This is a genomic window from Streptococcus azizii (assembly GCF_001984715.1).
Taxonomy (GTDB): Bacteria; Bacillota; Bacilli; order Lactobacillales; family Streptococcaceae; genus Streptococcus; species Streptococcus azizii.
Genome location: NZ_MSPR01000012.1, coordinates 1 through 57,671, shown reverse-complemented (window position 1 = coordinate 57,671; position 57,671 = coordinate 1). Strand labels below are relative to the sequence as shown.

The window sequence follows — 57,671 nt, the reverse complement described above, 5'->3', positions numbered from 1 at the left end:
CCGCCAACAGCTGGATGACGCAGGCTATACCCAGGCGAAAATTTACGCCTCCAATGACCTGGATGAAAACACCATTTTAAACCTGAAAATGCAGAAAGCTAAAATCGATGTCTGGGGGGTTGGCACTAAGCTCATTACTGCTTATGACCAACCTGCCCTAGGCGCTGTTTACAAGATTGTCTCCATCGAGGACGAATCTGGACAAATGCGCGATACCATTAAACTCTCCTCCAACGTAGAAAAAGTATCTACACCAGGAAAGAAGCAAGTCTGGCGCATTACCAGTCGCGAAAAAGGAAAATCTGAAGGGGACTACATCACCTTTGCAGATACGGATGTAACAAAGATGACTTCCATCCACATGTTCCATCCAACCTACACTTATATCAATAAAACCGTGACGAATTTCGAAGCAGTTCCTCTCTTGGTGGATATTTTTAACAAAGGACAGCTCGTCTATGAGTTACCAAGTCTACCAGATATTCAATCCTATGCCAATACGCAATTTGATAAACTTTGGGACGAGTACAAACGTATGCTCAATCCACAAGATTACCCTGTTGACTTGGCCCAAGATATCTGGGAACACAAGATGAATCTAATCCAGCAAGTCCGCGACCAAACCCGACTAAGCCAAAAGGAGAAGGAATGAGCTTACAAGAAACGATTATCAAACAATTAGGGGTCAAATCTAGCATCCATCCTCCAGAAGAAATCCGCACATCCGTTGATTTTTTAAAAGATTACCTCAAAAAACACCCCTTTTTGAAAAGCTATGTATTAGGTATCTCAGGTGGCCAAGATTCAACCCTTGCAGGTCGATTAGCACAGCTAGCCATTGAAGAAATGCGAGAGGAAACAGGCGATGAGCGCTACCAATTCATCGCTGTCCGCCTGCCTTATGGTGTTCAGGCAGATGAAGAAGATGCCCAGGCAGCCCTTGCCTTTATCAAGCCGGATGTCAGCTTAGTCGTCAATATCAAAGAAAGTGTGGATGCCATGACGAAGGCTATCGAGGCTACTGGAGCTAGTGTTTCAGATTTTAACAAAGGAAATATCAAGGCTCGTTGCCGTATGATTGCCCAGTACGCCTTGGCAGGAAGCTATCAAGGTGCCGTGATTGGGACTGACCATGCTGCTGAAAATATCACCGGTTTTTTCACCAAGTTCGGTGATGGTGGCGCAGATATTCTACCACTTTTCCGTCTCAACAAACGTCAGGGAAAAGCCCTATTATTAGAACTTGGAGCTGCTAAAGCCCTCTATGAGAAAATTCCTACGGCTGATTTGGAAGAAGATAAGCCGGGACTAGCAGATGAGGTCGCGCTCGGGGTAAGCTATGAAATGATCGATGACTACCTCGAAGGTAAGACCATCGATTCACAAGCCCAGACGACGATCGAAAATTGGTGGAAAAAAACAGAACACAAACGCCATCTCCCCATTACCATCTTTGATGACTTTTGGAAATAAGGAACATTAAGATGTGAAGCCGTTAAAAAACCGAATGAAAAATAGGAAATCGAAGTAGGTTGCTTTGCAACCAATGAGATTTATCTTTTTTCCGAGGTTTTAGGCTGAACTCAATTCCACAAGATGTGAGGACGTTAAAAGGTCTAAGTGAAAATAGGAAATACGACGAAGAAACTGGAGTTTCTAGGAGTATTTATCTTTTTCACACAGACCTTAGTCCGAACTCAATTACACAAAATACAAAGGGCGTGTAAAAAGCGAATGAAAATTAGGAATCTTGACGCAGAATCCCTGATTCTAGGAGAGATTATCCCAAAGGGATTCTCAGCTGTAATCGGCTAAAGCCGAAACAGCTGCCTATCTTTTTTCCGAGCTTTTAGCCCGTGTTCATTTAAGATGTGAAGCCGTTAAAAAACCGAATGAAAATTAGGAAATACGACGAAGAAACTGGAGTTTCTAGGAGTATTTATCTTTTTCACACAGACCTTAGTCCGAACTCAATTACACAAGATACAAAGGGCATATAAAAAGCGAATGAAAATTAGGAAATCGAAGTAGGTTGCTTTGCAACCAATGAGATTTATCCCTTCGTGAAAAGGCGAGCGAAGCGAGCCCATAACCGCTACTTTACGCCGTAGCAAAAAACACCAGAAACGGTATGTTTCTGGTGTTCGGAGATTTTGAGACTCAGGCTCAAAATCTAGGCATGAAATCCCGTAGGGAGTTGCTGCCGTCCGTGCTACCTAAGTAAAGTATCATAATAAAATAATCGTTTTGAAGAAAATAGACTTTTTCTTCAGTATAAAGAGAGCGATCACTCGCTCTCTTTGCTTTATAGTATATTCTCAAATGTATCGCGGACATCTTGTGGCCAGACACTTGATTGAACTTCACCAATGTGCTTCTTGCGGAGCAAGAACATAGCCAAGCGGGATTGTCCGATTCCACCACCAATGGTCAGAGGGAAAAGACCGTTTAATAAGGCCTTATGCCACTCAAATTCCAAACGCCCCTCATCACCTGTAATAGCAACTTGGCGCTTCAAGGCTTCTTCATCAACCCGAATTCCCATAGAAGATAATTCAAATGCTGACTGCAGTTGCTCATTCCAAACTAGAATATCCCCGTTTAATCCCTTGTAGCCATTTTCAGACGGACTTGTCCAATCATCATAGTCAGGAGCACGACCGTCATGCGGTTTTCCGTCAGGCAATTCGCCCCCAATTCCAATCAAAAAAACAGCTCCATATTCTTTGGCAATCGCATTCTCCCGCTCTTTAGACGTCAAATTCGGGTAACGCTCCGCCAACTCTTCCGAATGAATAAAGGTGATTCGCTTAGGCAAAAACGCCTCAATATCGTAGCGAGCTTCAACAGCTAATTCCGTCAAGCGAATAGCCTTGTAAATCAATTCCACCGTTTCTTTCAAATAAGCTAGATTGCGTCGCCCATCTGGAATCACCTTCTCCCAGTCCCACTGATCCACATAAACTGAGTGAATCGGATCCAGTGAATCCTCGTCTGGTCGTAAAGCCTTCATGTGGACAAACAAGCCCTCTCCCTCATTAAAGCCAAAACGAGCCAAGGTATGACGCTTCCATTTAGCTAGGGAATGCACCACTTCATAGGTCGCCTCCGGAATCAGTTTGACATTGACGGTTACCGCATTTTCCACCCCCGAAAGGTTGTCCTGCATTCCATCACCGACACGGCTCAAAATCGGTCCCTGCACTTCCACGACTTCCAACTTATCTTTTAAATATTGGGTAAAGGTGTTTTTGACAAAGGAAATTTCTTCTTGCTGATGGATAAAACTCTTCTTCATACTCCATAACCTCCAAAACTATACTCCTATTATAGCCTTTTTCAACAATATGTAAAGTAAAATATTAAATTTTCTGATAATTTCACATTCTTATCCATCACTGGTTCAGTAATTCTTCAAGCACCTCACGGCATTCTTGGGTCGCAAGCCGTGGACCACGCACTGCTCTCACTCCTAAACGCTTCATCTTTGACAAGGGAAGGACGCTATCTGACAGCACACGCAACAATTCCAGCCGCATATATTCCTTACCTTCCTCCAAGATAGTTGACTCCACCACACGGCAAAGATAGCAGATGGCCTGAATGGGGGCCGTCATGTAAATACAAACCACATCACCGACCTTGATTTTGGGCTTCTGGGGCCAGAGAATCTGACCCTCATTCTGCAACTCTGTATCAATATCATATAGTTTCGGATTGGCAGGGATAATCCAATAGCAAGGACCTGATGGGAAAAGAGAAGTTTTGGGACTTACTAAACGACGGCTCCTGCTAACTAAGTCAAACAAGACCCCATCTGGTAGGCGGTCGTCTAAGCTGATAGAGACCCAGGTTTTCTTGGACATGTGGTAGGCTGGATAAATACCGGGTTTTCCCAGTAATTCCTCCATCTGCTCTACTTCCACCTTAATATTTACAATATCGATACTTCCTTCTTTATCTGTTTCCCCCAAGACCGTCCACGGTACTTGAGTCATCAGACTGTACCATTTTTGATTGGCTACATGTCGCAGGGTCGCAATATCGGGCGCCTTGGTAAAGGGATAATCAGGGCTTTCTTGGAAGTGTTCTGCTACATAACGAACCAAGCGATTGCCCTGGGGAGATTGAAAGAGGGTTGCTTCTGTGCAAGCCTCTACCACTTGACGTAGGATTGTCGCATAGCTTTCCCGCACTTCTCCGATAAAGGAGCCGACCGCATGCTGAATCCGAAAGGCATGGTATTCCTCTTCCATATCCAAATCCCAGACCTGGGCCGATGCTTGATTTTCTGAGTCTATCTGAATCCTTGCTTCAAAATGCCCATCCATAAAAGGTTGACGAAAGGTCCACATTCCATTTTCTTCCTTAAAACCATAATCTATCAACCGCGCTTTCTGCCAGATTCTATCCTTGAAAAAAGGAGCTTCAAATAGCATTTCCTTCCCCCTATACTGATTCTATCATCATTTCGTTTACCTTTTATTCCCTCAATGATTGTAGACCATCAATCACCGTGAAAAAAAGAGTGCGGACCTGTCCAGACACATTCCCTCACTCTCTTCATTTTCTGAAATCAGCCTAGCTGCCTGTATCATCCTTATCCTTTTGCTCTCCTTGATCCAGAGCCTTTTTAAAGGATGCCATCATTTTGCCGATGGATTCGCCCAATTCTGGTAGGCGCTTTGGTCCAAATATCAAGAGAGCCCCCAGGACTAAGATAATCATTCCTGGTGCTCCAATATCACGTAAGATTCCCATATCCGGTTCTCCTTTTTTCTTTTCTACGGTAAAGCCACCTACTGATGGCCACACTCACTTCATAGATGAGAAGGAGTGGTATTGTCATCGCTAAATCACTAATAAAGTCAGCTGGTGTGATGATAACAGCAAGTACCAGCAAACTGAAGTAGGCATGTCTTCTATATTGTACCAAAAATCGTGGGGAAAGAATACCGATGGAGGTTAAAAAAGCCACCAAAACAGGCAGTTCAAAGATAATTGCCATGGGGATGGTCGTGTGCAGCAGGAAGGTCAGATAATTTTGAGCTGTTAATTGCGTATCAAAAAGGTCTTCTCCAAGGGATAAGAGGACTTGGAGCAGGGCTGGACTGACCAAGTAAAATCCAAATAATAAGCCTGCTAGAAAACATAAAAAGACTGCCGGAATATACCAAAATACACTTCTAGCCTCTGCCTTTTCAAGGGCTGGTACAAGAAAAGCCCAGACCTGATAGGTCAAAAATGGTAGGGTCAGGGTAAAGGCCATTAGGCTGGCTAAATTGAGATAGATCCATAAGATGTCATCGGGTCCTAGGACGACCAATTTCTGAGAAAATCCTTGGGTCAACAACCGATAGAGATCCGTTGAAAAATACAGACTGACCAAGAAGCTAATGAAGAAAAAGGAAATCGTCCAAAGAAAACGAGTCCGAAACTCGGCCAAATGCTCAACGATTGTTAATTCTTGCTCATGTTTCATAAGGCTCTCGATTCTTCCAAATTAAGTAAGCAATCAAGCTGATCAGTAAGAACTGCGACAAGAGACCTTCCCAACTTGGATAAAGACCAATGACATCCACTGCCGGAACCCCTTTTATCACATGATTGGGTAGGATATTGGTTAATTGAAGGGCATGGATACTCACTCCTAACATCTTAAAGGCAAGGCCGTAAATCAACCAAGTTAGGTAGAAAAAGACACGATGTGGCTTGATATGGCTAGCTGTTTGCACCATCAAAATAGCTAAGACTAGCAGAAGCAACAAGGCCAAACCAATCCCTAACAAAAATGCTTTGGGGCTAATTTTAGGTAGGATCCCCGCATAAAAAAGAATGGTTTCTGCTCCCTCCCGAAAGACCGCTAGAAAACTCAGGGCAAACATGGAAAGAAAGCTACCACTGGCTGTCACTACCTGCATCTGCCTCTCCATATAAGCATTCCATTTCTTGACTGAGGACTTGCTATGGAGCCAAATGCCAATAATAACCATCATCACTACTGCACCAATTCCAACCACTCCCTCAATAATTTCACGGTTGACACCTGATGAGAGGGTCGGGAAAAATTGCTGCAGAGCAATGGCTAGTATCGCACTAGCTAGAAGTCCTACGACCGCTCCACCATAGACCCAGACCAAGCCTTTTTTCTGCTTGCTGGCCTTCAGAGTAGACACCAAGGTCATCACGATGAGCAGGGCTTCCACTCCCTCTCTCAGCAAAATCAGCATGGTATCCAAAACAGTATAACTGGCAGAGGTATCAATACTGGATAGCTCAGCAATCATCTGGGTCAGTTTTTCTTGATAAACCGCCTCATCACCTCGCACCATGATAACAGGTGCCTCACTCTCCACACGGGTATAAAGACTCGGCTGACGCGTACTGACATCGCCCTCAATGCTCGGCCAAATGGTGATAAATTCCTTCATCAAGGAAGCTCCCTGGGTGCTATCCCCTGCCTCAAAAGCAGCCTGCGCCTGCTCCAGCAAATCAATCCCATCTTTTAGGGTCAAATCGCTAGTAGTCGTCGCAACTTCCTTTCCGACCTTAAAATCCAAAATAGCATTCTTTACATCATCAAATGTGGTCTGAATGGTCCCATAATCTACTGGTTCTGCCTCAATACTACTACGCAGGAAAGAAAGAGCTGTTTCAATCTTCCCATAATGAGCTGTACTGGTATCGCGGACAATGCGCTCGTTGGCTGTCCACATGCTATTTAGTTTTTTGTATCTATCCTTGACTGCATGGATGTCCTTACTATCAATCGCGTCTTGCAATTCCTCATAACTGGGTGTAAGTTTCATCATCAACTTCTCTTTTTCGGCCTCGACATCAACGGGGTGTTGCTCTGCCTCAAAGTCTAAAAGGGCTTTAGAAACGGCGACTAATTTTTCTTCTGTCGGACTCTGTCCTAGTTCCATCAAGCGTCTTGTTACCTCTTGACCGGCCTTAGAATCATGATGTTCAACCTGTGAAAAATCTGCCTGCAACTGGGAAATGAGCTCCTCTGCCTGACTCCTATCCCCCTTTTTTAAAGCTGTTGTCGCATCTGTAATCGTAATAAAAAGATGGCTATAGGACTCTTCTGCTGAAACGCGGTGAGCAAGTAAGGCCAGAATGAGGAGGGCAAGGAGCGCCAGTTTATTCAAATAAGGCTTGACCAATATACTCTCCTTTTTTTATACCAGGAAAACAAGCAAATAAACCACTTCCGACATGGGTGATGTACTCATTTAACTTATCCACACTTCCGAGATTATTCTGAATCGTGATAAACTGCTCTGGATCTTTTTGAAAGGAAATAAAGAGCAGTCCCGAGTCAAATTGCCCTGTTTTCTCATCAATTCCATCTGAGTAGGAAAAAGCTCTACGATAGATTTCAACATCGGTCTCCTTGGCTAAGCGAACATGGGAATCAATCGGTATAACTGGCTCACCCTTTTCATCCTTCAAGTCCAAGTCCACTTCATCAAATTCATCTTTTTGTCCCAAGGGCGCCCCGCTTTCCTTATAGCGACCAAAGGTGTTCTCCTGCTCTTTGAGACTCGTTCGATCCCAAGTCTCTAGGAACATCTGGACTCTGCGTACTGCCATGTAGGTACCACCCCGCATCCAGTTGGCCTCATCACACCAGATAATTTCCTTAAATTCTTCTTCAGTTGTGCCATTTGCTGTGCCATCTTTAAAGCCAAAAAGGTTGCGTGGGGTTTCTTTCCGATTACCAAGCGCCGCAAAGCCTGCCTGACTCCATTTCATGGTCACCACATGGCGCCCCTTCCTCACTAGATTTCTCACCGCATGGAAGGCCACCTGCTCATCATCTGCGCAGGCTTGAATAACGATGTCCCCACCTGTGTATCTTTCCTTGAGCTGGTCTCGTGGAAACACGGGCAAATCTCGAAATTCCTTCGGCTTCTTACTGTCTAGGCCCAACTTAGTCAAAAAGGCAGGAGAAACGCCAAAGGTAAGCGTTAAACGGTGGGGGTTGAGTCCGACTGTCTCGCCTGTATCAAAAGGTGGGAGATAGCGATTATCACTATCTTCTTTGACCAATTCTCCCATTACTAATCTCTCGCTATAAGCCGTCCAATCCTTCAACACCTGGATGACTTCTGCCTTATCTGTCGTATGCAAATCCAATACGACAAAATAGACATTCTTCTGCATCGGGGTAACAATTCCCGCCTGGTGTTCCCCGTAAAAGGAAATGTTTTCTCCACCTTCAACCTTAGCAGTCTCATTCGTCACCTTCCTAGCAAAAAAAGCAGACGCACCCGAAGCACCGAGTGCAAGACCAGCTCCTCCTATCCCTGCTTTTTTTAGAAATTCGCGACGATCCATTTTCTTATCAAACCATTTTTCGTCTTTTGTCATCATTTACTTTCCATCTAAGATAATTCCCATTTGTGAAAGAGGCTCGCCAAGTTTGGTCACCGCTTCAGCCAAGGTTTTGGTGTCCTCTGTCGTCAAATCTGTGTAGAGTTTATAATGTGTGCCATCTATCCTATACTGATCCAAAAGTCCATTGACATTCGCAAACTCTTTTTCAAGGGTGCGAACCAAGTTAGCATCTTTTACTTCTAGCATCGGTTTGAAGAGTTCAAAAATCTTCTCTGCCCCCTCAATATTGGCTCTAAAGTCATACAAATCTGTATGCGAATAGACCTCTTCTTCACCAGTAATCTTGCTGGTGGCCACTTCATTGAGCAAGTCAACCGCCCCTGTTAACATGATGTCTGGTGTTACTTCAACCGTTGCAATTTTGGCTTTCAATTCCTTGATGTCATCTACTAGCTGATCAGCATACGGCTCAGTCCCTACTGTAGTATTGTTTTCCCAGAGGATTTTTTCAATACGATGAAAACCCGACCAGCCTTCTTCGGTCTTATTTTCTTCCATGTAATCTACCAACCGAAAATCGATTTTCACATCAGATTCACCGAAACTTTCCGCAATCGGCTCTGACCGCTCATAGGCCATACGGATAACCGGATAGACTTTCTTAGCTTCTTCCAACTTACCGTCTTTAAGGAGCTGGGCAAAATCTTCTGTATCTGTCAACAGTTGAGCGATTTGCTCTTCTACAAACTTTTTGTAATCAGCGGTTGCCTTATCAAGGGCCTTGTCATCTACCTGCATTGTGGTGCTTTCTTGTCTTGTGTCCGTATTGGGTGCCGCCATCGTACAGGCTGTTAGTAAGACAGTAGACGATAGTAGCATTATACCAAGTTTTTTCATCTTCCTTCCCTTTCCTAAAAAGCTACCTCTAGTATAGCATAGTTTTCTCATTTTGGAATAATTATCTGATAATTTTAATATAAAGCGCAAACTGCCACTCTTCTCTACATTCTCTCAAACAAATGCAACTTTTCCAAAGAGCGTACACATGAGTAGCCATACGAAAGACTATTATTTTATAACATCAACAAGCAAACTGGGAAGCTAGCCGAAGGCTGTACTGACGGACAACAAAGCGACACTGACGAGAGTTGAAAGGTATTCGTTCTATCTGCATCTGCCTTGCCTGGTCTACTATTGATTTTCATCCAGTATAAGACAATCTGAAAAAGGAGCTGGGCAAACGCCAGCTCCTTAAAAAGTTTACAATATGATAGGCAAGATCTAGCAGCTGGTTGAGGGGATAACACACTGGACTACGAGCGTTTCGACCAGCCGAACCAACTGTGTAAAAGAAGGGCAAAGCAAAAATGAACGGTTGTTAGACTCTTTCCCACTCCCAACCAATCTCTTACTTTGTGGGCTATACCATTGACAAGAGTAGTCATCAATTCACCACATCTGCCATCAGACGGACATATTCCCGCTTGATACAGCGATCCATCACCACATCTTCTCGACCTGCGGCCTGTAAAATCTCAGCTGCTTCCTGACTTTGTAACCCTAATTGTGCCCAAAAAATTCTAGCATCGGTGGTCACAAACTCACGTGCCACATCTGCCAAATAGTCACTCTTACGAAAGACATTTACAATATCAACTGCTAGCGGAATATCAGAAAGACTGGCATATACTTTTTCACCTAAAATTTCACCAGTCGCTAAGCGAGGATTAACGGGAATGATTCGGTAGCCCATGTCCTGCATAAATTTAGACACGCGTTTACTAACCGCATCGTCCCTATCCGATAGGCCGACCACTGCAATGGTCTTGCTAGTTGCTAGATAATCTTTTATTTGTTCATCCGTTGGATGTTGAAATGGGTACATGGTACTTCCTCCTTTTTTCTATTATACCATGGAAAGTCAAAAATAAGACAAGAAATCAAAGACTGGGCAGGACCTAGGCAAGCCTTTCCCTTTTTTATGTTATTGCCCTCACCACACAAGAAACCTTTGCGATTAAAAGAGCCTTCACTCTTTATCCCTGCCTTCGATTTTTTCTAGATTCAGATGTAGTTGCCGGATAACCCTAGAAAAAACGACTAAATCCTCTTCTGCAATTCCAACTACTAATCTCTGACGTACATTGTCCCAAAATTCACTCATCTTCTGACTTTTTACCTTGGCCATATCTGACATACGGACAATCTTCTTGCGTTTGTCCACCTTAGATGGCTCCACCTTGATAAAACCATTTTTTTCCATCCGCTTGATGAGATTACTAGCTACAGATTTTGAAATTTTTAGGTGGGACTCAATATCCTTAATCAGAATTTCTTCCTCCTCATGCTGGGCAAGATAATGCAACACATGCCCCTGTGGACCTCCTAGTAATTCCATGTCACTATCTCGGGCAACCGAATGGATGGCAGCCCCCATCTTGTGAGCCAGTCTTTTAAATTCTTGAAGTGGATCTGTCGTCATCATACACTCCTTCCCAATCTCCTTATCATGGGAACCATTTTAGCATTTTCCTACTAGATGTCAAGAAAGCATTTCTTTTATGTGTCACTTGTCCGTCTTTTCTAACCCGACAATTTATGGTAGACTAACACTAGGTTGCACCATTAAATACTAATACTCTTTAACAATCAAAAGGATACGTCGTCAAGAGTCTTGGGGAATACTACCCCGACGGGAGCTTTTCACTTGTCAAAACTCCTATTTTTACTTTGAGTTTTTCACGGCTTCATATCTTGTGGAATTAAGTTCAGACTAAAACCTCGGAAAATAGATAAGCAGCTGTTTTGGCTTTAGCCAATTACAGATGAGATTGAAACAGTTCGGGGAACTGTTTCAACTGGTCACCCAAAAACAAGAAAGTGACCACAGAAGCCCGAGCTAAGAAACAGGAAAGCGAGGATAGATTAACTCATTGGTTGCAAGACAACCTGCTTCGATTTCCTATTTTTCTTTCGTTTTTTTTACGGCTTCACATCTTGTGGAATTGAGTTCAGCCTCAAACTTCGGAAAAAAGATAGGCAGCTGTTTCAGCTTTAGCTGATTACAGATGAGATTGAAACAGTTCGAGGAACTGTTTCAACTGGTCACCCAAAAACAAGAAAGTGACCACAGAAGCCCGAGCTAAGAAACAGGAAAGCGAGGCTAGATTATCTCATTGGTTGCAAGACAACCTGCTTCGATTGTCTTTTTTTCTAGGAGTTGCTTCCACAGTCTAGGAATAGACTGTGGAAGGTTGGAAATAAAACGAGTGAAACTCGTGTCAAACGCCCTTTGTATCTTGTGGAATTGAACACGGGCTACGAGCTGTGCAAAAAAGATAGTTTTTCCTAGAACTTGAGGTTCTGCGTCAAAACTCCTATTTTTGCTTTGAGTTTTTCACGGGCTTTGTATCTTGTAATTGAACACGCCCTAAACTCTGTGTGAAAAAGATAAATACTCCTAGAAACTCCAGTTTCTTCGTCGCATTTCCTATTTTCACTTTGAGTTTTTTACGGGCTTTGTATCTTGTGTAACTGAGTTCGGACTAAGGCCTGTGTGAAAAAGATAATTCTTCCTAGAGTCTCTAGACTCTGCGTCAGAATTCCTATTTTCACTTAGACCTTTTAACGTCCTCACATCTTGTATAATTGAGTATAAAAGAAAGGTCCTTATATTTTATGATTCTTCACCTTATATGGCTCATCCCGGCACTGTTATTTATGATACTCTTTCTTATTGATCCAAGGCGCCTCATCAATGCCTACCTCTTTTTCATCGTCCTTATCCTCTTTGCTTTTATCATCGCAGGATTCTTTGTCGTCCAGCTAAGCCGCTGGAGTCAGCAGACCGCTATCATGATTCTCATCGGCGGGCTCTTACTCATTCCCCTAAGTGTCATCTTATCCACTGCCTATCTCCTATTTAATGGCAGACAGATGCTGAACTTTGAAGGACGTAGATTTGCCAACCTCCTCTCCCTCTTTTATGGTCTTGCTATCCTGACCACTCTAGTTCTCCACTTTTTTAGCACTTCTTTCTTCATTGAAAAAACCGTCCTCCTGTTAGACAACCTCCTCATCTACGGAAGTTTTCTCTACCTATCTTATGTTGTCTACGGGCTATTTTACAATCTATTTCCCATCACCTACCAACCAGACTACATCATTGTGCTGGGCTCAGGTCTAATGGGGGACAAGGTACCACCCCTCCTTGCCCAACGCCTAGACAAGGGACTCTACTACTATGAAAAATATAATCGACAACCAATTATCATTGTCTCTGGTGGTCAAGGAAGTGATGAAGCGATTTCCGAAGCAGAAGCCATGTCTCGTTACCTACTTGATAAGGGATTGGCAAGCGAGAAACTTCTCTTGGAAACACAGGCCACCACTACCCTTGAAAATCTGACTTTCTCTCAGAATCTCATCAGTGAAAAACCGGATAGATCTGCGCGTTTCCTTGTTGTGACCAACAGCTTTCACTCCTTACGGGCTGGAATTTATATGCGCAAACTAAAGCTCAAGGGTCGTAGCGTAGGATCAAAAACCGCCCTCTACTACCTACCCAGTGCCTGGATTCGTGAAACGGCTGGCCTTTGTCTCCTGTATTGGAAATGGCATGCTGTCATCATCGGCTTGAATATCTTATCATGGCTTTTTTCCTTATTTTTCTGATGTATCTTACAGACTGTGAAAACCACCTTCCCTCCGGAACATTTATTCTATCTTTGATTGTAGCGTTTCATCTATCTAGATACTTGTCAAAATATGCGTTTCTTTGTCAAATTTCTCATTTTCTAGCTCGGGCTTCTGTGGTCACTTTCTTGTTTTTAGGTGACCGTTGAAACAGTTCACCGAACTGTTTCAATCCCATTTTTGCTTTGCTCGCTTCAACAGTCTAGGAATAGACTGTTGAAGGTTGGAAATAGAACGAGTGAAACTCGTGTCAAACAGTCTAGGAATAAACTGTTGAAGGGGAGAAATAAAACGAGTGAAACTCGTGTCAAACAGTCTAGGAATAGACTGTTGAAGGGGAGAAATAGAACGAGTGAAACTCGTGTCAAACAGTCTAGAAATAGACTGTTGAAGGTGGGAAATAAAGCGAGTGAAACTCGTGTCAAACACTCTCGTATCTTATGTACAGACGATAAAAAGAGCCGATTGGCTCTTTTTACGCGTTTGCTTCCTTGTTTGCGAATTGACTGTTGTAGAGGTCGTAGTAAAAACCTTTCGCAGCTAGGAGGCTCTGATGAGTTCCTTGCTCGATAATTTGCCCCTCTTTCAAGACCAAAATCTTATCCGCTTCTTGAATCGTGGATAGGCGGTGAGCAATGACAAAGCTGGTCCGACCCTTCATCAAATTCTTCATCGCTTTTTGAATCAAGAGTTCCAACCGAGTATCAACCGAGCTCGTCGCCTCATCCAAAATCAGAATTTTCGGATCTGCTAGGAGCGCTCGTGCAATCGTCAGGAGTTGTTTTTGACCGAGCGAAATGTTGCTCGATTCTTGGTTCATCTCCATGTTGTAGCCACCCGGCAAGGTCCGAATGAAATGGTCGACATTTGCGGCCTTGGCTGCGGCAACGATTTCCTCATCTGTCGCCTGTAAATTTCCAAAACGGAGATTTTCCTTAATCGTTCCCTCATAGAGCCAAGCATCTTGCAGAACCATCCCGAATTGCTGGCGGTATTCCTGACGAGATAGATGACGAATATCATGCCCATCCACCATAATCGCTCCCCTCGTCACATCGTAAAAGCGCATCAAGAGGTTAATAAGAGTAGTCTTTCCAGCTCCCGTTGGTCCGACAATCGCGACCATCTCCCCTGGTTCAACTTCCAGATTAAAATCCCGAATCAAGGGCTTCTTGTCCACATACTGGAAATCTACCTGCTGGAAGCTGACTTGACCTGTCAAATCATGCTCCAGATGGGCTATCACATCCATTGGTTCATCTGCTTCATCCAAGACTTGGAAAATACGTTCCAGCGACGATTGGGCACTCTGCAAGGGCCCCGCCAACTGGGTCAGGGTTTGAATCGGTTGGCTGACCTGCCATACATATTGGACAAAAGCCTGCATATTTCCTATGGTCAAGCGTCCTACGATAACCTGTAAACCACCGACAACAGCGACAAGCAAGTAGGTCACATCCGACACCATATGCAAAATCGGCATCATCAAACCTGAGATAAAACTCGCCTTAAAACCAACCGTTTGCAAGGTATCTGTGATTTCTTGAAAATCTTCTGTCGATGCTTCTTCGCGTCCATACAGTTTCAGAACATTGAAACCTGATAGGCTCTCCTGCACAAAGCCATTGAGCCGCCCCAAAATAGCCGCCTGTTCCTTGAAATAAGGCTGTGATTTTTTGAGAATAAACTGAGCTCCAAAATAGGTCAAGGGAATACTCATTATTACTAGCACTGCCAATTTGACATTTAAAAAGAGCATCATAACAACCACGAGGAAAATTGTAAAAACAGCATTTACTAACTGAAGCACACTTTGCTGGAGGGCACTAGACACCGTCTCCACATCGCTGGTGAAGCGCCCCAAAACATCACCAAATTGCTGCTGATCAAAATAAGATACAGAGATACGATTGATTTTTCGACTTAGGTCATTGCGCATGTCTGCGACTGTCTGCTGGACAGCATTGGTCATAAAATAATTGGAGTAGTAAGCCCCGATTTCATAAAAGAGGGCTCTGATACAATAAAGGAGCAAAATCCAGAAAATATAGGTGACATTGATACCAGCGCCTGACACACCCCGAGCCATATCGATGAGATTGCTAGTCAACTCTGTAATGGCAAGCCCTAGCACAAAGGGTTCCAAGACGCTCATCACGACACTGAGAATCTTGAGGAAAATCGCCGTGAAAAGAGACAGTCTATACACTTTCAGATAGCTCCATAAACGAGTAAAATGAGATGATTTTTTCATGCTTCCCCCTATTCTTCTGTCAGCGACTGACTATTGAGCTGAGAATTTGCAATTTCTCGGTAGATGTCATTGCTCTCCATCAGCTCCTCGTGCGTACCGCGACCGATGATTTCTCCCTTATCCAATACGATAATCTGGTCTGCATCCATAATCGTTCCCACACGCTGAGCGACGATGAGAACAGTCGCTTTTTCCGTCACATCTTTCAAACGGCGGCGCAAAATAGCATCGGTCTTATAGTCCAAGGCTGAAAAAGAATCATCGAAGATATAAATATCTGGCTCTTTGACCACCGCACGGGCAATAGACAGCCGTTGCTTTTGCCCACCCGATAGGTTGCTCCCGCCTTCTGCTAGGTGGGTTTCAAACTGTTCTTCCTTGCTTTCAATAAACTCACGTGCCTGCGCTACATCTGCCGCCTGATGGAGTTCCTCATGGCTGGCATCTTCTTTTCCGTAACGGAGATTTTCTGCAATCGTCCCAGTAAAGAGAAGCGCCTTTTGCGGAATAAAACCAATCTTCTGGCGGAGAGCCTTGAGATTATAGGACCGCACATCCACACCATCCACTAAGATTCTCCCGAGGGTGACATCATAGAAACGCGGAATCAACTGGACCAGAGAAGACTTCCCCGAACCGGTTGAACCGATAAAGGCGATCGTTTCTCCCGGTTTTGCCCGAAAAGAGATGTTATGCAAGACTGGACTTTCCGTCTCTCCCGGATAGGCAAAGGTGACATTATCAAACTCCAAGTATCCCTTGGTCTCTGTCTCTGTAATCCCATCCTCATTGGGATTGATGGAAATCGGCATCGCCATGACTTCTTTCAAGCGCTCACTTGAAACCGCCGTCCGAGGATACATGGTAAAGAGGTTAGACAGGAGCAGAAAGAATAAAAGAGCATGGAAACTATACTCAATAAAAGCCACCAAGTCCCCAATCTGCAGGTCACCTTGTCCCAGAGGCGCTAGAGAGAACCAGACAATGGAGACGATCATAGCGATGATAATTTGAACAAACAAGGGTTCCGTCAGCCCCGTTAACTTAAAGAGACGGTTGGAATTTTGTGCGTAGAGGTCATTTTGCTCCGCAAACCGTTCTTCCTGAAATTCCTCCCGAGCAAAGGCACGGATCACCCGCAAGCCTGTCAAATTTTCTCGTGCATACTGGTTGATTTTATCTAGGGTTTTCTGTTGCTGCTCAGATAAGGGGCGAGTCTTTACCGCCACATACCAGACAACCATAGCTAAAAAAGGCATCGCAAAAGCTACAATCCAAGCCATAGAGGGACTCGTCAAGAAAATCATCATGACACTTGAAACCATCATCAACGGAGTAATGACCCCCAATTTCAATAGCTGCTCTGCAAACTGCATCAAAACAAAAGCATCGCTCGTCATCCGTGTCACCAAGGAGGACACCCCGATTTGTTCATACTCATGATGCGAATATTCCTGCAACTTAGTATAGAGGTCATTTCGCATATCTCTGACCATGCTAGTCGTCAATTTACTAGCCGCATAGGATAGGACAATCCGCCCCAAGGTCCCCAGAACAATGACCACAAGCATGACCAAAGCCCAGAAATACAGCCGTTCTGTATCCCCATTATTGACACCTTCATCAATCATCCGAGCCAGAACAGTTGGTAGACCAAGGTTGACAACCACAAAAAAGATGGCTCCGAACAAATCCAAGACCAACCACTTGGGATATTTTTTCAAATAAGACCAAATATAGTTCATTTCTCCTCCTTCTCAACAAGAAAAAAGCACTAGATAGCACTTTTTTCGATTCTATTGGTACCCAGTATAACAAAATTTCAAAAGAAACTCAACCGCGCGAAGAATAGAGAGCCCTTGCCCATCTATGAACTCCATTATACCTGTTTCCATTTATTTGACCCTCTATTTAACCGCGCCAATTAGAATCATTCTTTCATAGCTTCATCACTTCTTCTCCCAATAATTTCTCGAAATTCTTGAACCAAGTTTTCGCTTTCCATTCGGAGAAGTAGAGACTCCTCCTTATCAGATTGCTGACTTACTAGTGGCAATTTACCAAACCAAACAATACAATCATCCATCAATATAAAATTGGGAAGTGGTTCATCCACCTCATGTACAATGATTGATGTCGTCGCTAATTGTTGTAAGATTGTTTGATTTCTGTCATCCTTTGACATATAAATCTCTAGGCTAGCTCCCTTCGCCAATCCTAGCAACTGTTGTACATGCAAACCATGAGCAGTTGAAATCGAAATTCTTAGTGTTTCTACAGTCTCCAAGTCCTTGATAAAAGCTGTCTCATAAGATGCCGTATCAAAAATACTCTGGTTCGCTAATTGTGAACTCATGACATAGTTCATCTTTCGATATGCTACCTGACGCTTGTGGAACATCCTTTCCAAATATGGAACATGGATATCAACATAATCATAGATCATTACTAACCCCTTTTCATGATAAGGGCGGTGTATGCGACCTGCATACTGGATCAAGTTATTCTTCCATGATAGAGGACTCGCTAAAACTAGCGTATCCAACTTAGGCAAGTCAAATCCCTCTCCCACATACTTTCCAATGGATAACAGAACAAAAGGTTCTTGATGTCCTAACTGCTCGATTTGTGAAAGGATTTCTTGCTTGTCTTTGACTTTTGTTTGACCACTCATGATAAAAACAGACGATAGCTGTGCTTCTTTCAGCCTTTTTTCAATTATTTCCAGATGACCTATCCGATTGGTTAACACTAAGATATGGCGTTTTTGTTGGTAGGCCTCCACAATATCTTGCACAATCATGTGATTCCTGGAAGAAGATTTTGCTAATCTATCACATAACTCTACAAAGTTACTACTCCTCTTGTCTTGGACATCATATTGACCAAAATCTGTAAACCGAAGTGCTAAGCGCTTTTCAAACATCACTTGCTCTTCACTAGCTGTATGCAAAATAGGACCAATACGTTGAAAAAGAATCGGTTCGTGACCATTTTTACGTTCAGGAGTTGCCGTTAAGCCATAAAGATAAGTGCCCGCAAAACTAGCAACTACTTTTTCAAACATAGTAGCCGTCACATGGTGGCACTCGTCTACTATCATCACATCATAATCCGATAATACATCTTCACAATTTTCCATGGTCATCAGTGATTGAATCATGGCAACATCCACCAATTTTGTTTGCCACTTTTTAATACCTGTTAGTTGACCAATATGCCCAATCACTTTTTCTCGACCAGAAGGCGTATAGCGAATAGCTTCCTCCTCTTCAAATGTCAGGAACTGGGACAAGCGCTCCAACCATTGGTCTAATAATTGCCGATTATGAACGACGATCAATGTCCTTTTTTTGCGCTCAGCAATAAGAGCCGCTCCTAGAACAGTCTTCCCAAATCCAGTCCCAGCACAGAGGACACCATTATCCGCAGATAGCATATCTATCAGGGCTAATTCTTGTTCAAACCGTAGTTCTCCTCTGAAAGATACTCTAATCGCATTTCCTCGTTCTTCCCTGCCAATAACAGTCAATTTAGGAAACGTTTCTTGAAGGTTAGAAACGAATCATCCTCTTCAAATAAGTAGATCGTTTCAGGCGTCTGATACGTTGGCTGTCTCATCGCTTGTTTTACATAATATTCTGGATTTGAAAATGATGCCAACCTTTTCAAGTAGAATAGCAGTTGAGAGGAGAGGCCTGATTTCTTTACCCTTAACAGCCGTCCCAACTGTATCTCAAATACTTCCTGCTCAACACACATCGCTAGAGACACCTTATTTAATTTTTGAACTTGCTGGTAACTTACCCGTTTCAGTTCCTTCAGATATGACCATTGGTCAGCATAAGGAGTGTACTGTTCATCAACAAAGACTCTTTTTCCCTCTTGAAAAGACTGCCCTTGCAGCGGTAGAGCAATGAGATTGCCAAAACCTCCCTTTGGCAAACGATCTTGATTTGGAAACATACGGTCAAAAGAGTCAAAGGATAACTTAGGTGACTCCTGCATTGCTAATTCCAGCAATTTTCGACCAAATAATCGCGCCTCTCGACAAGATATAGGACTATCAAAGAAAAACCAGACATGAGCCCCATTTCCTGAACGAGAAATCTCGACGTGCATCGCTACCTTATAAGAATCTGAGACCCGTCTCAACACCTGGATGGCTTCCTTCCAGTCTCTCTTATCAAAATCAATCGCTAATAGACAACAAGTATCATCCATTAAAATCGGAAATAAACCGATACTGACCTCGCCCCTAAAGTGAGCCTTTAAAATCTCATCGGTCAAGGGTTCACACGTACGTCTATCAGGTGGTAGTTGCTTCCACCCATAACGATAGGAAGGATAATACTGTAGTCTCCCCGCATCATTTTGATACGATTTCGCATATACATCATCCCGTCCTCTAAATAATGAACGGTAAATCCTTAATTTTTCAGCAGTTGTGAGCTGGGAGCGTCTTGACAAAAACTGCTTCTGAAGTTCCCTTTCACTAATCAGAACGAGTTCACCAGTATCTTGATATTCTAACAATAGTAACTGTAACGGATAGCCATAATAAGGAAACCTATCTCTTATACAAACCAGTCTTCCCGAGGATTTCTCGATAAATTGTTCCATCACGTCTCCCTGAGTCATTCATCATCATCATACATCCAGGCTATTTGACCAAAGATATCCGCTACTCCTTCTGAAAATCCCCAGCCAATATCAAATCCAGCCTGATAAATATACTTCAAGTCTTGTCTCACGGACTCAAAGAAATCCCCCTGACCCTCTGCAAAATGGACAGCTACCTGATAAGAAGTCAAGACTGCTCGATAATAAGCCGTCGACATATCCCCAACGTATTCCGTAAAGTGAGTCCCATCCAGTGCAAATTGAAGATGGACTCTCGCTTGCGCTTCTAAATCCGTACAGCGCTCCTTAAAGTCAGCCAGCAACCTCTTTGCTGCTTTATAATCACCACCACGACCAATATTGTTAGGAAACATCACCTTGTGTATCTTTTGACAATAATCAGATACCAACTCTGCTATATAGGATTCTCCCTGAAAAGAAACATTCAGCTTGTCCTTGACCGCCCTATTTTCACTATATAGTTGACAGATAAGCTCCACCAATTCTTCCTTCTCCAAGGCCATCAAGCGCTTTTTTACTGCCGTTTTTGATAATGCCGTCATCAACTTCCATCCCTTTCTCATGTAAAAGATACCGTTTTCTTTATTATAGCAGAAGGTCTTGGTAGTAGACAAAAAAAGCAGAGAAAAATTCTGCTTTTTAAGATATAGTAAATCTCATTTTCTTGAAAAGAGAGGAATCACATTATCAAACCCAGCATCTTTCTCCCGATAGGAATCAAAGAAGCGCTCGTCAAAGCCAAACAGTTTGCTGATGTAGAGCGTCGAAACTTTTTGGTGCCTCGTCAGATCAGATAAGGTCAGCAAATTGTGAGATAAAATCACATCTAACATACTTCTCATTTTGCTTGGGCGCCTCAGTGGAATATCCGTATCTAACGGTTCAACCACTTTATATCCCTTTTTAGAAATCTGTCTATAAAAATACGCATGTTGCTGTGGTGTTAACAAGCCTAGCTTGTATGCCCTATATTCTAAAGCCTGAATCGAGACTCTGATGTAATTTTTCAAGGTAGACGATCTGAATACGAATCGTCTTCTTTGTTTCTAAATCCGCATTGCGAAAGGCCACACAGCTTAAATCAAATTGAGGCAAGGTATCCTCTTCATTAAAATAATCCATCGTAACATGAAAAAAATGTGACAGAGCCATTAAATGCTTCATTTTGGGTGTTACTCGATTCGTTTCAAACTGCCAAATAGCCTACTCACTGACTTGTAGTTTCTCAGCCAACTCGAAACGTGTCAACCCATTTAGCAATCGCATCTCTCCCAAAATATGACCATTAAACATCGAAATCCCTTTCTAAACGCCACTATCCTTGTTTCTGAATAGCCGTACGTGGTAAAATACCAATTTAAACTTTTTTATAAAATTTAGCTACAAAAACTGTATCTTTTTTAAAGTTAGTTTTAAAATGCTCATTTTTCTGATATGATATCAATAAATGAATGGAGAGTATTATGTCAAAAAAAATAATCAACGTTGTTGCAGCTGCAATCAAAAAAGACGGAAAATATTTCTGCGCTCAACGTCCTGAAGGAAAAAGTCTTGGTGGCTTATGGGAATTTCCAGGGGGAAAAGTAGAGCTAGGCGAATCAACTGAGGAAGCATTGGTTCGTGAAATCAAAGAAGAATTTAACGCTGATATTGAGGTGTTAAATTACGTCAATGAAGCTTCCTATGACTATGATTTTGGAACAGTCATCATGAAAACCTATGAAGCCAAACTCCTTTCAGGAGAGTTGACCCTGTTAGAACACCAAGATTCTACTTGGTTAGCTCCTTCAGAATTATATCAATTAGACTGGGCACCTGTTGACCTTCCTGCTGTTGACTTACTAAGCAGAAAATGAGATTCAAAAGAACCTCATTTTTTATTTTGTTGTTAAATAATGGAATAAGTCAACCTTTACAGGTTCCTTAAGCTCAAAGAGCATACTGACAACACTTTCGCCAGCTTTCTTTAATTCCTCTGCGCTCTTTTCAATATACTCCAATGGTCCCAAATAGTAGAAATCACCACCCTCAGCATCATCCTTAATAATAAATAATTCTAAACGTAATCCATTTTCATTAGAAGCTAGAATCTGTTTTACATCCGGAGACGCTAATGTTCTCTTATTCTTAGAAAACCATCTCAATATTGATTCATTTAAAAACTCATCTTCATACTTAATTGTATCACTAATATCCTCACTCTTGTGGTAGGTAATAAATATCGGACAAGTATTTGTTTCCTTATCGATCTTGTAACCACCTATATTCAGTGGCGGTTCATCCCGCTTGGTGTTTAGCAGTTTCAGCACATCTCTACGAGAGTACTTCTGGCCGAGAGTAAATACCTGTGGATAATCCTCAGATTTAAGTAGACCTGTTTCCAGTACATCCATAAAAAAATCATAGTAGGCAGAGTCGCTCTTCAAGGCTTCCAATACCTGCTCATGTAAAGTATAGACCTCACCAGTTCTTGAAACGAGCGCTTCTATCCCAAAACGTCTTTGTTCCTGAGCTTTTAGAAAAGATAGGCTAAGCACCCCTTCCACAGAGGTAATAACTTCACTTGAAGTATCCAAATCTTTGTCACCTAGTTTTTCAATGAAAGAATGGACTTCTAACTCCCCACCATGCTCCACCAGCAATTTTAATAAAATAAGCTCATGCGGGCGTTTACCACTCAAACATTCAAAGGTGATAAAGGATAAGAAATTTTTCGAAACCTTTTCAAAATGTTCTGTTTGATTGCCAAACTTGCTCACTACATCCGAATAATCTTTAAAAGAATGGCTATTAAAGAAAGTCAATGGATCAATTCCATTATAGATCACAAAATCTTTCAAAAACGGCTGTCGCCCTAATTTATTCTGTAACTCTACATAGCCATCGCGCAAAATTTTCATACTAGATAGGCTAGTATTCGTAATCGATTCAAAAATCTGTTTCCGAGCAATCTCTTCAAAATTGATAGTTGTCAAGCCACTGATAAGATTTGCTTCTCGCACCTCGCGACGATAATTATCCTTGTTCATGGACTGGTCGCCAAATAAGGCAACCGGAATCAGATAGTTATTTCGATAATTCCCGATAAAATCAATAATGATCACATAGTCTTTAGATGGATGTTTACGCAGACCGCGTCCCAATTGTTGCACAAAAATAATACTGGACTCTGTATTGCGAAGCATAACTACCTGGTTCACACTTGGAATATCAACCCCTTCGTTAAAAATATCAACTGTGAGTAGGTAATCTAAATCTCCATTTTCAAGCTGTCGGACTGCTTCTTCACGAACTGCTTGGCTATCATCCCCTGTCAAAGCTTGAGTCCGAAAGCCTTTTTGATTGAGAAGAAGGGACAATTCAGTTGCTTCTCGCTTACTTGAACAAAACATCAAGCCACACACAGCTTCTCCACTGTATCCATAATAAGTAATTTTTTTAATAATGTGTTGAACACGTTGTTCAGATACCAAGGTTGAAAAATTTTCATCCTCTCCAATCAATTTGCCATCAACCGTAATATCAGTTACTCCAAAATAATGGAACGGACACAAAAGATCTGCATCCATGGCATCCTGCAACCGAATCTCATAGGCGATATTGTAATCAAAGAGCTCATAAATATTTTGCCCATCGGTTCGCTCAGGTGTTGCAGTCATCCCCAGCAGAAAATCCGGTTCAAAATAGTTCATCACCTTCTTATAAGATTCTGCACCAGCTTTGTGTACCTCATCAATCAAGATATAGTTGAAAAAATCTGATGCAAAACGTTGCAGATGTTCATCGCGTGACAATGTTTGAATAGTTGCAAAGATATATTTCTTGTCCGAAATATCAACCCCTGATTTGTAGAGACAGGCTTCGTTATTAGCAAATCCAAGAACACGTTGAAAACTTTCTAAAGACTTACTTAGAATCTGTTCTCGGTGAACAATAAAGAGAACCCTCTCTGGCTTTACTTGACGAACATCAAAGGCTGATAAATACGTTTTCCCTGTTCCAGTAGCAGAAATAACCAAGGCTTTTTTAGCACCATTTCCCCGCACTTTTCGCAAGCCAGCTAGAGCTTGTTCTTGCATTGTATTAGGCGTAATCTTACCAGTTTGATAAACAGGTGTAGAGTCTTCCTCAATATTTATGCTCTGAATAACCGACTTACGCTTTCGTTTATAAGTTTCAATAATATCAGCTGTCAAGAGTCTTGACAAATCCCAAATGCGGTCGAACTCTTTTTTCGTTTGATATAGCAAATCCCCATTATCTGTCGAATTTAACTTGATATTCCACTCATAATTTTGTTTTAAAGCTGTTGCCGTTAAATTTGATGAACCTGCAATCAATACTTGCTTGTTTTCTTGTTCAAACAAGTAATACTTTGAGTGCAGTTGCATTGATTCATGAGAGATTCGGGCCTCCACATTCGGTAATCGCAACAAGTCATACATCGCTAAAGGGTCATTGAAATCAAGATAAGGTGAGATTAATATCTTTCCTCTCACACCCCGCTCAGCCAAATCAGCCAGCTGCGCCTTAATCATAGAAATCCCAGACTGCGTAACAAAAGCCACCGAAAAATAAAAGGCTGTACTCTTGAGCAATTCCTCCTGTAAGTCGGTCAACACAAACCGCTTTTCCTCAGCATTATTAATCAAAATCTTGGGAGCATAGGTTACATCTCGAAACTTCACCCGATCAATAAAGCCAAATTTCACCGACTCCAATAACCGATCTTCAAACGTTGACACCATAATAAATAGTCCTATCTAGTTGATAGAACTATTATCTGATATTTTGAGCGGGATGTAAAGATTTTCCCATAATCAAAACATAAAATTTCATAGCCAACAAATCAAATTTCATTAATTAAATATTTTATCTCGTGATATAGCATCATAACATCACTTACAAATGCTTTAGAATGATTGATTTTATAAATCATCTCTCTCATTTCTACATCTAAATCTTTTCTTCCAGCCTTTATGGTATCCAGTAAGATATCTCTTATCAACAGGTATACACTATGCCAATCATTTTGAGAATCATTTTGAGCAATATAACGAGTTTTTGTGTTAAAAATTACTTCAAAAACTCTAATCACGGGTGGTCTTTCGAAATCCTCTTTAATTAAAACAGCCAAGATTAGGCATTTGAGATCTTTTTCAAGGTTATTTATCAATTTATATTTTCTTTGATATAAATTAATCTTTTTATTGATATATTTTTTTCTTTTTAATAAATAATCTTCATTATTATAACTAATTTGTATAAGTGACACTAAAAATAAGAAACCCAGTGAATATAGTTGCCAAGATGTATTACTTGCATTAGGTTCTAAATCTGCTAAATTACCTGAAAATATGGTCTTAGAAAGATAATAATTTAAAATACTAGATGTCATACCAATCAAAAATATAAATAAATTATTAACCAAGCTGATTCTATTTAATAATATAATCCAAATAAAAAACATCAACCAAAAACTAGGTGATATAACCCAAATAAAGGAAAAGTCTATATCTTTTAAGAGAAAGACAAGAAAAATATACATAAATATGGAGTAAAACGGAATTAATAATATCCAAAAAATAATAGTATTAATACTTATCTTAGAATCTCTATTATTAAAAAATCTCGTCGTAAACCCTTGATACTCTGTCAAGTTTATCGAATATAATTTTCTTAATAAATAAAATATTATAAAAATATTTATAACTATAAATACAAATTTCATTTCATCACACTACCTTAATTGCTCATACTAAAACTCTATCCAATACGACTACTTTCTTAGATTATCTCCATATTAAAAGATATTTATTATGCTATTATCAAACATTTTTAGCTCAGAATAATTACTCTTCAATACATTATATTTTTCACAAAACACATATACACTGCCTGATAGACCCTTGTATAATGAAACATCCTTATAATAAGGTATTCTAATATTTATGCTATTACTTTTAGTTGCATATGATACATGCTGCAATTCCTTATCACAATAAAAAACCTTGATATCATATGTGAGCTGACACGTTTCATAGATTAAAATATCAGAGGAAACTGAGATCTCTCCTACTTGAATTTCTTCGTTAACAGGAAGAATATAGTTACTTTTATATGGTTTTATTATTTCAATATAATTTTTATTCAATTTTGATTGCTGTAAATCAGCTCCTAAACTTATCACAAACTTCTTATTTCTAGAGTCAAATACTAGTACCATCTCGTAATTTTTTATTGTAACTATTAAATATATCGAACTCTAATATTTGGTTATTTGAATCATCAAATAAAGGTAAGATTCTATTCTCTAGCTCCTCATTTAATAAACATTCAATATCACCTCCATTAAGATCAGATAATTTCTTTATTTCATTAAATAAATTTATTTTTTCTTGCCCAGGCAAAATCCTGTCGATATAAATAGAGTAATTATCCTCTAGTATCGTATAATTTCCATTATTAAATGCAATAATTTTAAAATTTTGTTTCTCAGCATCTAATCCACAATGAAATTTCAAATCCGAATACGAATACGTTTTATCAACTTGAACATTAGTCAGCTCAATTCGATCAATAACTATATTATTTTTTGAATTATTTTGAATAATTAAATTATGTACAATTTTATCATAACAATACTCTTCAGAACTCTCCCACTCATAAAGAATGTTTAATATCTTTTCTCTCAGGTTAGTAATATTTAAGCCAGTAACTGTAGGATTCTTTGGAATACGAGTCCACAGAAAATCGAAAACTTTTAAAATATTGAAAATAGAGAACTTCACTATACACTCTGTAATACTTGAATTCTTATACTCAATAAAAATCAAAAATAGACTAGGAAACGAAGACGAGGGTAGAACTAGCGTTCACCAAGGTGAGTTGACGAAATATCCTTTTTATTTTTAAAGAGTATTAATTTTAGTCTATGTCAATTATACCAAAAAAACGCCATCAAATAGTAGCGTTTTCTGATTTGTTTTATACCAACTTCTCCATCTCTTCAATCCGCGCTACTGTCGCGTCATATTTGGTTTGGTAGTCGGTTTGTTTTTGGCGTTCTTTGGCGACGACTTCTGGTTTGGCGTTGGCTACAAAGCGTTCGTTGGAGAGTTTTTTGCCTACCATGTCCAGTTCCTGAGCCCACTTTTTCAATTCTTTTTCGAGGCGTTCGAGTTCTTCTTCCACATTGAGGAGATCTGCTAGTGGGAGGAAGATTTCAGCTCCTGTGATGACGGCTGACATGGTTAGTTCTGGAGCAACAATCGTTGAGCTGATCTCCAAATGTTCAGGATTGGTAAAGCGTTTGATGTAGTTGACGTTGGCCTTAAAGAAATCTTCCAACTCGCTATCTGCTGTCTTGACTAAAATAGTAATTGGTTTTGATGGGGCAACATTCGCCTCTGCCCTGCTATTGCGGACAGCACGAATGAGGTCCTTCAAGCTCTCCACGCCTCTGTGTGCCGCTTGATTTTCAAAGGCAGGATTCACCGTAGGGTATGCTGCGGTGACAATCGAGCCTTCCGCATACTGGGCAAAGATTTCTTCGGTCACGAACGGCATGATTGGGTGGAGGAGACGCAAGATCTTATCTAAGGTATAAAGGAGGACAGAGCGAGTGATGACTTTTTCCTCCTCATTATCGCTGTAGAGGACTTCCTTGGTCAACTCTACATACCAGTTGGCAAATTCTTCCCAAATGAAATTGTAGAGAATATGACCAGCCACACCAAACTCAAACTTATCAAAGTTTTCCGTTACTTTGGCAATGGTTTCATTGAGATTGTGGAGAATCCAGCTATCCGTCACGTTGCCCGCTTTGCCCTCTACGACAGCTGAAACATGTTCCGTCGCTTGGTCAAGCGTAAGTCCCTCATTGTTCATAAGGATATAGCGGGAAATGTTCCAGATTTTGTTGATGAAGTTCCATGAAGCATCCATTTTTTCATAAGAGAAACGAACGTCTTGCCCTGGAGCAGAGCCATTTGATAGGAACCAACGAAGGCTATCGGTACCATATTTTTCAATGACGTCCATCGGATCAATGCCGTTTCCGAGAGACTTGGACATCTTGCGACCTTCTTCATCACGAATAAGACCGTGAATGAGGGCATTCTTAAATGGACTCTTACCTGTAAACTCAATTCCTTGGAAAATCATACGAGAGACCCAGAAAGGAATGATGTCATAGCCTGTTACCAAGGTTGAATTTGGATAATAACGTTGGTAATCTGTACTTTCTTCATCTGGCCAATCCATGGTTGAAAATGGCCAAAGGGCCGAGCTGAACCAGGTATCTAGCACGTCTTCATCTTGTGTCCAACCGTCCCCTTCAGGCGCTTCTTCACCCACGTAAATATCACCATCCGCATTGTACCAGGCAGGGATTTGGTGCCCCCACCAGAGCTGACGGGAAATGACCCAGTCATGCACGTTTTCCATCCATTGAAGATAGGCGTCATTGAAGCGTGGTGGGTAGAATTCAACCTTATCATCTGTCTCTTGGTTGGCAATAGCATTCTTCGCCAACTGATCCATTTTGACAAACCATTGGGTAGATAAACGAGGCTCAACAACGGCACCACTACGCTCAGAGTGACCAACCGAATGGACGATTGGGACTAATTTTTCTAGCAGTCCTGCCTCCTTGGCATCCTCAATAAATAGCTTTCTTGCTTCATACCGATCCAGCCCCTGGTATTTTTCAGGCACCCGATGAGTCGCTGCCATGGTTCCGTCAAGATTCATGATAATATCCTGCTTGATATTATGGCGCAAGCCAACCTCGAAGTCATTGGGGTCATGGGCTGGGGTAATTTTCACGCAGCCTGACCCTTTTTCCCTATCTACATACTCATCAGCAATAATGGGAATCCGATACCCTGTCAGTGGCACGATGACATACTTCCCAATGAGATGAGTATAGCGTTCATCATCTGGGTGGACCGCAATCGCTCCATCTCCGAACATGGTTTCTGGACGAGTGGTCATAATCGTCAAATAGTTGCCACTATTGTCGTCAAACATGTACTTGAAATAGTGTTCAAAGCCATTGATGTCCTTGTGGATGACCTCAATATCAGAAAGCGCTGTGCGGGCTGCTGGATCCCAGTTGATGATGAACTCCCCACGGTAAATCCAACCTTTGTTATACAAGTCTACAAAAACCTTGCGTACTGCTTTTGACAAGCCCTCATCAAGGGTGAAACGCTCGCGAGAGTAATCAAGCGATAAGCCCATTTTCCCCCACTGATCCTTGATGGTCGTTGCATACTCGTCTTTCCATTCCCAGACCTTCTCTAGGAATTTTTCACGGCCCAAGTCATAACGGCTCACACCTTGCTCGCGCAAGCGCTCCTCAACCTTAGCCTGAGTCGCAATCCCTGCGTGGTCCATACCTGGAAGCCATAAAGTATCAAAGCCCTGCATCCGCTTCTGACGGATAATAATATCTTGCAAGGTTGTATCCCAAGCGTGTCCTAGATGCAATTTCCCTGTCACATTTGGTGGCGGAATCACGATCGAGTAAGGCTTGGCATCTGGATTTCCAGACGGTTTGAAAACATCTGCCTCAAGCCATTTGGCATAGCGACCAGCCTCAACCTCGGCTGGATTGTATTTTGGTGAAAGTTGTGTCATTTGAGTTCTCCTTTATAAAATAATTTATCTAAAATATCCTTTTGATTGGTCTAAGTAAATATTTTTTAATGATTTCACTATCCCTTTACTTAACCACCATGCCAAAAATAACGAGAATAAAACTATTATCAACGATGAGAATATCCTCAAAATAATATCAGATAAGGTATCTTGTTTTATTACATCTAATAATATTGAAATCAAAAATTCTTTAAATTTATGTTTTCCATCATCTGTTAAAGAAAAAGCTGATATAACATTAAATACTAACAATGTATTAAAACTAATCATAGTTAACCAATAAAGATGCTCATCCATTTTTAAACTTGGGACGACTGCATGTCCTTGTTGATACCTATCAGATATTTTATATATTTCTCCAATAAAGTTCGGTAATAGAACTGGCAAAAACCAAGTCAAAATACCTATAATTTCACTTTCAATTTGATCTATCATCACAATAGCAACCAAAAGCAATATTAATCCAATTAAATCTGAAATAAATTTATTTTTGTTTTGTCCTAATTTATTCAAAGAATTGTAAACAGGAATCCATAACAAGGCATTGGTAGCTATATAGATATTATAGACTAACAAGATAAAACCAATATTATAATTGGCTTCATGTAATATAAAATATATACCAAGGTATAATGCTATAGATATGATAGACAAAAAATAGCCTAAAAGATATGTTCCCCATAAAACCTGATTAGCAGGTAAAGTAATGGAATTTTGTTTCCTAAAAAAGCAAATTCCCAAAGAAGCTCTGATAATCGGCACTAGAAAAAACCAACATAACAAAAACAAGACTATGACAACTATCTCTGTATGCTTAGTAGATATATCTAATGATTTTAACATTTTTATAATAGAATTATTTATACTATCCAAAATATATTGATTTGCTCCAATGAAAAGGACGATTGCAACAAATACATAATCATAAACATTAAACCAATTAAAAACATCCCTATTCTTCTTTATATAATTACGAAAATCTTGTAACCATCCTTCACAAAGTCCCGCATACAACAGTAATTGGAATGGCTGGATTAGAAATATCTTCTTTGACCAAATAAAAAATAATAATATTGTCAAGACACCTACTATCCAATAAAGACACTTATAAAATTTGTCAATCCTTTTTTGGGAAACTCTAATTCCATATATCAATAGTAGCACTATATAGATAATTTCAGATGCTACTATATCTAAATTAGGAATAAAGCTAGTCGGTAACACTAATATACCAACAAATATCATTGTTAAAGTTACCATACTCGGCAACAAAGCTATAATATATTTTACTATCCTTAAAATCTTATCCATATAAAATTCTCCTAATCCCCCTACCTCCCCCATCAAGGTCTTCACAGTAAAGGGCATAGTGGTCTGGACCACCCGCGTGAGGAAAGCGGTCATCGTAGAGGAACTTGACACCTCTAGCCAGCAAATCCTGCCGCCATTGGTCAACTTGGTCACGAGTACCGCCGTGAACGGTTAGATCCTCTTTCCCACGTAATAACCCCCATCTGCCACAGTTTCGACGGCGGAAATTACTGCTGGCCAAGTCACTTCTCGAATACTTGCATAGGTAAACATAGCTTCTGCATCAGCTATCGTTCGTTTACACAGGTAAGAACGGTCTGTTTCAATATTCGATAAACTATTCTTTTCAACTTGTTTTGTGCATGCAGATTAGTCCTTCTTACAATTGATAGAAATCAAGAACAATACCCTCTGGCCCTTGAACCATGAGGGAATAGGTTCCCCAGTCAGTTTTGGTTGGTGGATTTAGAATAGCCTCCCCAGCTACTTGAAGGGTTTGGTATTTACCATCCACATCCTCTATTTGGACATGTAGAATGATTCCTGATTGGAACGGTTCAAGTGGAATGATAGCCTTATCAGACAACATCAAACAATGGCTTCCAACTGTAAACTGAGCAAAGTGTTCATCCTTGTAGTCTGCTGAAATCCCCAGCAAACACTCCAATTGCTCACTGGTATGGGAAACATTTTTCACAATAATATCTAATTGGTTTAAATCCATCAGTCGTTCTCCTTTTTTAAACTAGCGTAGCGATATGAGTGACAATATTTCTGCTACTTCCTTAGCACTGACTGCCGTCGTGTCTAATTTTACATAATAGCCCAAAACTTCCGGGACATTATCAGATGCATATTGATACGTGTTAATCATCTCTACGATTTACTGCTCAAAAACTTCAATATTCTGCTTTAGACCTTTGCGTTTGAGACCATTCAAGGTTTAAAAATACCTGCCTCAAGCCATTTGGCATAGCGACCAGCCTCAACCTCAGCTGGATTGTATTTTGGTGATAATTCTTTTGACATAGTGTACCTTTCTTTAAATAATCTGTTTAATTAGACTCATGATGTATTCGAGATGTTTGGTATCAACCACCCTTATTTCGTATTCACCATTACCATAATGCCCTATTGTTGAAACATTACGGGTAAGTTCTTTGGGATCTTCAATTTCTCCAAATTTCGCATTAATAAATAATTTTAACTGTTTATTTTGTATCTCAATATCAACAATATTCCGTTTACCTTGTTTAAAAGCCATATATAACTTCGTTGCCACTAAATCACTATCAGGAATCAGTTGAAAGATAGCTTCCTTAAAAGTTTCATATAATTCAACTATACCCTCCGATTTATTTACTAATAAGTCTTCTTCAGAATACGTTTTTAATTCTTTAGTGACCAATGCTAACTCTGAATCAGCTTCAGATATAGAAGTTTTAATACTAGGAGCATTTTTTGATTTATTAACACCATTGATTAGCAATAAATCATTTTGAAATCGTTTTACTTCCCATAATTCAATATTTAAGTCCTTAAAGTCAACAGCCTGTTTTTGAAATGAAGTAAAATTTGGAGAGACAAAAACTACCTTACTCTGCGACCAGTCAACAACATTTTTCCTTAATAATTTACCAGTTTTTTCCTGATACCCTAAAATAAAATCAGCTTTATATTTTAATAGAGTATTTAGATAAGAAACTCCTTGATCAAGTACACTATAGTTAGTTGATTTCTTATATTCAATGATAACGAAAGATTTACTTTCTGTATCAAATGCTAAGGTATCTATTCGTTGATTTTGAATAGAAAATTCACTACCGACAAATTCTAGACCTGTAATCACTGTAAGATTTTCTTCAAAAAGGCATTGAAATTCTCGTTCTAATTTAAAAGGTTTTTCTTCTAAACTAATTAATTTATTTTGATTTATGTTAAACAGATTCATGAATTCTCTCCTCCTCCCACTCCGTCCTCAAGAGGCCGTAGGCTAGGTCGTCACAACGGTTTCCTGCTAGATCCTTGCGACCGCGGATGGTGGCCTCCAAGGTGAAGCCTAGTTTTTCAGCGACACGCCTACTTTGTTGGTTGGAGCTGTAGCAACGGATTTCCACCTTATGAAGATGGAGTAGGGTAAAGCCTACTTCAATCAAGGCTGCAACTGCTTCTGGCATATAGCCGTTCCCCCAAAAGTCTGGATGTAAAATATAGCCTATCTCCAGTACATCATCAGCATGGCGGTGGTTAAAGTCACAGGAGCCAATGACCTGATTACTCCCCTTAATCGTAATCCCATAACCAGAAGGTAGCCCTTCTTTTTCAAGATTGGCTGGGTAGGTTTCCTTGAGATACAGCACTTCATCTGCTAAGCTTTTGACGGGTGGAAAACCCGCAGGATAGGTCACTTCAGCAAGTTTTGCAAAGGCAAAAATGGCCTCAGCATCCTCCAACGTCCGCTGACGTAAATAGAGCCGATCCGTTGCCACATCAGGCAAGTCATTTTTTTCAAAGGGTCCTAGTATCTGAATCATTGGTTTCCTCCGCAACTTAATCCCATCAGGGTCTTCCAAATAGAGGGCATAGTGATTCTCTCCACCCGCGTAGGGATAGTGGTCATCGTAGAGGAGTTTGACACCTCTAGCCAGCAAATCCTGTCGCCATTGATCAACTTGGTCACGAGTACCGCCGTGGAATGCTAAATGATTTAGACCTGTGCGGCAGCGATGGTAGCCCACTTCAAGAAAATCAGTTGGCGTTTGGACAAAGACGATATACTGCTCTGCCTTTTTCATGGAAAAACCTCGCTCCCACTCTTGGTCAGGCTCATAGCCCAAGCGAAAGAGGAGAAACTGGTAAAAGATTCGACTTTCGTCTAAGTCCGATACGTAGAGTTCAATGTGATGGAGCATCGTTACCTCTCCTTAAAGATTACACCATTTTCTTTCAGCTTATCAATAGTCTTTTTTCCAATCCCCTTGATGGCTAGCAAATCTTTTTCAGTAATATTTTGAAAATCTTCGACCACCCTCAAATTCTCATGGAACAAGGTTCGGAAGATATCAAATCGTAGACCGGCAAATAGAGGACTGCGATAAGTCGCAAAAAAGTCGAGAACCTCCCCATACTCTGACTTACCACCGTACTCTCTGGCAAAGCGGTACAAAAACTCCGGCACAAGCGGGTTTCGTTCAAAGAAGTCCTGTAAATGACAGGCCGTAGCTGCTAGCGATTGCGTCGAAAAGGGAACATATATCTCAGATTCCTCAATGTCTAAGAGGCCTTCCAACCAATCAGCAGTAACAAAATAGTCCGTAGCTTCTTCATTCACTTCAGTCAAGGCTACAAAAATTTTCTCCGCCTCAGTAATCTCTCCTTGAAGGAGTTTGGAAATGAGGTAATGAAACAGTAAGCTATCTTTATACTGTGGCAGTTCGTTTGCATATCTATGATAAAGGTCTTCAACTCGCTCCCATCGTCCTAATTCATTATAAACAGACATGGCTAGGTGAAGAAAATCAGGAGCAAACCTTTTAGGTCTTTTAGACAGAACAAAATCCACTACCTCACAAGCTAGACCTAAGAAGCCTTGACCATGTAGATAAGTTACTATATAATTTAATGCCGTTAGATAGGGCCGTGACTCCCAATACTCCCAGTCCAAATAATCTTTATCTTTCCAACCTTTTTTCGTCTTGCCATAAAACTGCCAAATCTTTTCAAAGTAGGTCAAGTCAAACGGATCTTCTTCTGTTAACAGCAGATGAAATTGTGCTAAGAAATGGTCCGGCTTCAAGTCTAGAACCTGCTTCAAAAGGTTGGCCCGCTTCCTATCATCTGGTGTGTACATCGCTTGACGAAAAAGTCGGGTCTCCTTAGGAAACGGCACCTTCCCCAAGGCCATTAGCTCTCGAACTCGTTCAATATCCTCTGGATCAATCTCTCCCACATTGCGTCCCTGAGATTCGACATAGGCGAAAAGAGCTTCTTTTTCATCATCAAAATATTGAATCTGGCGACGCTCTACAAAAATAGGTTGATGGCTTAACAACTGTTCAAAGAATTCTCCATCTTGTTCAGAGATAATTTTAATATCTAATTTCTGCCGTCTTCTCAACTCTTTCTTACGGTTTTTCTTTTTTGCCATCTGACTCCCTCCAGACCTATTTGTCATACTCTATAAACATCAACATCTGATAGCGATGAGACTGTAGATGCACGGTGAAACAACAGAGTCCGAATTTTATTTTTGACGAGTATTATCGTCTTTTCCTATCAAAAAACGTCCCTGCCATACGACAGGGACGAAATTCAGTTTACGACTTCCGCGGTACCACCCACATTCGGGTTTGCACCCGCAACTTTGTTCTTATCAAACTATCCATTCAGCAACCAGCTTTGTCCAACCTGCGGATTTCTCAGCACCACCGCTTTCTGTAAAGTTGTATGGTCTTTTAGTTTGCTTTTAGTACTAGGCAACGAGCTGCAGGCTGTACTAGAGTACGGCAAAGCGAGTTAACGAAGTAATAGAAGATAAACTAAATGACTATATTCCCAAAACACCTCTGATGGCTTTATTGTAGCAGATTTCTCAGGAAATTGCAACTACTGATACTAGGTGAACACGCCCTACGCATGAAGAAAATGCATGTAACTGTTTTCTAGCCAAATGCATTTTTCCAAAAATATTTTCAGGACATTACATAATGGCTTTGATTTATCCTCGTTTTCACCTACATGATAACAAAATGTCATGATAAAAATATAACTTTTTATGAAAAATCGTTATCTGAAAGCGAAATTTTCTTCATGCGTCTGTCCTGCTAGGGAGACGGACCTCTCCTACATCCAAGAGGGCTATGACTCTCCCATCAACTAAAGATTAAGTCTACTAATTCCCCTGCCGAGACTTTCCCGAAGTAGCGCGCTAGGTCAATGGATTCCAAAATAGCCTGAATATCCTCCTGCTCCATCCGCTGTCCCACTAGTGCCTGCTCCACTTCTGCCACATCTCCTTTTCCGAAGAAATCACCATAGATCCGGCAATGTGCAATTCGTCCCTTATCAATATCCAAGTGAATATCGATAGTTCCTGCTGCAAAACGACCGTCTCGGTGGTAACTATATTGTGGAGAATTGCCGTAATTCCAGTCCCAGTTTTTGTATTTGTCTGCGACCAACTGGTCGATGGCTTCCCAGTCTCCTTCAGTCAATTCATACCGTTTCGCCTGATCGAGATGGTCGATCCCCAACAGCTTGCAGGTCATTAGATTTTTAAATTCATCGGTCGTGATGCCTTGGTACTCCTCAGCTAAGTAGGGGCGGATGCTCCCGACACGGCTTCTGACAGACTTAATGCCTTTTGACTCGATTTTCTTTCGATTTGGATGAAGCACGCGCTCCATCGCCTCATAATCCACATCCAACAAGAGGGAGTACCCTCCATAGACCCGATTGTTTGAAATGGTCATGGCAGCTCCAGAGACTTTTTTGCCCTCAATCACCAGATCATTACGGCCTGTCTGCTCAACCTGCGTCACTCCTAATTCTTTAAGGGCGCGCATAGCAGGAGCATAGGCTCTCTTGAAATCACCAAAAATACCATTATCTTGAATCAAATAGCAGACATTGACAGCCCCAGAGTCGACATAGACCGCTCCGCCACCCGTATCACGACGGACCAGCAAGATATTCTTTTCTTTGAGGTAATCCTCATTGACTTCTACAATGGCATTCTGAAACTTGCCAATCTCTACTTTTGGCTCACAATAATAAGGAAACAAAATATCGTCATCCAAAAATACCTCTTGTTGGACATAGACCTGCATGGCCAAAGCCACTGCACCATCTGTGATATACTGACCGTCTCGGATAGGTTCAATAAGATACATCATGTTCTCCTTTACGCATATAAAATCTATTAGTGGCGGCTAGCAATGCCGCGATATGACTAGTTAGTTGCACTGTTTGCCCTTGAATAGCAGGCGGAGTTCGATACTGTTTTTGGTTCATGGTCACAAAGAGAGCATTAGGGTTCGCCCTTGTGTAAGCCTGAAAGGGATGCTTGATAAACTGAGGCGTCGTATAGCCCACCCCGATTTCTAAATAAAGGATCTTCTGTCCTTCATACTCTGCTAGGAAACGCTCATAGCGATCTTTTTGAGCAAGAAAATCAGCATCTTCTACCATCCCCTTTTCAGCGTTCCGCTTATTGATTTCAAAGGGAGCCCCACACTTAGGACAGTAGGGAATCAAATCCCGTGGTATCTTCATATCCTTTTGTTCTGCAACCATGCGGCGAATCAGAAGATCATCCCGATAGGTCTGTTGGTGACAAAACTGACTGCACTGCCACAAACCGTACTCTCCTTGAATGTGAAAGACCTTGTTGTGATCATAATCTGCTACTTGAAAGGCATTGTCTGCATTGGTTGTGATAATATGGTAGGGCTTGGTTTCAAGCATTTCCTTTAAATCCAGATAGGCTTGACCAACCGGTTGATCTAGATAGTTTAAGGCGATAAAACGACTTTGAAAGGCCCAATACTCCTCCAAACCTGCAAACGGAAAAAGACTGGCCTGTAACATATCTAAGAAGCCGTATTTTTCAATGAAATCGGGAAAGGCTGTTTCAAAACGATCTCCTATATAGGTAAACCCATCTGCGGCTGACATGCCTGCCCCAATGCCCACAACAAGAGCCCTAGCCTCTCTTATCAGTGCTGCAAGTGTTGCTGGCTCATCCTGGGCAATATCAAGCGATGTCCACTTACTCATCTCTCCTCCCTCACTCCTAGTTCCTGTTCATAATAAAGAGCATCTTCTGCTGTATATAAGGTAAAAATAACCGTAAGCTCATAGCCCGTCTCACGCAACCAATCTTTCACTGTTTGAGTCGCCAGTTGTGCCGCCTCTTTTTTCGGATAACCAAATTCCCCCGTTGAAATGGCACAAAAAGCCAAGGTTCTAATCCCCTCCTCCTTCGCTTGATGAAGGCAGGAGAGATAGCATTGGCGCAGGAGATGTTCCCGTATAGGGGTCAATCCCTTCCCTTCCAAAATCTGTGGCCCTACCGTATGAAAAATCAACTGAGCAGGTAAGGCATAGCCAGACGTCACCTTGACCTGACCTACTGCTTCTCGATGGCCCTGTTCCTCCATCAGTCTTGTGCAGGCCTGACGAAGCTCCATTCCCGCATAGAAATGAATGGCATTATCTATACACGTGTGATTGGGAATAAAACAGCCCAACAAGTCACTATTGGCTGCATTGACGATAGCATCCACCTGTAAGTGGCAAATATCACCATAATAAAGCAAGATATTGGGATGGCTGGTCTGCTTACAATTCTCTAAAGACTGCCGATGGTTTTCATGATAGGCTGTGAGAAATTCCTGTTCACAGGTCAGATAGGCTGGTGAAATCCAGCCTGCTGGTCGCTGATTGACCAAGCCCCTCCAGATACTGACCAGCTCTTCCTTTTCTTCCGATAGGATTTCCTTGCCACCTAGCAGGAGAATCATTTGTCTGAGGAGCTGACATTCCCGTTCTTTACGCATCTTCAAGAACTGCAAAAGCTGCGCTGTCAACCTCTGTTAACTTGACGAGCCAATGATCTTCTGGCTGGGCCGAATTTAATAAGCGAGGCTCTTCCAAGGCTGCTGTATTGCGTTCAAGAACCTTACCGGCTAAGGGGCTTACAATCGCCATCACTGTTTTTGAAGCCTCCAAATTCAAGATAACATCACCTGTTGCGAGGTGGTCTCCTTCTGAAAATTCCACATAGCCCACAGTCCCAATATCATCTTGTAGCTCTGGTGTCATACTGATGATATAGTCCTTGTCCCGTTGTTCAATCCAAAGATAATTTGCAATTTTTTTCGTCATAGAATACCTTTCTTATTGTATCTGAATACTTGCAAGGAGCTCCAAAGCCCTCATGCGATGTACCCTATCAGGAAGCAAGGGGATGAAAATGACTTCATCGGCTCCTGAAACCCTCACCAACTCATTGACCGACTGCTCGACCGCTGTGACATCCCCCACCAGTATCCGCCTGCGATTCGCCACAATTTGCTCCTGTTCAGCTCTAGTCAGGACATATTCTTGCGCTGTTTCTATGCTAGGATAGGCAGAAAATTCGTTAAAGTCCTCTTTTCCTAGCATCCAAATATCCAGAGGTTTAGCCAGCTCCTCTGCCAACTCCATGGTATCCGCAAGGACAACAAAGAGGGCCAAGAGCAGCTGCTCTTTTGGCTGAACGAAAGGGAGGAATTGATTCTTATAGGTTTTTCCAAGTAGGGCTGCTGTCTCTAGCGGATTTTGAGCGATAAAAGGAAAACTACCATAAACAAAGCCCAATCCTAGGCGCGCTGCTTCATGGACGGATCGTCCACCTGTCCCTAGTACAAATAGGTCAAGAGGAAGAGGCGGCTGAGGAGTCGCGGTTATCTCCTCCCCTTTATCTTGGAGATAAGCGAGCAGACTTTCCAACCAAAGACCATAGTCTCTACTGGTATAGGGGCTTTTTAGATGCTGGTGAACAAGACTTGTCCCTAATGAGTTTCCCAAACCAATATCGATGCGTCCCGGATACAAGGTCCCTAAAGTCCGAACGATTTCTGCTACCTTATAAGGGCTATAGTGTAGCCCCATGATACCACCGGAGCCAATCCGAATCTGCCGGGTCTGACTGGCTAGATGAGCCATGATCACTTCTGGAGCACTGATGGCAAAGGCAGAAAGATTGTGGTGTTCTGCAACCCAAAAGCGATGGAAGCCCAATTCATCTGCTCGTTTGGCTAGAGCAAGAGTGGTCTCCAAAGCAGCTGTGGCTGTCTGCCCCTCATCGATAACCCCATAGTCTAACACACCAACCTTCATCATGTCTCCTCCCTATAATTGCTAGCCAGCCCCCGAAGCAAATTGCGCGCATCCATAGGCAAGGACTCACCATAATCCATTAAAGGCACAATATCCTTAAAGGAAGCCTCTGGAATCGCCAAGGAGGGTAAATCCCTTGCCTTGATCTTTAGGTGAATCTCATCAGCACGCCCCTCTCTTATCTTATGAACAAACTCAGGATCCACAATGAACGGTGTTGAAGCCCCTACTAGGTCTGCATGAGCGAGCGCCTCCACCGCCTTTTCAGGACTATTGATTCCCCCAGTTGCCATGATGGGGATACGCCCCTTCAACTGCTGATACACGACATCATTGACTAAGAGACCTTGATAGGCTCCCGCAGAGCGAACCTGATTGCGAAAGACATCACGTCCCCAACTAGCAAGAGCCAGATAGGCAAGTGGCACTCTTGCCATTGCTTCTTCCATTAACTGAAGAAATTCCTCAATAGAATAGCCAATCTGATGACCTCGAGTTTCTTCGGGTGTTGCTCGAAATCCCAGCAAAAACGGAACCCTTGCCTCCTTTTCAATCACTTCATAAACGGCCTCTAAGATTTCAAGAGTCAGCCTGGCCCTGCTTTCAAAACTCTGAGCTCCATACAGATCCCTTCGCTGATTGGAAAAGGTGGAAAAAAAGGTCTGGATGAGGAGTCGTTGGGCGGAGGAAACCTCTACACCATCAAAGCCCGCTGCAATCGCTCGCCTCGTTGCCTGACGGTAGTCGTCCACCAGACCCTTGATTTGTTCAAGTGTTAGTTCCTTGACTTCATGAGGAAAGGGAGACTGCAAACGCATGGGGCTTGGACCATAGACTACGCCCTCTCGCACTAACGTATGCGAAGAAAAGTGTCCCGCATGGGTCAGCTGTAGGATAGCTGTAGCCCCTTCTGCTTTCATAGTCTGAGCTAATTGACTGAGGCCTGTGATATCCTCATCTTTTGCTACGCTAAAGCCATATTCAAAGAGCTGTCCTGATGGATTGACATAGGCCGCCCCTGTAATCTGCAGGGGAGCAGCAGCTGCCCTCCTCTTGGCGTAGGCTACATCTGCCTGACTCACAAATCCCTCCTTGCTAGAGGAATTGGTCACCATGGGAGATAGGACAAAACGATTTGCTAACTCGATACCCTTTCCTAAGCAAAAAGGGCTAAATAAAGGACTTATATCTACCATATCAGCCTAATCCTACTTTCTGTTGACGCGCCAGAGCTTCTTTTTTTCCCTTGGCTAGATCTGCCAGGTTTTCCAGACTAAGGGTATAAGAGAGCGGTCTATGTCCCAAGCGATTCACAAGCCTAGTCAGACCTTTTAGGACCGCTCCTGTCTGGACAGGTTGCCCGAGCAAATCCGACAGGGTTCCCATAGAAGCTGGATTGACCTGGGGATAGGACAATTCTGGTAGCTCTCCTAGGCTCGCTTGGTAAAAGTCGCGAATCAATTCGCCTCGCTCTTGTTGAGACCCTGAGATACTGAGGTAGGCTGAAATCGCAATCCCAGACTGAATGCGCCGTTGAGCCAATCCTGCGAATTTCTTTCCTTTGATACTCAAATCATAGGCTCCCGGACAATAGGAATCACGAATCTCACCCACTTCAACCTCATAACTGTAACCCGCTAAAGAGAAAATCTCCTTGATACAAGCGACCATCAGCTGGTAGGCCTGTCCCAGGTCTAGCCTTTCCTCCCCCAACCTATTCGGGATAATCAATGAAAGATTGACAACCCCTGCATCTGCTACAACGGCTAAACCACCGATTGAACGAACAAGGGGCTGATACCCTTGCTTTTGAATCCCTTCTAAACCTTGGGCAAGATGAGGCAGACGACAGTCTGCCATCCCCAGAATGACCGTTTTTTCTAGGGGCCAAATATGCCAGATAATCTGTTCAGGATGGCGATTCACTTCTTTTAAAAAAACATCTGCTAAGAGCAGCTCATCTAAGCTACTATCCATCATACCATCTGACGACTGGTAGATGGTATGTGAAAAGTCTGCTAATGATTGTAACAAGTGCAATGATACCCCTTTCACATATATAATTCTATTTTAGCAGAATATGGGGATAAATCAATTGATTGATTTGAAAAAGAAAAAGCGAGGATACTACTCCTCACTTTAGACTGAAGAAAAAGTTTATTTTCTTCAAAACGATTATTTTATTATGATACTTTACTTAGGTAGCACGGACGGCAGCAACTCCCTACGGGATTTCATGCCTAGATTTTGAGCCTGAGTCTCAAAATCTCCGAACACCAGAAACGTTATGTTTCTGGTGTTTTTTGCTACGGCGTAAAGTAGCGGTTATGCGCTCGCTTCGCTCGCCTTTTCACAAAGAGATAAGAGCACTGATACTATCCTTCGATATTGACATTGACAAATTTTCTCAGAGATACTTTGTCTACAACCTGAAGCGAGGATACTACTCCTCACTTTAGGGATTTATCAATAAAAATTCACCGTAGACTATCAAACGTCTGCAAGTAGCTTCCTTTCTCGCATGATTGACGGTAAGTTTAGCCCTGTACCGAGTCCATCCCCACTTCAGACCATGCTCAATCCTTCAAGGTAATCCCTTTTTCTTTCAGTTGCTGAATCGTGGCTGCACCGATTCCTTTCAAGGCAAGTAAATCTTTTTCTGTCCATGTTGCAAAGTCGGCCACACTCTTAACCCCTGCTTGATAAAAGATTTCCAGACGACTAGCTGGGATACCTTCTAACTCTGGCAGAGCCTGAAAGTCTACTAGGCTCGCGGGTGACTGACCTTTAAGATCTGCTACTACTTCCTTTACTTGCTCCACTGCCTTATCCACGACAATTTCTGCAGTATCAACAACTTGTCCTAGACGCTCACGCCCTGCCTTTTTCAATTTTGCTAATTCACGTTTCAATGCTTTTTTGCGGCTTCCTTTTTTCTTTGCCATTTTTCTAATCTCCTATACTTCTTATCCTTTATTATCCTTCTATCCTCTATGAAAACCAAGAGGAGGCGGTAAAGCGAACCGGTGACTATACAAGGTGACGCTAGTATCGTTTGAAGAGGTGTTCATAGACTTATCAATAGTGCCTCTGACCAAATAATTCTTCTGGTAGGTCATGAAATCCCTTACCAGCAGCATAATTGGCAAATTTTCCTTGAATAAACCGATAGGCATCCACCTTACTTTCGTAGCGAATATAGGCATCTGCTGCTCGCTCATCCTTGTCTTCTTCCAAGACACGCCGGCTCTCTTCCATGGCCATTTCATTGACCATCACCTGGGTATTGATCCAGGCCTCAAATTCTTTTAAAAATTCCTGTTCGTACGTCACTCGTCACTCCCCCTCTACACATCTGTATCAAACACCCCGTATGGATTCTGAAAGAACTGTTGACCCCATGCTTTCGCCTGTATACATTTTCCTCATTATAGCACAATTTAAGTGGAAAAGGGAGAGAAAATAGGCGCTTTGATGTAAAAAAGATTGAAGAAAAAACGGAAACAGTCCTTTCTTCAATCTAAGTGTAGTATTAGGCTAGTCTCTATCCTTTCCACAGAATCCAAAGATTCTTAACACCTCACAGTAGAAATAATACTCCATAAAAATCAACTGTAGACTAGGAGGCTGGGACAGACTCCAGTTGGAAATAAGAAAAGATACAAAGCCCGTAAAAAACTCAAAGTGAAAATAGGAAATACGACGAAGAAACTGGAGTTTCTAGGAGTATTTATCCCTAAAGGGATTCTCAGCTGTAATCGGCTAAAGCCGAAACAGCTGCCTATCTTTTTCACACAGAGTTTAGGGCGTGTTCAATTTCGTAAGACTTTTCTCAATCATTCCAGCCTATTTCAAGGGAGCAGGCTGAAAACCTCCATTGGAGGTTTTCAGCTTATATCTTAAAGGTTACTGAGAGTTTGCCAAGGCAAACTTAGACTGAAGAAAACGTCTATTTTCTTCAAAACGATTATTTTATTATGCTACTTTACTTAGGTAGCACGGACGGCAGCAACTCCCTACGGGATTTCATGCCTAGATTTTGAGCCTGAGTCTCAAAATCTCCGAACTACGGCGTAAAGTAGCCGTTATGGGCTCGCTTCGCTCGCCTTTTCACGAAGAGCTAAGAGCACTGATACTATCCTTCGATGGTGACATTGACAAATTTTCTCAGAGATACTTTGTCTACAACCTGAGTTTGCCAAGGCAACCTTCTATTTCTCGCCTTCAAAGGTATACCATACCTTTGAAGCTAGCAGCAGGTTACTTCAATAGTCCTATGGAGCTATTGAAGGGAGAATGCGAGCAAGTGACTATCGTGAAATATGGCGAGGTAGCCCTTGAGCGGGCTTAAAGAGAATTACCATTCAAAACGGTAGCGTGTCTGATGTTCAAATAATTGATCTTTTTCCAATAGAATCGACCCAAAGCCCTCTGTATTGCAAGCATTTGGTAAGCCCTGACATTCCAAACTAAAGGCTCCATGAAAGGCTGCCATACCCTCACTTGGAAAATTGTAGGTATAGATCACTACCGCTGGTTGATTGGTCTCCACTGTCAACCGAACTTTTTGATCTGGACTGATGACTTCTATTGGTTCTTCCACCTTATCTAAGACCCAAGGATGATCATACCCTTTCACCAAATGATTCTGTGGATGCTCCAAGGTAAAGCCTTGGGCAAAGGTTTCTCCTCTCCGAAAATCAAAAGGAGTTCCCTCCACTGGAACCAAGCTACCAAGCGGAAGATTGTCCTCACCAAGTGGCGCATAGGCTTGCGCAGCAATTCGCACCCGGTGGTCTGCTACGTCCTTATGAACATCACCTGTCAGGTTAAAATAGATATGATTTGTGGGGTTAAAGAGCGTATCCTTATCTGATTGGGCGGTATAGGAAATCTCTAGTACATTGTCCTCTGTCAAGCGATAGCAAGCCCTTACACGTACAGGCCCTGGAAATCCATTGAAACCATCTGCTAACTCAATGGTAAAGTAAATAGCATTCGCTACCTCGTCTACTTCTGTCTCCCAATACTGTTCGTTAGCCGTATCTATCCCACCGTGCAGGGTACGGCCCGGCTCGTTTTCAGTAAAAGAATATTCCTGCCCCTTGATACTAGCCTGTGCGCCTGAGATACGTCCTGCTACTGGTACAATGGTCGCACCTGGGTAAGCGTCCCTTGCTAAATACGCTACATCTGAAGAGGCTGACATGGTCAGATTGCGCAGTCCTCCCCCTTCCTCCACAGGCACCAAAATTTCGATAATTCTTGCACCAAAATTGGTCAACGTTACCTGCATCCCAGCTCTGTTGACGAGCCGGTATTTTTTTGAGTGTGCACTTCCAAATGGATAGATTTCTATCATGATTTCTCCTCTCTATCTGACTATTTTATCTTCATTATAACACCATGCTCCACCATACGATAGTTGAAACACTTCCTATTCAACAAACAAGAGTCGGCATTGCTGCCAACTCTTGAGGATACTTAAAGCCTATTCATCTTCGTCATCAGACATAGCTGCCAGTACATCATTCACATACTGGACATAATCTGATGTGCTTTCATCATAGCGTGATGTTGTTCCAAGAAGGGCATCGTTGATGAAACGAATGACCATTGGCATGTTCATTCCTGCGTAGAGATCAATCGCACGACCTGTTAAAATCAGCTTACTAACCACGTTACAAGGGGTTCCACCGAGCAAGTCTGCAAAGACCACAAAATCATCTAACCCTTGAATTGTCTCCAAAAATTTTGCTTGAAACTCTTCTGGACCTTCTGCTGGAAGCAAGGAAACCGTATGAATATTGTCTTGTGGACCCATAATCATCTCTGTACTTTGTTTCAAACCTTCACAGAACTGTCCGTGACTGACTAATACTAAATGTTTACTCATAAATACTACCTTACATCATGCCAAATGCGAAATGGCCAAGAGCTGATAGGGCAAGTGCTACTACGATGATAATTCCGATTGCTTTTGTAGATGTCATACCTTTACGTCCTAGCAACCAGAAGATAGCACCTGTAATCAAGGCTGGCAATAGACGAGGGAAAATGGTATTTAACAAGTCTTGAAGATTGATTTCCTTTTCACCAAGTTTTGGTAACCAAGAAATCTCAACATTTATCATTGTTGCAATCAAGGCACCCATCATGAATACCCCGAGAACAGAAGCCGCATCTACAAGGGCATTTAAGGTATCACGCATAGTGGTTACTAGCTTCACACCTTCTCTATAAGCAAACTCTAATTGTTTCCAACGGAACACATCGTAAAGAAAGGCTACAGCTACCCAGAGGGCAATCCCAACGATACCAGCAAGATTTCCACCCGCAGCCATAGAAGCCGCAATAGTTCCCATAATGGCCGGAACGAGTGAACCAAAGATAGAGTCCCCAAGTGGAGCAAATGGTCCCATGAGACCTGTCTTGATTCCACTAACCGCTTCTCGAGCTGCAATCCCTTCTTTTTCTTCCAAGGCAAGGTCAAATCCTGTGATAATTGTATGGAAGAACGGTGAAGTATTGAAGAATTGTGTATGCAACTTCATCATTTCTTTCAATTCTGGAGTACCGTCTCCATACATCTTACGAAGTTGTGGGAGAATCATGTAGAGATAGCCAGAAGCCTGCATCCGCTCATAGTTCCAACCTAATTGGAAGGTAAATAAGCTACGTTTGTTGATTTGATTAAAATCTTCTTTTGTTAGTTTATAATTAGATTTCGTCATCTTCAATTTCCCCACTTTCTACATTTGATTCCACTGGTGCTACAACTGTACGACGAGCGTTGTTGTAATGAAGCACCGCCAGTAAGATACCGATAATGGCAATACCAATCATAGACAAACCTTTGAAGTTGTTTACAAAGGCAATACCTGCATCCTCTGGAAGAGTACCAACGATACCCGCAACAGCTCCACCTAGTGCTGAAACATTGCCGTAAAGAACTGTCAGCATCGCTGTGATACCAAAACCTGCTGCAAGATAGTGAAGGTTGCGTTTAAGTGGAAGGTAATGAAGTAAGATTGCAAATCCAAGACCTGGAAGCATACGTGCTGCAAGAGTTAGACCTGCCGCAATCCATTTGTACTGTGGTAATTCAATAGTCGTCACCAAGGCCTCAACTAGACCACCACCAAAGACAAGGGCAAGAAAGACAGGTAACGCACGAGAGGCAGCCCATGGAATCGCACCTAGAAGGTAGTTGCGCTCAATCCCTTTGTAGTCGAAGCGCTCGATTGCTGCATCCACACGGTGAGCAAAGTAAGTGGTTGTGAAACGACCAAGAATATCTGTGTAGACAAGGAGTCCTGCTACTGGTACACCGATAGTTGAAATCGCAATTTCTGGATCAATTCCTTTGGCTACAGAGAATGCTGTTGCCAAAACCGCACCAGATGTTGCGTCGATACGAGAAGCTCCTCCAAATGTACCGACACCAAGCACCACTAATTGCAAGGCTGAGCCAATCAAGAGACCTGTTTTCAAATCGCCCATCACTAGACCTGTGATGAATCCCGCAAAGATAGGGGAACCCGCAGAAGATACGATGGTCAACTCATCACAGATTTGATAAGCTGAGTACAAGGTAAGTAAAAGAATTTGCCACCATTGAATCATGATGTAACCTCCTAAAAATTTTTTCTAATTGTTTCATGTCTCCCTCTCAATGAGTGATAGACAAGGATAACCAAATGATGTTTATCTTACCTTATCCAGTAATGGTAAGAAGTCTTTTGCAGTATCGCCTGGTACCATTTGATGAATCAGTTTTACGCCTTTGGCATGCAATTCATCAAAAACTCTTATATCTTCATCCACCACATTCACAGAACGGGTTACAGAGCGAGTTTCAGGTGACTGGGACATATTCCCGATATTCAATTCTGCTAATTCCACACCCTGCTCTACCAAGCCTAAAATTGGCTCTGGGCGTTTTGCTACGATGAGTAGACGTTGGGAATCATACTTTCCTGCCAGGATATTAGCTGCTGCTTTATCCACTGACAAAACGGATAGCTTTACTCCCGGCGGACACGCTAATTTCAAGCCTGACTTTTCAATATCATTGTTCACGACATCGTTATCTACAACCATAATCCGTGAAATATTCAATTTTGTGGTCCAAAGATTGGCCACCTGCCCATGGATCAAACGTCCATCAATACGTACTCCTATAATTGCCATAGTAGTCTCCTTTTTTTATTTACTTATAAATCTTTATACACGTGTTCCTGTGAAAAACGAAGGTTCTCCCTATACTTGCCTTCTGTTTCAAAGACGATAATCTCGTTTTCTCCTTTCTTTAAGTATCCTTTTGGTATATAGAGAGAAAGAAGTGGACCTCGTTCCCAGAAACGACCTATATTTTTTTGGTTCACAAAGACGACCCCTTTTCCAAAACCTGTCATATCTAGATAGGTATCTTGGCAATGCTCAATCGTTACATGGTAGCGATAAAAAGCCGGTTGGTCTTCTTCCCATTCATTTGTGAATACAACATCTTGGACGTTATCGAGTGCTAGTGGATACATGTCCCACTGACCGATAAAATGTAAGTCTGCGATGACTCCTCGACCGATTCCCTTTAACTGGGTAGGAGCCGTTAATTTATGACCGTAGTTCACCCGCCCCATATTTTCTACTAGGATTGTCAGTTCCGCTTCCTTATCAACTTGTCGAAAGGCTATTTCTTCTCCAATTTCTTCCTGATATTGGGTCGCAATCTTTTGACCGTCTAAAAATACCTGAAGGCGATCTCTAGCATCAATAATGCGCAAGCGTTCCTCTTCTTCCTTATCACGTTCGATCCGTGTCTGGTAACAGGTATAACCGACAGCTTGACCAAGCTCTTCCATGGACTTTGGATAAAAGGCTCTTTGGCAATCGCTTACATTCTTTAATGTAGCAAATAAACTCACTTTATCATTTAGCGATACCGTTGGATAAGCCCTTGCCTCTTTAACTAAAGGTTCCGCATAGGTAAGCTGTGGATAATGCTCTTTCATTAACGCTTGGAGAGCATAGAACTTCTTGGTTGGATTACCTGCCTCATCTAGAATCGCGTCATAGTCATAGGAAGTAATCTGTGGCAAATCAATCTGCCCACGTGCTGAACAGCCATTCATAAAGCCAAAGTTCGTTCCACCGTGAAACATATAGAGATTGATACTACCAAGTTCGATCGCTTCCATGGTCGCTTGAGCCAGTTCGTCTGGATCTCTGCGAATAACTTCCTCACCCCAGCGATTGAACCAGCCATCCCAAAATTCCATACACATGAGCGGCCATTTTTTGTCATGCTCATCAAAGAAAGCCTGTAATTGCTCAAAGTTTCCCCTAGCATTTGAACCGAAATTAGCTGTCACCAGTATATCTTCATCAATCAGCGTTCCAGCCCGCAAGGTCGCTCGCCAAGAACCATCTGAAGTAAAGAGAGGAGAGCTGATTCCATACTTCCTCATCAAGGACGCAACTGCTCGCAAGTATTCCTTATCTTCCCCGTAAGAACCGTATTCGTTCTCTACTTGGAACATTAGGATGTTGCCGCCTTGAGATAACTGATGCTTGACCAGCTTAGGTAGGAGAAAAGCATAATAATCATCCACATGTCTCAGATAGGCTTCATCTCTTGAACGCACTCGTACCTGCTCTGTCAATAACCAAGCAGGCAGTCCTCCCCACTCCCATTCTGCACAGATATAGGGAGATGGGCGAACAATGGCATATAGCCCCAGTTCCTGCGCAATCGTCAAAAAGCGTTCAACATCTAAGATACCTTCTGTTGTAAAGACACCTTTTTGAGGCTCATGCAAATTCCAAGGTACGTAGGTTTCAACTGTATTGAACCCCAAAGCCTTTAGGTTATACAAGGAATGGTACCAATCATCTGGATGCACTCGGAAATAGTGAATCGCCCCTGATAAAATCTTAAAAGGCTGATCATTTAGATAAAATTCTTCTCGAATTTGAAAAGTCTCCACTACACCCCTCCTTGTAATCGTTTTCTTATCTCTATCAATATATTAACACATTCTACTGGTTATGTCCAGTTGTTTTTTTAAAAAATTTTCTATTTTCATAAAAATTTAGTATAATAAGTATAGTGAGATGTTTGAGAAATATTCGTTAGAGGAGAAAAACATGAAAATACCAAAATACCAACAAGTACAAGATGACCTACGCCATCAGATTATTTCCGGAAAATTTGAAAACGGCGATAAATTTTATACTGAGGCTGAACTGACCAAACTCTACGGCGTTAGCTCCATTACAGTCATTCGGGCTGTCAACGAGCTAGTCAAGGACGGCTATCTGGTCCGCCAACAAGGAAAGGGAACCTTTGTTTCTCGCTCTCGAAAGGGAAAACTTGTCGAGTTTTCAGACATCGAAATCTTTCCCCTTGAGGACGATAACGTAGAGGTGCTGACTTGTGAAAAAGGCAATGACCCGCGTATTCTGGAAAAATTAGAACTGGGTAAAAATGCTCATTACTATAAAATTATCCGTGTTCGCTCCACAGATAATAAGCCTTATCTCTACCACCAATCCTATATTCCAGCCCGCTACATCAAAGACCCTGATGCAGCACTCAGCCATTTTCAGTCCATCTACCAACGCTTTAAATTGGATTTTAATCTTCATATGTCCGAAGAATTCTATTCTGAAACCAACGAGGTTATCTTTCCTACTCCAGCCGAAGTGGCCAACCACCTCAATATGACAGATGATGAGCCTAGTATCCTTCAAATTCGGACAACTAAACGAACGGGTACAGGTGAAGTGCTAGAATATATTGAGACCTACAAACATTGGAAATTCTTTAAGTTTGAAATTGTGGCAAACAAACACTAAAAGAAGCGTCGTTCCTATCGACACGATGTGGATACGTTCTCTGCCCCCTTGTTTCACAATAGTCGACCAACAACCGCTTCCACTGGAGCTTTTCACTCACCGAGTATCGCACATCCGATAACTACTCTAGCAAATATGAAAAGACGATTTTCCGAAGAAAGTCGCCTTTTTTGATTCCCTCCTCAAATGTAGGGAAGTTTCTAGTCTTGTCCACCTTTTCTCTTTTGGTTTACTCTCCACGCGTATGACTAATCTTGTAGCGAAATTGGTCAGCACGTGCAATACTAAAGGTGTATTCAATGATCCGATTTTTGTCATTGTAGGTCTTACGAATGAGGTGCAAGACGGCATCTCCATTATGAATACCGAGAAATTTCGCTTCATTTTCAAGTGCAATACTAGCATAAAATTCCTCATCTGCTAGGCGAATGACCTGATCGTAATCCTCTGCAAAGATTTCATATAAGGGTCTGGTTTGCAGTTCCTTTTCGGATAAGGAATCAAAAATCAAGGCGGGTACGTAGGTCCGCTCCAGCATCATCGGAATTCCGTCTGCCAAGCGTAAGCGCTCCAATTCAAAGATCGGATCGCCAATGGCAACTTGCAAGCGCTGGGCTAGGGGTTCTGTCGCTTGAACCCGCTCAAACGATAAAATCTGAGTTTTGGGAATCCGACCGACCCTCCGCATTTGCTCCGTAAAGCTGTAAGTCATGGATAGATCAACCGCTTGATGTCCCACTTCTGACACAAAAGTCCCCTTACCATGAACCTTATAAACCAGTCCTCTTTTTTCAAGTTCCTGCAAGGCCAAGCGGACAGTAATACGACTAACACCGTACACCTGTGTCAGCTCTCTTTCTGACAGTAATTTTTCATTTGCCTCCATCTTCTCTCGAATCTCTGTCTCGAGTGTCTCTACTAATTGAAGATAGAGCGGCTTTGTACTAGACATATCGGCCATGGTATCTACTCCCTCCATTGGTTATAACCACTATCAGTATAGGCTATTTTCTCACTAATTGCAAGTTAGAAAAGAATCTGCCCCGCTTTTCCTAATCCTTCTTCTCACTTGAAGGATAAACTCCCCATCACCTGCGCCAGTGAGAAGGTTCCTACAAGCCTAGTAGCTGGCCTATTCAACCGTAAGAGTGCAAGGAAAAACAGGCTGACTGAACGGATGGCTCAACCCTTTCGTCTCTGTAGCTTCACCACACATTCGGTCCTTGCAGTATGTGGAAACATATCGACCGACTGGATATAGTCTACTTGATAGACCTTAGCTAGCTGGACCAAATCCCGTGCCAAGGTGGAGACATTGCATGATACATAGACCATTTTTTCTGGTTGATAACGAACGATTGTCTCAAGCAACTGCTCATCCAGTCCTGTCCGTGGCGGATCAACGATTAAGGCATCTGCCCGATAGCCTGCCTTGTACCAGCGTGGAATAATGTCTTCTGCCCGCCCTACTTCATAGTCGGTATTCTTTAGCCCCAACCTTGCCGCATTGCGTTTGGCGTCTGCGATTGCCTCTGGAATAAGGTCCATCCCCCGCACGGATTTCACCTTTTTAGCAAAGGCAAAGCCAATGGTTCCAACACCACAATAGGCATCGCTCAGCTGCTCATGCCCTTGAAGAGCCAATGCCTTGACAGCCTCACCGTATAGAACTTGTGTTTGTTCGGGATTCAGCTGGTAAAACGCTCGTGGCGATAAGGAAAATTCGTAGTCTAATACAGCTTCCTCAATCGCCTCTTGCCCCCAGATGATTTCAGTTTTTTCTCCGTAAATCTCACTTGATTTTCTAGCATGCCAGTTAACAGCCACCGTCACAATCTCTGGGAATTGACCGACCAATTCTTCCACTAACTTCGTCAGATTCACCTGACGAGATGTCACAAAAATCAACTGAATCTGCCCAGTCTCCCTAGCCCGTCGCACCATAACAGTCCGAATACCCCCAGCACGTCGTTCATCATAAATGGGAATCCGATGCTTGGTCAGCAGAACCCCTACCTGATTGATGACCTTTTGCGTCATTTTATCTTGCACCAAACAGTCCTGAATGGCAATCAAGCGATGAGAATGCTCTGCATATAGGCCTGCCTGAACATGGCCTTTCATCAAACGGGTCTGAAACTGCAACTTTGCTCGGTAATAGCTTGGTTCTTCCATACCGATGGTCGGACGAATCTCGTAGTTTTCAAAACCTTGCGGTTGAAATTTCTTCAGGGCCTGTCGCAATAAGTCTGTCTTGAAATGCAACTGCTGGTCATAACGCAAGTGCATAATTTGACAACCACCACAGAGTTTATATAAAGGGCAGGCTGGATCCACCCGAAACTTGGAAGCTCGATTCACCTTGAGTAAGCGCGCCTCTATAAAGTTCCGTTTGACAGCCGTCACCTGACAATAGACTTCTTCTCCCTTTAACGCACCAGGTACAAAGACCAAGGTCTTTTGATAAAAGCCAATTCCCTCACCATTGACTCCCATTCTCCTAATTTTTAAGGTAATCCGTTGCTTTACTTGTATATTCATAATACTATTTTACCGAAATTTTGTGTATAATGAAAGAATGAAAATCACCAAACTTGAAAAGAAAAAGCGCCTCTATCTCTTGGAGCTAGATAGCGACAAGCAGCTCTATGTTACCGAAGATACCATTGTCCACTTTATGCTCAGTAAAGATAAGGATATTACACTAGAAGATTTGTCAGCCATCCAGGACTTTGCTCAACGCTCCTATGGCAAAAATCTTGCCCTCTATTATCTCTCTTTCAAACAACGAACTCGAAAGGAAGTTCAAGACTACCTTGAAAAACACGAAATTGATCTGGACATTATTCCCCAAATTTTGAGTAACCTCGAAGAAAACAACTGGATTAACGACCGAAAATATGTTGAAACCTTTCTCGAACAACATCAATTAGCCGGGGATAAAGGACCCCAGGTCCTCAAACAAAAACTTTCCCAAAAAGGAATTTCTAGTGTACTTATTGACGAAGAACTCCAACAGATTGATTTTTCCCCCATTGCACAGCGTACTGCCCAGAAATTGTCCAAAACATATGCTCATAAGCTCCCAAACAGGGCCTTACACGATAAATTGTTTCAATCCTTACGAAACAAGGGCTTTTCCTCTTCGCAAGCCCAGACTGCCATCAACAGTCTTGAGCTAGAACTAGATGATGAGCTAGAAGAACAACTCATTCAAAAAGAATTGGACAAGCAATACCGCAAGTATAGTCGCAAATACGAGGGCTATGAGCTGCAACAACGCTTGACTCAAGCTCTTATGCGCAAGGGCTACGAATACCAGCAGATAAAAAGCTCTCTACGGGCATATCTCTAACTTTTTTCCGAACAAAGAAATCCTGTCAGTAAAAAGTTTTCCTATTCTTTAAAAGTTGTGATATAATAGATAGGATTAAACTTAAATTGTAGAAAGTTGGTAACCACGTGAAATTACCAAAAGAAGGCGACTTTATTACAATTCAGAGTTATAAACACAATGGCTTATTGCACCGCACTTGGCGCGATACCATGGTACTAAAAACAACAGAGAATGCTATCATCGGTGTCAACAATCATACCTTGGTCACCGAAAATGACGGCAGGCGTTGGGTCACCAGAGAACCCGCTATTGTCTATTTTCACAAGAAATATTGGTTTAATATCATTGCCATGATTCGTGAGAATGGTGTATCTTATTATTGTAACCTAGCAAGCCCCTTTCTTCTTGATAATGAAGCCCTCAAGTACATTGACTATGATCTTGATGTTAAAGTTTTCGTTGATGGAGAAAAACGCTTATTAGATGTTGATGAATATGAGCGCCACCGTAGACAGATGAATTATCCAACAGACATTGACTTTATTCTCAAGGAAAATGTCAAAATTCTTGTGGATTGGATCAATAACAATCGCGGTCCCTTCTCTCAAGCCTATGTCAATATTTGGTACAAACGATATTTAGAACTACGAAATCGTTAAAGTTGCATCTAGAAAAACCTGATTTTCAGGCTTTTTTCTTACGAACAAAAGGAGCTACTATGGCATTTACAAACACAACTAGACGATATGCGAGCTTTAGTACCGTTACTTCGCTACCTGGCAAGGTCATAGACAGTATCTGGTATATCATCGACAACTACCTCAAGCATGTCATCCCCCTAAAATCCATTCTTCAATTTCAACTTCATGACAACAAGGGAATGATAACTGTCACCTTTTCACAGGAGCATTATCACAAGGCTCTCTGCGTTGACTTACCGATTCCCTTTGATCCCCTCTATCCTCGAAGATTACTGGTCATTGATAAAAAAGGGCAGGAGACAATCCTCCTGCCGGATGAGTTGCATTTTTAGCAACTTCCATATTCCTTCTGCTTCATCTTTCCTATTAGCCCATCTCTCGTTCAATCCATCGTCACTACTCAACATATTCCCGGGAAAGAATCCTCCACTGCCCCCCTGACCACTGCATTTCCAGGTAGCCTTCGGCAGAAACTCGAAAAAGAAAGTCCGCTTGAAGCCGATTTTCATAAACTCTGGCATAAACCAAGTCATCTTGTTCCTTTCGCACATCAATCTCTCGAATCGTACCGACATTCGCGTAAGGAGCAATATGTTGCTCATAGGCTGCTCGTACCCAATTTTTTACCTGCTGGGTCGTCAGATTTTTAGTATCCACTTTAGTCTTACTTGCGCCATTTAGATAATCTGTATATTCAAGGACAATCCATCCCTTTCGTGATTTTAACTTTCCCCAGGTATAGCCATTGTTTCGATGTGTCTCTACTATTGTATAGGTTCCTGGCGGACAATTCCCTATTATATTCGATGTATCTTGTGGCTCACTTCGTATATTTAAATCCGTCACAGAGACCTGAACCAAGAATTCTTGACCAGCAAATCTTGGTTCCTGAACAGCCGAAGAAGGGGGACTTTCTACGCTAGCTGTTGGGCTTGTAGACTGACTAAAGCTGCTGGAACTACTTTCCACCGAGGAAGAGCTAGAGCTGGAACTGGAGTTCGCAGAGGCAAACGATTCGCTGACAAAGCTGTTTGAGGATAGGGATAGGTTGTCGTCTTTTTGTCTAAAAAAGAGAGGAAGGAGTAAGAGAATGACCGTAATCCCTACCATACTTGCTGCATATAGTAACTTTTCTTGCTTCCGTTTTTGGATATCCTTCTCCAAATCCCGCATCACATTGTCTTTGCTCAGCTCATACTGATATTCATCACGGGAAAGTCCTAATTCCACTAATTCATTGGACAATCTATCACTGAGTCCCCCAATCTTTTCTTCTACTCTCTGTAACTCCTTGTTTACTTGCTCATCCTCCCTCACTAAGATTTTTTCTTCCAAGACTACATTCTGATAAGCAGACCTAAACAGATCTTCTCTGTTTGACTCTATGTCAATAGAATCTTGCTCTGAAGTATGTTCACTATTCATCCATTGTTCCTGCGACTCTTTCATCAATTAACCCCTCTTGAATGTGAATAGATAGATAAGATATGTTCATTGACCTTATCCAAATTTGCTAATTTAGTATCGTTCCAAATCGTAAATATGTCCATAATCAACCAGATGAGTAACCAAGTCGGTAGGATGATTACAACAAGTCCCCACGATTTCAATGAAAATTGTAAGACTAGAGCGTAGAAGATAAGAACAGCACTAATCAATATATGGCAAAATAAATGAAGAAAGCCCAGTCCAACCTGCCCAAGATAAAACCTATGGATTCCTAAATATCTAAAGAAAATACAAAAGACCATAGCTAGAAAAGGCTGACGCAGGGGAAGAGTAAGAACCCCATTTAATTCTGATTCTGTTAGGTAGCCTAATCTGTACCGTAATAATGCGATCTCATCTTGCGGAAGTTTATCGATATTTGATCCGATAAACTGTTGAATGATAGCATGAGACATCTAAAACCTCCTTTTATAAGCAATCTTATTTAAACTTATTTACTTATGTTTAAATAAGATATATTGCCCAATAGCTAGTTAGTTAAAGTTATTGGCTTTGTCAATAACTTTATATACAAGTATTGTATATAAAACATTTTTATATTTGCTAATCTAAAATAGAAGTCCATCTCAGAGAGACAGTTATAGTCAATAAAAATCAACAGCAGACTAGCTTTCATAATTAAAAATTGTGAAGCTGGGATAGGAGATTAGCACCGCTAATTTCATTTTTCAAGGGAACAGGCTGAAAACCTCCATTAGTATCAAAAGAGCCATCACTACAACTTGTAGGATGGCTCTTTTGCTCTGTATGGTCGTTCAGTTTTCATCTACTCTCTACAGTAATCGAGACTCTTGATGAAGTATCTTTTTGATTTTTAGAGAGTATAAAGCTCTAGGGAAGCTAATGCTGACCACATCGCTTCTTATACTTCAGCTATACTAGACACAAAAAAGAGAGCCTTGGCTCTCTTACTATCATAGTCCGTACGGGATTCGAACCCGTGTTACCGCCGTGAAAAGGCGGTGTCTTAACCCCTTGACCAACGGACCATATTGATATAATGGGCACGAGTGGAATCGAACCACCGACCTCACGCTTATCAGGCGTGCGCTCTAACCATCTGAGCTACGCGCCCAAACATGTGTTTGGTATTCGGACACGAGGTCCAAAAGCGGGTGACGAGAATCGAACTCGCGACAACAGCTTGGAAGGCTGTAGTTTTACCACTAAACTACACCCGCTTAAATGGGAGTTAACGGGATCGAACCGCTGACCCTCTGCTTGTAAGGCAGATGCTCTCCCAGCTGAGCTAAACTCCCAAAGGTGGGGAGCTCACTTAGCTGGCAATGAGGAAAACTCAATCTCCTCTCGCTTTCAACTAAGCTAAACTCCCTATTCGCTAAGCAACTACCTTATCTCACAGGGGGCAACCCCCAACTACTTCCGGCGTTCTAGGGCTTAACTGCTGTGTTCGGCATGGGTACAGGTGTATCTCCTAGGCTATCGTCACTTAACTGTAGTGGTT

The 57,671-nt window shown here is 41.9% G+C and carries 48 protein-coding genes, 4 tRNA genes, 1 rRNA gene and 4 pseudogenes (1 of these 57 running past the window's edge); 8 read left to right on the top strand and 49 right to left on the bottom strand.

Features of this window, described 5'->3' with window-relative positions; all coding sequences use genetic code 11:
• Window positions 1–652: the end of a nicotinate phosphoribosyltransferase gene (locus tag BVE84_RS06925; protein WP_076996347.1), read on the top strand. The gene continues 812 nt to the left of window position 1, outside the view; 652 of the gene's 1,464 nt are visible here — the last part of the coding sequence; the start codon falls outside the window, past its left edge; the stop codon is at window positions 650–652.
• Window positions 649–1,473, top strand: a complete 825-nt coding sequence (gene nadE, locus BVE84_RS06920) for an ammonia-dependent NAD(+) synthetase (RefSeq protein WP_076996329.1) — start codon at window positions 649–651, stop codon at window positions 1,471–1,473. The genes BVE84_RS06925 and nadE overlap by 4 nt, the downstream gene beginning before the upstream one ends.
• 832 nt (window positions 1,474–2,305) lie before the next feature.
• On the opposite strand, the gene asnA is transcribed toward nadE, so the two are convergent.
• The 9 genes from asnA to BVE84_RS06875 all read right to left on the bottom strand — a co-directional run bounded on the left by asnA (window position 2,306) and on the right by BVE84_RS06875 (window position 10,831).
• Window positions 2,306–3,298, bottom strand: a complete 993-nt coding sequence (gene asnA, locus BVE84_RS06915; protein WP_076996328.1) for an aspartate--ammonia ligase — start codon at window positions 3,296–3,298, stop codon at window positions 2,306–2,308.
• 97 nt (window positions 3,299–3,395) lie between these two features.
• Window positions 3,396–4,439 carry an MmcQ/YjbR family DNA-binding protein gene (locus BVE84_RS06910; RefSeq protein ID WP_076996327.1) on the bottom strand — a complete coding sequence of 348 codons (1,044 nt, stop codon included), beginning with the start codon at window positions 4,437–4,439 and terminating at the stop codon, window positions 3,396–3,398.
• A gap of 142 nt (window positions 4,440–4,581) precedes the next feature.
• A complete protein-coding gene (locus tag BVE84_RS06905) occupies window positions 4,582–4,761 on the bottom strand; it encodes a twin-arginine translocase TatA/TatE family subunit (RefSeq protein ID WP_076996326.1) in 180 nt (59 codons plus the stop codon).
• Window positions 4,745–5,482 (bottom strand): twin-arginine translocase subunit TatC, encoded by a 738-nt coding sequence (gene tatC, locus BVE84_RS06900; protein WP_076996325.1) that lies wholly within the window; start codon window positions 5,480–5,482, stop codon window positions 4,745–4,747. The genes BVE84_RS06905 and tatC overlap by 17 nt, the downstream gene beginning before the upstream one ends.
• A complete protein-coding gene (locus BVE84_RS06895) occupies window positions 5,472–7,169 on the bottom strand; it encodes an FTR1 family iron permease (RefSeq protein ID WP_076996324.1) in 1,698 nt (565 codons plus the stop codon). Before BVE84_RS06895 ends, tatC begins: the two co-directional genes overlap by 11 nt.
• The gene (gene efeB, locus BVE84_RS06890) at window positions 7,147–8,379 is read right to left on the bottom strand and encodes an iron uptake transporter deferrochelatase/peroxidase subunit (protein ID WP_076996346.1); all 1,233 of its coding nucleotides are present in this window, start codon (window positions 8,377–8,379) and stop codon (window positions 7,147–7,149) included. Before efeB ends, BVE84_RS06895 begins: the two co-directional genes overlap by 23 nt.
• Before the next feature lie 3 nt (window positions 8,380–8,382).
• Window positions 8,383–9,186 carry an iron uptake system protein EfeO gene (gene efeO, locus BVE84_RS06885; RefSeq protein WP_370592834.1) on the bottom strand — a complete coding sequence of 268 codons (804 nt, stop codon included), beginning with the start codon at window positions 9,184–9,186 and terminating at the stop codon, window positions 8,383–8,385.
• A gap of 604 nt (window positions 9,187–9,790) precedes the next feature.
• A complete protein-coding gene (locus BVE84_RS06880) occupies window positions 9,791–10,231 on the bottom strand; it encodes a CoA-binding protein (protein ID WP_076996322.1) in 441 nt (146 codons plus the stop codon).
• Between the two features lie 144 nt (window positions 10,232–10,375).
• Window positions 10,376–10,831 carry a MarR family winged helix-turn-helix transcriptional regulator gene (locus BVE84_RS06875; protein WP_076996321.1) on the bottom strand — a complete coding sequence of 152 codons (456 nt, stop codon included), beginning with the start codon at window positions 10,829–10,831 and terminating at the stop codon, window positions 10,376–10,378.
• Window positions 10,832–12,024: 1,193 nt separating this feature from the next.
• On the opposite strand from BVE84_RS06875, the gene BVE84_RS06870 reads away from it, so the two are divergent.
• Window positions 12,025–13,020: a YdcF family protein gene (locus BVE84_RS06870; RefSeq protein ID WP_076996320.1), complete on the top strand. Its 996-nt coding sequence runs from the start codon at window positions 12,025–12,027 to the stop codon at window positions 13,018–13,020.
• Window positions 13,021–13,516: 496 nt separating this feature from the next.
• On the opposite strand, the gene BVE84_RS06865 is transcribed toward BVE84_RS06870, so the two are convergent.
• The 5 genes and pseudogenes from BVE84_RS06865 to BVE84_RS10485 all read right to left on the bottom strand — a co-directional run bounded on the left by BVE84_RS06865 (window position 13,517) and on the right by BVE84_RS10485 (window position 21,232).
• On the bottom strand, window positions 13,517–15,295 hold the full coding sequence (locus BVE84_RS06865; protein WP_076996319.1) for an ABC transporter ATP-binding protein: 1,779 nt from the start codon (window positions 15,293–15,295) through the stop codon (window positions 13,517–13,519).
• Window positions 15,296–15,303: 8 nt separating this feature from the next.
• On the bottom strand, window positions 15,304–17,040 hold the full coding sequence (locus BVE84_RS06860; RefSeq protein ID WP_076996318.1) for an ABC transporter ATP-binding protein: 1,737 nt from the start codon (window positions 17,038–17,040) through the stop codon (window positions 15,304–15,306).
• A 185-nt stretch (window positions 17,041–17,225) separates the two neighbouring features.
• Window positions 17,226–19,918 (bottom strand): annotated as a pseudogene (locus tag BVE84_RS11335) (TOTE conflict system archaeo-eukaryotic primase domain-containing protein).
• Between the two features lie 14 nt (window positions 19,919–19,932).
• On the bottom strand, window positions 19,933–20,481 hold the full coding sequence (locus BVE84_RS06850; protein WP_076996317.1) for a hypothetical protein: 549 nt from the start codon (window positions 20,479–20,481) through the stop codon (window positions 19,933–19,935).
• A gap of 114 nt (window positions 20,482–20,595) precedes the next feature.
• Window positions 20,596–21,232, bottom strand: a pseudogene (locus BVE84_RS10485) (helix-turn-helix domain-containing protein).
• A 170-nt stretch (window positions 21,233–21,402) separates the two neighbouring features.
• On the opposite strand from BVE84_RS10485, the gene BVE84_RS06840 reads away from it, so the two are divergent.
• Complete coding sequence (locus tag BVE84_RS06840; RefSeq protein WP_076996315.1) at window positions 21,403–21,795, top strand: (deoxy)nucleoside triphosphate pyrophosphohydrolase; 393 nt, start codon at window positions 21,403–21,405, stop codon at window positions 21,793–21,795.
• A 21-nt stretch (window positions 21,796–21,816) separates the two neighbouring features.
• Here BVE84_RS06840 and BVE84_RS06835 read toward each other — a convergent pair whose 3' ends face one another.
• The 26 genes and pseudogenes from BVE84_RS06835 to BVE84_RS06700 form a co-directional block, all read right to left on the bottom strand.
• On the bottom strand, window positions 21,817–24,687 hold the full coding sequence (locus tag BVE84_RS06835; protein WP_076996314.1) for a DUF3427 domain-containing protein: 2,871 nt from the start codon (window positions 24,685–24,687) through the stop codon (window positions 21,817–21,819).
• 101 nt (window positions 24,688–24,788) lie between these two features.
• A complete protein-coding gene (locus tag BVE84_RS06830) occupies window positions 24,789–25,670 on the bottom strand; it encodes a hypothetical protein (RefSeq protein WP_076996313.1) in 882 nt (293 codons plus the stop codon).
• Window positions 25,671–26,148: 478 nt separating this feature from the next.
• The gene (locus BVE84_RS06820) at window positions 26,149–26,730 is read right to left on the bottom strand and encodes a hypothetical protein (protein ID WP_076996311.1); all 582 of its coding nucleotides are present in this window, start codon (window positions 26,728–26,730) and stop codon (window positions 26,149–26,151) included.
• Window positions 26,731–26,926: 196 nt separating this feature from the next.
• Window positions 26,927–29,584: a valine--tRNA ligase gene (locus BVE84_RS06815; RefSeq protein ID WP_076996310.1), complete on the bottom strand. Its 2,658-nt coding sequence runs from the start codon at window positions 29,582–29,584 to the stop codon at window positions 26,927–26,929.
• 24 nt (window positions 29,585–29,608) lie between these two features.
• On the bottom strand, window positions 29,609–30,916 hold the full coding sequence (locus tag BVE84_RS06810) for a hypothetical protein (protein ID WP_076996309.1): 1,308 nt from the start codon (window positions 30,914–30,916) through the stop codon (window positions 29,609–29,611).
• Window positions 30,909–31,091 (bottom strand): annotated as a pseudogene (locus tag BVE84_RS06805) (VOC family protein); the annotation flags it as partial. The pseudogene BVE84_RS06805 and the gene BVE84_RS06810, both read right to left, overlap by 8 nt.
• A 204-nt stretch (window positions 31,092–31,295) precedes the next feature.
• The gene (locus BVE84_RS06800) at window positions 31,296–31,640 is read right to left on the bottom strand and encodes a VOC family protein (protein WP_076996307.1); all 345 of its coding nucleotides are present in this window, start codon (window positions 31,638–31,640) and stop codon (window positions 31,296–31,298) included.
• Window positions 31,641–31,958: 318 nt separating this feature from the next.
• Entirely contained in the window at window positions 31,959–32,867 is a 909-nt protein-coding gene (locus BVE84_RS06795; protein WP_076996306.1) for a DUF5655 domain-containing protein, read from the bottom strand.
• Window positions 32,854–33,450 carry a GNAT family N-acetyltransferase gene (locus BVE84_RS11145; RefSeq protein ID WP_076996345.1) on the bottom strand — a complete coding sequence of 199 codons (597 nt, stop codon included), beginning with the start codon at window positions 33,448–33,450 and terminating at the stop codon, window positions 32,854–32,856. The genes BVE84_RS06795 and BVE84_RS11145 overlap by 14 nt, the downstream gene beginning before the upstream one ends.
• A 24-nt stretch (window positions 33,451–33,474) precedes the next feature.
• A pseudogene (locus BVE84_RS11140) lies at window positions 33,475–33,828 on the bottom strand (VOC family protein); the annotation flags it as partial.
• Window positions 33,829–33,830: 2 nt separating this feature from the next.
• Window positions 33,831–35,063: a helix-hairpin-helix domain-containing protein gene (locus tag BVE84_RS06780; protein WP_076996305.1), complete on the bottom strand. Its 1,233-nt coding sequence runs from the start codon at window positions 35,061–35,063 to the stop codon at window positions 33,831–33,833.
• A gap of 724 nt (window positions 35,064–35,787) precedes the next feature.
• The gene (gene lplA, locus BVE84_RS06775; protein ID WP_076996304.1) at window positions 35,788–36,807 is read right to left on the bottom strand and encodes a lipoate--protein ligase; all 1,020 of its coding nucleotides are present in this window, start codon (window positions 36,805–36,807) and stop codon (window positions 35,788–35,790) included.
• On the bottom strand, window positions 36,794–37,693 hold the full coding sequence (locus BVE84_RS06770; protein ID WP_076996303.1) for an SIR2 family NAD-dependent protein deacylase: 900 nt from the start codon (window positions 37,691–37,693) through the stop codon (window positions 36,794–36,796). Before BVE84_RS06770 ends, lplA begins: the two co-directional genes overlap by 14 nt.
• Window positions 37,690–38,475 carry a protein-ADP-ribose hydrolase gene (locus BVE84_RS06765; RefSeq protein ID WP_076996302.1) on the bottom strand — a complete coding sequence of 262 codons (786 nt, stop codon included), beginning with the start codon at window positions 38,473–38,475 and terminating at the stop codon, window positions 37,690–37,692. The genes BVE84_RS06770 and BVE84_RS06765 overlap by 4 nt, the downstream gene beginning before the upstream one ends.
• Complete coding sequence (locus tag BVE84_RS06760) at window positions 38,468–38,803, bottom strand: glycine cleavage system H family protein (RefSeq protein ID WP_076996301.1); 336 nt, start codon at window positions 38,801–38,803, stop codon at window positions 38,468–38,470. The genes BVE84_RS06765 and BVE84_RS06760 overlap by 8 nt, the downstream gene beginning before the upstream one ends.
• A gap of 12 nt (window positions 38,804–38,815) precedes the next feature.
• Window positions 38,816–39,802 carry an MsnO8 family LLM class oxidoreductase gene (locus BVE84_RS06755; protein WP_228062157.1) on the bottom strand — a complete coding sequence of 329 codons (987 nt, stop codon included), beginning with the start codon at window positions 39,800–39,802 and terminating at the stop codon, window positions 38,816–38,818.
• A complete protein-coding gene (locus BVE84_RS06750; RefSeq protein ID WP_076996299.1) occupies window positions 39,799–40,995 on the bottom strand; it encodes an NADH-dependent flavin oxidoreductase in 1,197 nt (398 codons plus the stop codon). Before BVE84_RS06750 ends, BVE84_RS06755 begins: the two co-directional genes overlap by 4 nt.
• A gap of 1 nt (window position 40,996) precedes the next feature.
• Window positions 40,997–41,833 (bottom strand): lipoate--protein ligase family protein, encoded by an 837-nt coding sequence (locus BVE84_RS06745; protein WP_135017418.1) that lies wholly within the window; start codon window positions 41,831–41,833, stop codon window positions 40,997–40,999.
• Between the two features lie 542 nt (window positions 41,834–42,375).
• Window positions 42,376–42,744 carry a helix-hairpin-helix domain-containing protein gene (locus BVE84_RS06740; protein ID WP_076996298.1) on the bottom strand — a complete coding sequence of 123 codons (369 nt, stop codon included), beginning with the start codon at window positions 42,742–42,744 and terminating at the stop codon, window positions 42,376–42,378.
• 133 nt (window positions 42,745–42,877) lie between these two features.
• Window positions 42,878–43,132 carry a DUF1912 family protein gene (locus tag BVE84_RS06735; RefSeq protein ID WP_076996297.1) on the bottom strand — a complete coding sequence of 85 codons (255 nt, stop codon included), beginning with the start codon at window positions 43,130–43,132 and terminating at the stop codon, window positions 42,878–42,880.
• A 1,024-nt stretch (window positions 43,133–44,156) separates the two neighbouring features.
• Entirely contained in the window at window positions 44,157–45,161 is a 1,005-nt protein-coding gene (locus tag BVE84_RS06725; protein ID WP_076996295.1) for an aldose epimerase family protein, read from the bottom strand.
• A gap of 129 nt (window positions 45,162–45,290) precedes the next feature.
• Window positions 45,291–45,695, bottom strand: coding sequence for a PTS sugar transporter subunit IIA (locus tag BVE84_RS06720; protein WP_076996294.1), 405 nt, complete (start codon window positions 45,693–45,695; stop codon window positions 45,291–45,293).
• Between the two features lie 10 nt (window positions 45,696–45,705).
• On the bottom strand, window positions 45,706–46,533 hold the full coding sequence (locus tag BVE84_RS06715; protein WP_076996293.1) for a PTS system mannose/fructose/sorbose family transporter subunit IID: 828 nt from the start codon (window positions 46,531–46,533) through the stop codon (window positions 45,706–45,708).
• Window positions 46,520–47,425, bottom strand: a complete 906-nt coding sequence (locus BVE84_RS06710) for a PTS mannose/fructose/sorbose/N-acetylgalactosamine transporter subunit IIC (RefSeq protein WP_076996292.1) — start codon at window positions 47,423–47,425, stop codon at window positions 46,520–46,522. Before BVE84_RS06710 ends, BVE84_RS06715 begins: the two co-directional genes overlap by 14 nt.
• An 81-nt stretch (window positions 47,426–47,506) precedes the next feature.
• A complete protein-coding gene (locus BVE84_RS06705; RefSeq protein WP_076996291.1) occupies window positions 47,507–47,992 on the bottom strand; it encodes a PTS sugar transporter subunit IIB in 486 nt (161 codons plus the stop codon).
• Between the two features lie 23 nt (window positions 47,993–48,015).
• Complete coding sequence (locus BVE84_RS06700) at window positions 48,016–49,788, bottom strand: glycoside hydrolase family 35 protein (RefSeq protein WP_076996290.1); 1,773 nt, start codon at window positions 49,786–49,788, stop codon at window positions 48,016–48,018.
• A 160-nt stretch (window positions 49,789–49,948) separates the two neighbouring features.
• On the opposite strand from BVE84_RS06700, the gene BVE84_RS06695 reads away from it, so the two are divergent.
• A complete protein-coding gene (locus BVE84_RS06695; protein WP_076996289.1) occupies window positions 49,949–50,659 on the top strand; it encodes a GntR family transcriptional regulator in 711 nt (236 codons plus the stop codon).
• 229 nt (window positions 50,660–50,888) lie between these two features.
• Here the strand turns inward: BVE84_RS06695 and BVE84_RS06690 are convergent, their stop codons facing one another.
• Together BVE84_RS06690 and rlmD are read right to left on the bottom strand one after the other, a co-directional pair.
• The gene (locus BVE84_RS06690) at window positions 50,889–51,620 is read right to left on the bottom strand and encodes a GntR family transcriptional regulator (protein ID WP_076996288.1); all 732 of its coding nucleotides are present in this window, start codon (window positions 51,618–51,620) and stop codon (window positions 50,889–50,891) included.
• Window positions 51,621–51,841: 221 nt separating this feature from the next.
• The gene (gene rlmD / locus BVE84_RS06685) at window positions 51,842–53,200 is read right to left on the bottom strand and encodes a 23S rRNA (uracil(1939)-C(5))-methyltransferase RlmD (protein ID WP_076996287.1); all 1,359 of its coding nucleotides are present in this window, start codon (window positions 53,198–53,200) and stop codon (window positions 51,842–51,844) included.
• 37 nt (window positions 53,201–53,237) lie between these two features.
• Between rlmD and recX the strand changes: the two genes are divergently transcribed.
• The 3 genes from recX to BVE84_RS06670 all read left to right on the top strand — a co-directional run bounded on the left by recX (window position 53,238) and on the right by BVE84_RS06670 (window position 55,029).
• Window positions 53,238–54,014 (top strand): recombination regulator RecX, encoded by a 777-nt coding sequence (gene recX / locus BVE84_RS06680; protein WP_076996286.1) that lies wholly within the window; start codon window positions 53,238–53,240, stop codon window positions 54,012–54,014.
• A 107-nt stretch (window positions 54,015–54,121) separates the two neighbouring features.
• Window positions 54,122–54,655 carry a nucleoside tri-diphosphate phosphatase gene (ntdP, locus tag BVE84_RS06675; protein ID WP_076996285.1) on the top strand — a complete coding sequence of 178 codons (534 nt, stop codon included), beginning with the start codon at window positions 54,122–54,124 and terminating at the stop codon, window positions 54,653–54,655.
• 59 nt (window positions 54,656–54,714) lie between these two features.
• Complete coding sequence (locus tag BVE84_RS06670) at window positions 54,715–55,029, top strand: DUF960 domain-containing protein (RefSeq protein ID WP_076996284.1); 315 nt, start codon at window positions 54,715–54,717, stop codon at window positions 55,027–55,029.
• A 64-nt stretch (window positions 55,030–55,093) separates the two neighbouring features.
• On the opposite strand, the gene BVE84_RS06665 is transcribed toward BVE84_RS06670, so the two are convergent.
• The 7 genes from BVE84_RS06665 to rrf form a co-directional block, all read right to left on the bottom strand.
• Window positions 55,094–56,149 carry an SH3 domain-containing protein gene (locus BVE84_RS06665; protein ID WP_142241397.1) on the bottom strand — a complete coding sequence of 352 codons (1,056 nt, stop codon included), beginning with the start codon at window positions 56,147–56,149 and terminating at the stop codon, window positions 55,094–55,096.
• Window positions 56,146–56,601, bottom strand: coding sequence for an NINE protein (locus BVE84_RS06660; RefSeq protein ID WP_076996282.1), 456 nt, complete (start codon window positions 56,599–56,601; stop codon window positions 56,146–56,148). Before BVE84_RS06660 ends, BVE84_RS06665 begins: the two co-directional genes overlap by 4 nt.
• A 522-nt stretch (window positions 56,602–57,123) precedes the next feature.
• Window positions 57,124–57,195: transfer RNA gene (locus BVE84_RS06655), tRNA-Glu, on the bottom strand.
• Between the two features lie 12 nt (window positions 57,196–57,207).
• Window positions 57,208–57,281 (bottom strand) — tRNA-Ile (locus tag BVE84_RS06650).
• 35 nt (window positions 57,282–57,316) lie between these two features.
• Window positions 57,317–57,387 (bottom strand) — tRNA-Gly (locus BVE84_RS06645).
• 5 nt (window positions 57,388–57,392) lie between these two features.
• Window positions 57,393–57,465 (bottom strand) — tRNA-Val (locus tag BVE84_RS06640).
• A gap of 79 nt (window positions 57,466–57,544) precedes the next feature.
• Window positions 57,545–57,660: ribosomal RNA gene (gene rrf, locus BVE84_RS06635) — 5S ribosomal RNA — on the bottom strand.
• Window positions 57,661–57,671 lie beyond the last annotated feature (11 nt).

Bases quoted from the DNA above. Each gene is read 5' to 3' on its own strand.
- BVE84_RS06710 (WP_076996292.1), bottom strand. From the start codon at position 47,425: ATGATTCAATGGTGGCAAATTCTTTTACTTACCTTGTACTCAGCTTAT.
- efeB (WP_076996346.1), bottom strand. From the start codon at position 8,379: ATGACAAAAGACGAAAAATGGTTTGATAAGAAAATGGATCGTCGCGAA.
- BVE84_RS06760 (WP_076996301.1), bottom strand. From the start codon at position 38,803: ATGACGAAAAAAATTGCAAATTATCTTTGGATTGAACAACGGGACAAG.
- BVE84_RS06780 (WP_076996305.1), bottom strand. From the start codon at position 35,063: ATGGCAAAAAAGAAAAACCGTAAGAAAGAGTTGAGAAGACGGCAGAAA.
- BVE84_RS06765 (WP_076996302.1), bottom strand. From the start codon at position 38,475: ATGCGTAAAGAACGGGAATGTCAGCTCCTCAGACAAATGATTCTCCTG.
- BVE84_RS06705 (WP_076996291.1), bottom strand. From the start codon at position 47,992: ATGGCAATTATAGGAGTACGTATTGATGGACGTTTGATCCATGGGCAG.
- BVE84_RS06905 (WP_076996326.1), bottom strand. From the start codon at position 4,761: ATGGGAATCTTACGTGATATTGGAGCACCAGGAATGATTATCTTAGTC.
- BVE84_RS06740 (WP_076996298.1), bottom strand. From the start codon at position 42,744: ATGGCAAAGAAAAAAGGAAGCCGCAAAAAAGCATTGAAACGTGAATTA.
- asnA (WP_076996328.1), bottom strand. From the start codon at position 3,298: ATGAAGAAGAGTTTTATCCATCAGCAAGAAGAAATTTCCTTTGTCAAA.
- BVE84_RS06660 (WP_076996282.1), bottom strand. From the start codon at position 56,601: ATGTCTCATGCTATCATTCAACAGTTTATCGGATCAAATATCGATAAA.
- BVE84_RS06830 (WP_076996313.1), bottom strand. From the start codon at position 25,670: ATGAAATTTGTATTTATAGTTATAAATATTTTTATAATATTTTATTTA.
- BVE84_RS06810 (WP_076996309.1), bottom strand. From the start codon at position 30,916: ATGGATAAGATTTTAAGGATAGTAAAATATATTATAGCTTTGTTGCCG.
- nadE (WP_076996329.1), top strand. From the start codon at position 649: ATGAGCTTACAAGAAACGATTATCAAACAATTAGGGGTCAAATCTAGC.
- BVE84_RS06670 (WP_076996284.1), top strand. From the start codon at position 54,715: ATGGCATTTACAAACACAACTAGACGATATGCGAGCTTTAGTACCGTT.
- BVE84_RS06865 (WP_076996319.1), bottom strand. From the start codon at position 15,295: ATGAAAAAATCATCTCATTTTACTCGTTTATGGAGCTATCTGAAAGTG.
- recX (WP_076996286.1), top strand. From the start codon at position 53,238: ATGAAAATCACCAAACTTGAAAAGAAAAAGCGCCTCTATCTCTTGGAG.
- BVE84_RS06755 (WP_228062157.1), bottom strand. From the start codon at position 39,802: ATGATGAAGGTTGGTGTGTTAGACTATGGGGTTATCGATGAGGGGCAG.
- BVE84_RS06720 (WP_076996294.1), bottom strand. From the start codon at position 45,695: ATGAGTAAACATTTAGTATTAGTCAGTCACGGACAGTTCTGTGAAGGT.
- BVE84_RS06870 (WP_076996320.1), top strand. From the start codon at position 12,025: ATGATTCTTCACCTTATATGGCTCATCCCGGCACTGTTATTTATGATA.
- BVE84_RS06875 (WP_076996321.1), bottom strand. From the start codon at position 10,831: ATGATGACGACAGATCCACTTCAAGAATTTAAAAGACTGGCTCACAAG.
- BVE84_RS06880 (WP_076996322.1), bottom strand. From the start codon at position 10,231: ATGTACCCATTTCAACATCCAACGGATGAACAAATAAAAGATTATCTA.
- BVE84_RS06910 (WP_076996327.1), bottom strand. From the start codon at position 4,439: ATGCTATTTGAAGCTCCTTTTTTCAAGGATAGAATCTGGCAGAAAGCG.
- BVE84_RS06815 (WP_076996310.1), bottom strand. From the start codon at position 29,584: ATGACACAACTTTCACCAAAATACAATCCAGCCGAGGTTGAGGCTGGT.
- BVE84_RS06750 (WP_076996299.1), bottom strand. From the start codon at position 40,995: ATGGTAGATATAAGTCCTTTATTTAGCCCTTTTTGCTTAGGAAAGGGT.
- BVE84_RS06695 (WP_076996289.1), top strand. From the start codon at position 49,949: ATGAAAATACCAAAATACCAACAAGTACAAGATGACCTACGCCATCAG.
- BVE84_RS06840 (WP_076996315.1), top strand. From the start codon at position 21,403: ATGTCAAAAAAAATAATCAACGTTGTTGCAGCTGCAATCAAAAAAGAC.
- lplA (WP_076996304.1), bottom strand. From the start codon at position 36,807: ATGTATCTTATTGAACCTATCCGAGACGGTCAGTATATCACAGATGGT.
- BVE84_RS06770 (WP_076996303.1), bottom strand. From the start codon at position 37,693: ATGAGTAAGTGGACATCGCTTGATATTGCCCAGGATGAGCCAGCAACA.
- BVE84_RS06860 (WP_076996318.1), bottom strand. From the start codon at position 17,040: ATGAACTATATTTGGTCTTATTTGAAAAAATATCCCAAGTGGTTGGTC.
- BVE84_RS06795 (WP_076996306.1), bottom strand. From the start codon at position 32,867: ATGAATCTGTTTAACATAAATCAAAATAAATTAATTAGTTTAGAAGAA.
- BVE84_RS06850 (WP_076996317.1), bottom strand. From the start codon at position 20,481: ATGACGGCATTATCAAAAACGGCAGTAAAAAAGCGCTTGATGGCCTTG.
- BVE84_RS06835 (WP_076996314.1), bottom strand. From the start codon at position 24,687: ATGGTGTCAACGTTTGAAGATCGGTTATTGGAGTCGGTGAAATTTGGC.
- BVE84_RS11145 (WP_076996345.1), bottom strand. From the start codon at position 33,450: ATGATTCAGATACTAGGACCCTTTGAAAAAAATGACTTGCCTGATGTG.
- tatC (WP_076996325.1), bottom strand. From the start codon at position 5,482: ATGAAACATGAGCAAGAATTAACAATCGTTGAGCATTTGGCCGAGTTT.
- BVE84_RS06690 (WP_076996288.1), bottom strand. From the start codon at position 51,620: ATGGCCGATATGTCTAGTACAAAGCCGCTCTATCTTCAATTAGTAGAG.
- efeO (WP_370592834.1), bottom strand. From the start codon at position 9,186: ATGGCGGCACCCAATACGGACACAAGACAAGAAAGCACCACAATGCAG.
- BVE84_RS06725 (WP_076996295.1), bottom strand. From the start codon at position 45,161: ATGATAGAAATCTATCCATTTGGAAGTGCACACTCAAAAAAATACCGG.
- BVE84_RS06715 (WP_076996293.1), bottom strand. From the start codon at position 46,533: ATGACGAAATCTAATTATAAACTAACAAAAGAAGATTTTAATCAAATC.
- BVE84_RS06800 (WP_076996307.1), bottom strand. From the start codon at position 31,640: ATGGATTTAAACCAATTAGATATTATTGTGAAAAATGTTTCCCATACC.
- rlmD (WP_076996287.1), bottom strand. From the start codon at position 53,200: ATGAATATACAAGTAAAGCAACGGATTACCTTAAAAATTAGGAGAATG.